Genomic DNA, 57,671 nt, shown 5'->3' with positions numbered 1-57,671 from the left:
ACCCAATTCCTTGGCCACTTCAGCCACAACGGGGCTGGCGCCCGTACCGGTACCACCGCCCATACCGGCCGTGATAAACACCATATTGGCACCGTTCAGTGCGGCGCGAATTTCTTCACGAGCAGTTTCAGCGGCCGCACGGCCTTGATCAGGCTTGGCACCGGCACCCAAGCCACTGCGGCCCAGACGGATCTGGATAGGAGCATCGCTGCTGGCCAGAGCCTGCGAATCAGTATTGGCGCAGATGAAATCAACGCCCTGAACACCAGACTTGATCATATGCATCACAGCGTTGCCGCCTGCGCCGCCCACGCCCACGACCTTAATGACCGTGCCGCTACCGCTGGTATCTAACATTTCAAAGTTCATCATGATTGACTCCCACTCAAACACTTAATTAGTCAAGTTCCTACGTACTTCCCCGATACAACTGAAATTTGGAATCAGCTCAAAACATCTGCCAACCAAGGGGTTCGCACCCGGTTTGAACTGCCTCCTGGACCGCCCTTTCAGGCTGCCCGACCTGAGCGTATTGCAACGCCCTTAATTCATGAACCATTCCTTCATGCGTGCCATCAGGCCTTTGACGCTCCCTTTTTGCTGGGCCACTTTGCGGCCACGAGCGCTTTGCAGGCGAGCTTCGGTCAACAGCCCCATCACCGTCGAAAAACGAGGGTTACGCATCACATCAGCCAAACTGCCTTCATAGCTGGGCACAGCGATACGCACTGGTTTCAGGAATACGTCCTCGGCCAGTTCCACGATGCCCGGCAACATGGCCGTACCACCGGTCAGCACGATGCCCGAGGACAACAAGTCTTCGTAGCCCGATTCGCGCAGACTTTGCTGCACAAAGGTGAACAGCTCTTCCACACGCGGCTCGATCACCGCACCCAAAGCCTGACGTTTGACCTGACGGTTAGGGCGATCACCCAAACCGGGCACTTCAATCATTTCCTCCGGATGCGCCAGCGACTGCTTGGCCACCCCAAAGCGCAGCTTGATCTCTTCCGCATCTGGCGTGGGGGTGCGCAACATGGCGGCAATATCGCTGGTGATCTGGTCGCCCGCAATCGGGATTACATCGGTATGACGGATAGCCCCGCCGGTGTAGATGGCGATGTCGGTCGTACCACCGCCAATATCGACCAGCACCACGCCCAGCTCTTTTTCGTCCGCCGTCAGGCAGGACAGGCTGGAGGCCAAAGGCTGCAAAATCAGGTCCTGCACTTCCAGGCCGCAACGGCGCACACATTTGACGATGTTCTGCGCCGCGCTGACCGCACCAGTCACAATGTGCACCCGCACTTCCAGACGCAGACCGCTCATGCCGATGGGTTCGCGAATGTCCTCTTGCGAGTCCACGATGAATTCCTGCGTCAGCACGTGCAGCACCTGCTGATCGGTGGGGATGTTCACGGCCTTGGCCGTTTCGATCACGCGCGCCACATCGGTGGCTGTCACCTCTTTGTCCTTCACCGCCACCATGCCGCTGGAGTTAAAGCTGGTGATGTGACTGCCTGCAATGCCGGTGTAGACCTCACGGATCTTGCAATCGGCCATCAACTCCGCCTCTTCCAAAGCGCGCTGGATGGAATTGACTGTCGTCTCGATATTGACGACCACCCCTTTGCGCATGCCCTGGGATTCATGCTGGCCCAGACCAAGCACTTCAAACCGGCCTTCCGGCAGCACTTCGGCCACCACCGCAACCACTTTGCTGGTGCCGATGTCCAATGCAACGATCAGGTCTTTGATGTCACGAGTCATATATTCTTTACTTCACAGGGGTAGATGAAACCGGAGCCAGCGTTATCGCAAAGCCATTCGGGTAACGTAAATCGGCACTTTGCAAAGCACGGTCGCCAAGCCGTTGCATCAAGGCAGGCCAGGCCTGCACAAATCGTTCGACACGAACCGCAAAGGGCAAGGCCCCTTTTCGGCCGTGCGGGTCGGCGATATCAGCCGCCGGGTCGCGGCCCAGGCTCAACTGCACACCGTTCGACAAAACCACATCCCAGGCATAGCGCGGGCTCAAGGTCACTTCACTGACCTGCACGTCCAGAGGGCCAAACCAGCGTGCCAGCTCGGCATAGCGCTGCACCACCAGACGCTCCGAGTTCGGAGGGCCACTTAACTGAGGTAAATCCACATCATCGGGCACCACCGCTTTATTAGCCGAAAATGACTCACCCCAGGTGTTGATCATCTCGTCTTCATTCCAATACGCCAGCGGCTGCTGCTCTTCAATCCGTACCGACAGGCTGTTGGGCCAGACGCGGCGAATTTGCGCACGTCGCACCCAAGGAGCCGTTTCAACCAAAGCGCGAGACTGATCCAGGTCTACCGTAAAGAAATTTCCCTGCAAACGACCGGCAATCGTGGCTTTCACCCCTTCTGGAGTAACGTAGGCCAGACGTTCGCCTTGCGAGGACTCGATCTGAATGCGCTCGATATTGAAGTACGGACGACGCACCGCCCAAACCACAACACCGATCACCAATGCCGATACCGCTAGCAAAGCCAGCGTATTGGCGATCAGGTTGGTCAGACGGGCATCGGAAAACATGACTCAGACTCCACGCTCTATAGGCTGCGGGCAATGGCCTGCACTTTGCAGCGTGCCGTTGCCAAAATGTTCACACACAACTGGGCGTAGCTAATACCCTCCGCTTTGGCTGCCATAGGCACCAAAGAGTGGCTGGTCATGCCAGGAGAGGTGTTCATCTCCAGCAACCAGGGACGGTTCTGCTCGTCCAGCATGAAATCGGCACGGCCCCAGCCTTCGCAGCCCAGTGCATTAAATGCACGAACCGAGAGGTCCTGAATATGCGCCGTCAGTTCAGGCGACAGATCAGCAGGACAGAAGTATTGGGTTTCGTCCGAGTAGTACTTGTGTTCAAAGTCGTAATTGCCTTGCGGAGCCACAATGTCGATCACAGGCAAGGCACGCGCCTGGGCACCCACGCCGATGATGGGCACTGTCAGTTCGCGACCACGAATGAATTGCTCTGCCAACACGTTTGTGTCGTAATGCATAGCCGTTTCGAAGGCGGCAACAGCGTCCTCGGCGCGATCCACACGCACCACACCCACAGTCGAACCTTCATGAGGGGGCTTCATGATCAGGGGAACACCCAGACGTTCCACTGCGGCGGCAACCTGGCTGACATGATCCAATTGCGCAAAGCCAGGGGTGGGTAAACCCAGATGCTGCCAAACGTGCTTGGTCATGATTTTGTCCATGGCCAGACCGGAGGCCATCACTCCGCTACCGGTGTAAGGGATACCCATCCATTCCAGTGCCCCCTGCAAGGTGCCGTCTTCGCCGTAACGACCATGCAAAGCAATGAACACGCGATCAAAACCGGCCTGAGCCAGTTCGGTCAGTCCTTTCTCGCCCATATCGAACAAATGCGCATCCACCCCCATGCTGCACAGAGCTTCATGCACGCCTGCACCAGACATCAAGGACACTTCCCGTTCGGCGGACTTGCCGCCGTACAACACGCCGACCCGACCAAAATCCGCTGTCATGCCATTTCTCCCAATTGAGCAGGAATCCGGCTGATGGATCCTGCACCCATTACCAACACCACATCACCATCACGGACAAAGTCCAGAACGGCTTGTGCCATATCGCTGATTTCGGCCACAAAAATAGGTTCGACCTTGCCCAGTACGCGCACGGCGCGACTCAAGGCACGGCCATCGGCGGCCACCAGGGGCGCCTCGCCTGCGGGATAGACCTCACCCAGGAGGACAGCGTCAGCCTGGCTAAGTACCTGCACGAAATCTTCAAAGCAATCACGGGTACGCGTATAGCGGTGTGGCTGGAACGCCAACACAATGCGGCGATCAGGCCAAGCACCCCGTGCGGCCGCCAAGGTAGCAGCCATTTCGACAGGATGGTGACCATAATCGTCAACAACGGTAAACGTCCCGCCGCCTTGCGCCTGGGAAACCGGGAAGTCCCCCACCATGGAGAAGCGACGGCCCACACCGGTGAACTCTTTCAGGCCTTTGGCAATGACCTCGTCGCTGACACCCAATTCAGTGGCTACTGCAATAGCGGCCAAGGCATTGAGTACATTGTGTTTTCCGGGCAGATTCAGACACACGGACAGCAAAGGAAGCTCACCTGTTGCCCCTTTGCGCTGCACATCAAAACACATGGTGGTGCCACGGCTTTCGATGTTGATCGCGCGGACCTGAGCATCGGTATCAATACCGTAAGTGGTGACAGGGCGCGATACAAAAGGAATGATTTCGCGCACATTCGCATCGTCATTGCACACAATGGCACTGCCGTAAAACGGCAGGCGATGCGTAAAATCAATGAACGCACTTTTCAGTCGGGCAACGTCATGACCATAGGTGTCCATATGGTCTACATCGATATTGGTGATGATGGCCATCACCGGCAACAGATTCAAAAAGGAGGCGTCAGACTCGTCGGCTTCCACCACGATGTAATCACCCTGCCCCAAACGAGCATTGGCACCCGCCGAATTCAGGCGACCACCGATCACAAAGGTCGGGTCCAGATCAGCGGCCCCCAACAGACTGGCCACCAAGCTGGTGGTGGTGGTCTTGCCGTGCGTGCCGGCCACGGCGATACCGCGCTTTAAGCGCATCAGCTCGGCCAGCATCAGGGCACGTGGCACCACAGGGATGCGGGCTGCACGCGCAGCCAGAACTTCGGGGTTGTCGCCTGCAATGGCGGTGGAAGTGACAATAGCGCCCATACCAGCGACGTTTTCAGCCTTGTGACCGATAACAATACGGGCACCGAGCTGCTCCAGGCGACGAGTTACCGCCGTTTCCTGGATATCCGAACCACTGATAGCAAAACCCAGGTTCAGCATGACTTCGGCAATGCCGCTCATGCCCGAGCCGCCAATCCCTACAAAATGAATATGTTGAATGCGGTGTTTCATTCCACCCTCCTTGCCGCCTGCTGACATGCTTCGGCAATTTGCTGCGTGGCATTCAACTGTGCATGTTCTTGCGCGTGGCTGGCCACGCGACTTAATTCTTCACGGTCCAGTCCTTGCAACCATTGTGCAAGCCACTGGGCCGTCAACTCCGATTGTTTCTTGAGCCACGCGCCCGAACATTCGCTCAGGTAACGGGCATTGGCGCTCTGGTGATCGTCAATAGCGTGTGGCAGAGGCACAAACAAGGCCGCCACACCAATGGCGGCGACTTCGGCCACCGTCATGGCCCCGGCACGACAAATCAGTAGATCGGCCTCTTTCATGGCCTGAGCCATATCACCAATAAAGGCTTTACAGTCCGCCTGTACCTGATGATCTGCGTAGCGTTGCTGCAAGCTCTCCAGATGCTGCTGACCGGACTGGTGTGTGACATGCGGACGCTGCTCGGCAGGGATCAGTGCCATGGCCTCAGGCACCACCTTGTTCAGTGCCGCCGCCCCCAGGCTGCCGCCCACCACCAGAATACGCAGCGGTCCAGTCCGTTTGGCATAACGTTGCGCAGCGGGGCCCTGACCTACGAAGGCATCACGCACAGGGTTGCCAACCGTCACAGCGCCAGGCAAGGCACCCGGAAAACCGGTCAATACACTGGTCGCCATTTTGGCCAAGTAGCGATTGGCCGTACCGGCCACCGCATTTTGCTCATGCACAACCAAAGGACGGCGCGACACAAAAGCCATCAGGCCACCCGGGAAGGCGACATAGCCACCCATTCCCAAAACCACATCAGGTTTGGCTTGCTGCAAGCAACGGTGTGCCTGCCAGCAGGCACTGATCAAGGTAAAGGGTAAAGAGAGCAATGCCTTCACGCCCTTGCCTCGTAATCCGGAAAATCGCAGAGGCAGCATTTTAATCCCATGCTGGGGGACCAAGCTACCTTCCATGCGCTCGGGATGACCTAACCACAACACGTTCCAGCCGCGCTGTTGCATGGCTTCGGCCACGGCCAGCCCGGGCATGATGTGCCCGCCTGTACCGCCAGCCATGATCAGGATGGTTGGAGTGCTCATGTGCGCTTACCTCGCATCATTTGCCGGTTCTCAAAATCAACCCGCATTAACAAGGCAAAAGCCACCAGATTCATCACAATGCCCGAACCACCATAGCTGACCAAAGGCAGCGTCAGGCCCTTGGTCGGCAAGAGGCCCAACACGACACCAATATTGATAAAAGCCTGTACGCCAAACCAAAGCGCCACACCTTGAGCAACCACACCACTGAACAAACGATCCATGGCGCAGGCCTGACGACCAATATTGAAGCCGCGCCAGATAACAAACCCAAAGGTCAGGACCAAGGCGGCAACGCCCACAAAGCCCAGCTCCTCGCCAATAACGGCAACGATAAAGTCGGTATGGGCTTCAGGCAGGTAATGCAGTTTTTCCACGCTGGAGCCCAAGCCCACGCCAAACCATTCACCTCGGCCCAAAGCAATCAGTGAGTGCGACAACTGATAGGCACTGCCATAGGCATTGTCAGGATTCCAGGGGTCCAGATACACAAACAGACGCTCACGACGCCAAGGCGAGAGCCAGATCAGCAAAAGAAAGCTGCTGACCATAATCCCCAGCAAGGCGGAGAACAATTTTCCGTTGATCCCACCAATGAAAAGAATGCCCACCGCAATAGCCACGATGACCATGAAGGCACCGAGATCGGGCTCCATCAAAAGCAGCACACCGACCAACCCCAAGGCCACCGCCATAGGCAGGAACCCTCGCACGAAAGCATGCAGATGCTGCTGTTTGCGCACCGTGTAGTCAGCGGCATACAGCACCATGGCCACTTTCATCAGCTCCGAAGGCTGAAAGTTAATGATGCCCAATGGAAGCCAGCGGCGTGCACCGTTCACTTCTCGGCCAATTCCGGGGATCAAAACAACTACTAACAGGAAAATAGCCAGTACAAACACGGGCACAGCCAGCTTCTGCCACACCCGCAAGGGAACCGTAGCCGTGAACATGGCCAGCACCACACCCACTACGATGAACAGGGCGTGACGTATTACAAAGTAATAGCGGCCATAACTTTCATAACGCGGTCCGTCAGCCAAAGCGATCGAAGCGGAATACACCATCAGCAAACCGAACAGAGTCAGCATCAGTGTGGCGGTCAGCAAGGGACGATCCAGCACAGGCAATGCCGTACGTCCAGGACGCACCGCATTGACACCTGAGGTCAGCTCAGCAAACAGGCTCATGCCAACTCTCCTTTGTCCAACGCCATCTCGGTCACGGCAGCAACAAAGCACATGCCACGATGGTGATAGCTTTTGAACATATCCATGCTGGCGCACGCCGGGGACAGCAAGACCACATCGCCCGAACGGGCCTGTTCGGCGGCTGCCTGCACCGCAGCTTCCAGACCATCACAAAAACGGTGACGAACATCGTGTGCGGCTAGAACAGCAGCAATCTGCTTGGCGTCCTGCCCAATCAGAAAGGCCTCAGCCACATTTTGGGCAGCAGCCACAGCCAGCGGCTCAAAATCCTGGCCCTTGCCCAGCCCACCGGCAATCAGCCAGACGCGCTGATCGAAGCCACGCAAGGCCGCGACAGTCGCGCCAACGTTGGTGCCTTTGCTGTCATCCAGATACTGAACACCATCGAGCACACGAATCAGTTCTACACGGTGCGGCTCGCCTTGATAGGTGCGCAGGCCATTGAGCAACTCCGCCCAACCCAGCCCCAGGCAGCGAGCCAGCAGCAAAGCTGCTTGAGCATTCAAGGCGTTATGACGGCCCTTGATCTGCAAAGCCTCAACCGGCATCAGACGCTTCAAGCCGCCCTTGCCACGCACGGCGGGCTCAAGCGGCGCATTACGTTTTTTCAGACCGGTGGCAGGCAGCTCAAAATCGGTAGGCTCGTTGGCCACCAGCCACTGCATACCGCCATCCGTCAACAAGCCCATATCGCCCAGCAAAGCGGGCTTGTCCAGACCGAAGCTGCGCACCGACTCCTGACCGGCATCGGGAATCATGGCCATGACGGCAGGGTCATCGCGATTGACCAAGGTCACATCGCACATGCCATACATACGTTGTTTGGACTGGATATAGGCATCCATGCCGCCGTGCCAGTCCAGATGATCCTGCGAAATATTCAGCACAACGCCAGCATCCGCCTGCAAGCTAAAGGTGCTATCCAGTTGGAAGCTGGACAGTTCCAGCACCCAGACTTGAGGCAAGGCGTTATTTTCCAGAGCGTCGCACAAGGCGGTCAGCGCAGCAGGGCTGATATTGCCCACAGCTAGCGCAGCGACACCAGCTTGTTCGAGCAAGTGGCGCGTCATGGCAGTGACCGTCGTTTTGCCATTGGTGCCGGTGATGGCCACTACGCGGCTTTCATGCCCTTGATCGGCCAAATCTTTCAGGGCACGAGCGAACAGCTCGATCTCGCCAATAACTTCAATGCCACGATCACGTGCCTGAGCTAAAAAGTCAGCCAAGACAGGATCCACTGGCGACAGACCGGGGCTGATCACCACCGTGTGTACACCGCTCAGGCTATCGGCCTGCAAAGCGCTCTGCCCCAAACGCACATCCAGAGCCGTGCCAGTCAAGGCCTGGAGCTTGTCCAGACCTTGCACGTTTTCGCGCGTATCCGCCAAACGAATGCTAGCCCCCTGAGCCAAAGACCAACGAGCCGCAGCAAAGCCAGTCTCGCCTAACCCCAGGATAAGCATGAGACCGTCTTTACGGATCGAAGGAAAACTCAAGGCATTCATCGCAGTTTCAATGTAGATAGGCCAATCATGACCAGCATCATGGTGATGATCCAGAAACGGACCACTACCTGTGTTTCTTTCCAGCCGCTGACTTCAAAGTGATGGTGCAGCGGTGCCATACGAAATATTCGTCTGCCTTGTCCGTAACGTTTCTTGGTGTACTTGAACCAGGTCACCTGCAACATCACCGACAAGGTTTCCACCACAAACACGCCACCCATAATGAACAGCACGATTTCCTGACGCACGATCACAGCGATCGTACCCAGCGCCCCCCCCAGAGCCAGAGCGCCTACGTCGCCCATGAACACCTGCGCGGGATACGCGTTAAACCACAGAAAAGCCAAACCCGCACCAGCGATGGCCGCGCAAATCACTAGCAATTCGCCCGCACCGGGAATATAGGGAAACAAAAGATATTTGGAGTAGTCCACACGGCCGACCACATAGGCAAAAATGCCCAGTGCGGAGCCCACCAGCACGGTAGGCATAATCGCCAGCCCATCCAGACCATCTGTCAGATTGACGGCATTGCTGGAGCCCACAATCACTGCCCAGGTCAACACGACAAAACCCAGCACTCCCAGGGGGTAGCTCACAGACTTGAAGAACGGCACGATCAGATCAGCCTGGGTCGGCAATGACATGGTGAAGCCGCTCAAGACCCATTCTTTGAACAGGGGCCACAATTCGGTATTGGCAGGCACCGAAACGGCAAAGCTCAGGTACACGGCCGCCACCATACCGATCAGGGCTTGCCAGAAGAATTTCTGACGTGAGGACATTCCCTCGGGGTCACGGTTGACGACTTTCTTGTAGTCGTCAGCCCAACCAATCCAGCCAAAACCGAACGTCACCAGCAAAACGACCCAGACAAAACGATTGGTCCAATCTGCCCACAGCAAGGTGCTGATACCGATAGCGATCAGGATCAAAACACCGCCCATGGTGGGGGTACCGTTCTTTTGCAAATGCGATTCCGGACCGTAGGCACGTACAGCCTGACCGATCTTCAGTTCGGTCAGCTTGCGGATAACCCAGGGACCTGCCAACAAGCCAATTGCCAACGCGGTGGCGCTGGCCAAAATAGCACGCAGGGTGATGTACTCAAACACCCCAAAGGCGCGAATATGATCGTCCGATAGCCAGCGTGCCAGTTCAAGAAGCATGAGTGGCCCCTTCGTTATGGGAGAAGTGGTTCTCCAGGGCGGCAACCACACGCTCCATACGAGCACTGCGCGAACCCTTGATCAACACATGGGACGGCTCCAAAGCCAATAGGTACGCCACCATGTCCTCCAGCGTCTCGAATTGATGCGCACGTGCACCAAAAGCCTGAGCAGCATGGCTGGCATCACCACCCAAGGTCAGCAATTCATCCATGCCGCGCTCTTTGGCGTAGGCACCAACTTCCGCGTGCAACTCAGAGCTGTTGTCACCGATCTCGGCCATATTGCCTAGCACCAGCACCTTGCGCCCTTTCAGCTGTGCCAGCACATCAATCGCGGCACGCACCGAATCCGGGTTGGCGTTGTAAGTGTCATCAATCAACTGGTAACCGGAAGACAACTGCTTGGGCTGCATCCGTCCCGAGACAGGACGAAAGCTCTCCAGACCTTGCGCAATCGCGCTCAAAGGAGCACCGGCGGCATGGGCGCAAGCGGCAGCCGCCAAGGCATTACGCAGGTTATGAATACCAGGGCTGTTCAAAGTCAAGGCGCAGGACTGCCCTGCCACGTGCAGCACAAAACGAGTTTGGGCCGGCTCGACAAACATATCGGCTGCAAATACCGTCTCCTGACCACTCAGGCCAAAGCGCAACACGGTGCGCTGACCGGCTTGTTCGGCCCACATCGCACTGAAAGCATCGTCATCGGGAATGACCAGCGCGCCGTCTAGAGGCAGCGCATCAATAACGGCCCCGTTTTCACGAGCCACCGCTTCCACGCTGTGCATGAACTCCTGATGTTCGCGCTGTGCGTTATTGATCAGGGCAATCGTGGGGCGAGCCATGGACGCCAGCACGGCGATTTCGCCGGGATGGTTCATGCCCATCTCCAGGACGGCAGCCTTGTGCTCGGAGCTCAAACGCAGGATGGACAGGGGTACGCCCAGATCGTTGTTCAAATTGCCGCGAGTTGCCAGGCTTTCTGCTTCGCCCAACCAGGCGCGCAAGATAGCGGCAATCATTTCCTTGGTCGTGGTCTTGCCATTGCTACCGGTCACGCCGATGACAGGGATATCAAAGCGCGAACGCCATTCGGTGGCCAAGGTCATCAAGGCACGGCGTGTATCACCCAGTACAAGTTGGGGCAGTTCAACTTCGGTATCCCGTTGAGCCACGATGGCGGCAACAGCGCCCTGCTCTTTGGCTTTCTCCAAATAGCGGTGACCATCGAATTGCTCACCACTCAAAGCCAGGAACACATCCCCTTTGGCCAAGCTACGGGAGTCGGTGCTCAAACGCACACCACGCAACCACAGCAAGGCCGCTTTGGCCCAGTCGCAGTCATCAAACACAGAGCGTTCTCCCTGCACTTCCTGGTAGGTTTCATGCCCTTTGCCGGCCAGCAGCACAATATCGTCAGGACTGGCAGCCCAGATTGAGGACAGAATGGCGCGGGCGCGATCCATTTGTACGGCAGGCGCTTCAGGCATACCAGCCACAATCTGACGAATGATCTCGGCAGGATCTTCAAAACGAGGATTGTCAGTCGTCACCAGCACGCCGTCGGCCAGACGGGCGGCTATTTCACCCATGATGGGGCGTTTGCTGGTGTCGCGGTTACCGCCACAACCAAATACGCAGATCAGCTTGCCACCCCGAACACTGGCCACTTCACGCAGTGCTTGCAGGGCACGCTCCAACGCGTCAGCGGTATGAGCGTAATCCACCACGACCAAAGGCAGAGGCTGGCGGCCAGCGGTGCTCTTGGGCGTCACAATTTGCAAGCGACCAGGAACGGACTCCAGCTTGTCCATGATGCGAGCGATCTTGGAGACGGGCCAGCCCACCTCTTGCAGCACACCGGCCACCAACAGGAGGTTGGCCACGTTATGCTCACCCAGCAGGTGGGTCAAAATCTGTGCAGTACCGTGCGCGGTGACCAGGTTGAATACCTGGCCATCAGCCCCGGTATGCACGTCTTGCGCCAGCAGATCCACGCCAGGCTGGCTCATGGAGTACGAAATCACACGAGCAGCCAAGCCGGACTGCATCAACTCACGACCGGTTTCATCGTCCGCATTCACAACGGCGCTACGCAGACCGGGCCAGCTAAACAGGCGCAGCTTGGCCTGTTTGTATTCTTCCATGCTGTGGTGATAGTCCAGATGGTCATGCGTCAGGTTGGTGAACCCGGCAATATCAATGCGGACACCGTCCAGGCGGCCTTGCTCCAGGCCAATCGACGAGGCTTCCAGCGCCACGGCATTACCACCTTGGGCGCGAATGGCGGCCAAGCTGCGATGTACGGTCAGTACGTCCGGCGTCGTCAGTACGCCACCCAGATTGGAGCCGTCAGGCAAGGTCACGCCCAGCGTACCAATGGTGCCGCAAGGCACTTGGGAATGATTCAGAGCCGAAGCCACCCACTGCACCGTGGAGGTCTTGCCATTGGTACCGGTCACCGCGACAACCGTCATTTCCTCGGAAGGGCGGCCCCACCACTGATGAGCCACTTCACCCAACAAGGCACTGAGGTTGGCAACCTGCAAAACAGGTACGCCGGGATCCACCGCCTGATCGCCCTGCTCACGCACAATCGCAACCGCACCTTGTTGCACAGCCTGAACTTCATACTCACGACCATCACCTTGATGACCAAGGCAGGCAAAAAACGCATCACCCGCCTTGATCTGGCGGGAATCCAAACACAGGTTAGCCGTGGGCGCTACATGCTGCGCCAGCCACTCCAGTATTGCTGCGGCGTTCATCGTACATTCTCCGCACCGGGGCCAACGGCCACCAGCGAATCTATGGGCGCATCAGGCTGGACACCTAGGCGTCGCAAGCTCCGGGCCACAATTTCTGAAAAAATCGGCGCGGCAATACGCCCGCCGTAATAATTGGAACTATGTGGCTCGTCAATCGTGACGGCCACCACAATGCGAGGATCAGAGACGGGCGCAAAGCCTACAAAAGAGCCGCGATACAGAGATTTGCTGTAACGGCCATCCACAATCTTGCGGGCCGTACCGCTCTTGCCAGCAACGCGATAACCTTGCACCTGAGCCAGACGGGCACCGGCCGGGCCAGCCGCATCTTCCAGCATGGCGCGCAGTTCCGCCGCCACTTTAGGGGTATAAACCTGAACACTGGCGGGTTTGCCCTCGCGCTTGAGCAAGGTCATGGAAACCATATCGCCATTACGCGCAAACGCCGTATAGGCGTGGGCAATTTGCAGCAGGGAAACCGACAGGCCATAACCGTAGGACATGGTGGCGCGCTCGATAGGACGCCAGCGCTCCCACGGACGTAGTCGTCCGCTGGCAATACCGGGGAAGTCGGCCTGCGGAGAACGGCCAAAACCCAGCTCGGTAAATTTGTTCCACATTTCCTGCGATGTCAGACGCTCGGAAATCATGGTCATGCCGATATTGCTGGAGCGACGCAAGATTCCCGCAGCATCCAAGGTGCCATTGTGACGGCTGACATCGCTGATCACATTGCCTTGGTAGCGATACTGACCATTACCCGTATTGAACAGGGTGGCCGTGGTAATGCGGTTGATATCGAGCGCCAACCCCACCGTAAAGGGCTTCATGATGGAACCGGGCTCGAAGGTGTCGGTCAAGGCACGGTTACGCAGAGCTGGCCCCTTGCGGTCATCCCGGTCATTAGGGTTGTAGGTAGGCAGATTCACCAGGGCCAGGATTTCCCCGGTTTTTACATCCATGACCACAGCGGCAGCCGCATTGGCTTTGACATCTTCCATCCCCTTTTTCAGGGCGGTATAAGCGTCAAATTGCAAACCAGCGTCAACTGACAGGTGCAAATCCTGACCGTGAGTAGGCGGGATAACGGCGCGTACGTCTTCAACCACACGGCCCAAACGGTCACGAATCACACGACGCGAACCAGGAGTGCCGGACAAGGCAGAATTAAAGGCCAACTCAATGCCTTCAATACCTTGGTCCTCAATATTCGTAAAGCCCAGAATATGCGCCATGACTTCCCCTTCGGGATAGAAACGGCGCATTTCCTCTTGCTGGTGAATGCCTGGAATTTTCAGTTCGGCAATCTGGGCAGCCACATCGACGTCCACCTGACGCTTGATGTAAACAAAATTACGGTCCTCGACGGACAAACGGCGCTCAATATCGGATGCACCCATGCCCAACAGCTTGGCCAATTGTCCGATCTGCTCGGGCTTGGCATTACGGGCATCATCAGGAATAGCCCAGATTGCCTTGACCGGCACGCTGGAGGCCAGCACCACCGAGCCACTGCGATCAAACACCTTGCCACGCATGGGCGGCAACACCTGGGTGCGCTCGTAGCGACGCTCGCCTTGTTGCTGCAAGAATTCAGTAGACAGGCCTTGCAAGTACAAAGCCTTGACGATCAGGGCGCCGAAACCCAGGAATAAAAGAACCAGCACCAAACGCGAACGCCAAAATGGCATCTGCACGCTCAGGGCGGGATTCTCGTGATAGCCGTATCGTTTCATGGCTGCGCTCCGGGCTGCGCCAGCGTCGAGCTGAGCTGACCACCTTGCACATAGAGAGTGCGCTCAGGAGAGCTAAGCACCAGGCCCAATTCATTACGGCCAATATCATCCACCCGGGCATTACGAGCCAGTTCGGCCCGCTCCAGTTGCAAACGACGCCAGTCCGTATCCAGTTCACCGGCTTTGGTGACCAGACGATCGGTTTGCACAAACAGTTCGCGCGCCTGATAGCGCGCCGTCACCAAAGAGATGGCCGACAGCATCAACACCAAAGAGAGGGTGATGACCAGGCGCATCATCGGCGGCCTCGCTTGCCAGCAGGCTGGCGGCTATAGGCGGCCTGTTGCAGCAGACGCTCGCTGGCGCTGCGCATCCAGTCCTGGGGGATAGGGGTGTCGGTGCGTTGCACCACACGTAATACCGCCGAGCGGGCTCGGGGGTTGTCGCTGGACTCCTGGTCGGTGGGCAAGATTCTGCCCAAAGACTGCACCAGAGGCTGGGGCAAGTCTTTTTCAAGAATAGGTAGACGTGACTGTTCCTGCGCGGGACGCGCAGCTGCGTTCATGAACTGTTTGACCATGCGGTCCTCCAGTGAATGAAATGCAATCACCGCAAGCCTGCCCCGAGTCGCCAATCGACTCAGAATTGACGGAAGCGCGTACGCGAGCTCTTCGAGCTCACGATTGAGGTAAATCCGTATAGCCTGGAAGGTCCTGGTTGCCGGATGTTGACCCTTTTCGCGCGTGCGGACGACACCGGCGACGAGCTCGGCGAGATCACGCGTTGTATGTAGCGGGCGGGATTGGCGGCGATCAACAATCGCCTTTGCAATCTGGAAAGCAAACCGTTCTTCGCCATATTCTGCAATGACCTCCTTTAAAACTTCCACGCTGACCTCGGCCAGCCACTGTTCAGCGGTCAAACCACCGCTGGTATCCATGCGCATGTCCAAGGGACCTTCGCGCATAAAAGAGAAACCTCGTTGTGCGTCGTCGATTTGTGGCGAGGAAATGCCCAAATCCATCATGACGCCTTGCAATGGCCCCACCTCCAGCTCGTCCAGAGCCTGGGCCAGATCACCAAAACCACTATGTACAACCGTGACACGGCTATCTTGTGCCGCCAGCTCCTGGGCCACGGCAATGGCCTGCGGGTCCTTGTCGATCACGATCAGGCGCCCCTGCGGGCTCAAGTGCGACAACAGCAGCCGGCTATGACCACCACGACCAAAGGTGCAATCGACGTACACCCCATCGACCAGGCCCTGGATTTCAGGGTTTTGCGCCCAGCGCCGGGCCTCAAAGGACGGATCCACGAGGGCCGCCACCGTAGGCTCCAACAGCACGGATCGATGTACCAGCGTCATGACTTACTCAGAAAGAAAAAGTGTCGAATACGTCTGTGGAGTTTTCAGCCAGATCCTGGGCCTGTCGGCGTTCCAGTTCCTGGGCATTCCACAACTCAAAATGGGTGGCCATACCCAGCAGCATGGCGTCGCGCTCCAGCCCCACTGCGGCGCGCAGTTCGGGAGCGATCAATATCCGACCAGCGGAGTCCAGATCAACGTCCTGAGCACTACCCAGCAGCAGGCGTTGCAAGAAACGGGCACTCATGGGAAAGCGGGCAATTTGTTCGCGCTTTTCTTCCCACACACTGCGCGGATACACCAGCAAACAGCCGTCGGGATGGCGAGTGAGGGTCAAGCGGCCTTGTTCCTGTTGCAAAAGCGCGTCACGGTGCCGAGTCGGAATGGACATCCGACCCTTAGCATCCAGTGTGAGTGCGCTGCTGCCTTGGAACACTTTTTTCCCCCACTTTTTTACACTATTTCCTACTTTTCCCCACTCTACGGGGGAAAGGCTTTTCGGTCAAGGCAGCGGTTGCAATTTTTTCAATCACAACAAGCACTTAGCGCACTATCCTAGAAGTGACGGAAAAAAAATACTGTGTTAAATCAAGAAATTGCGTTGCGCATTAAAAGTGAATTGTTATAAAAACGCGCACAAGCGACTCCTGCCAAGGATTCAACATCCTTAACAATTGCTTTCAAATGTACGAAATCAATGCAATTGGTGGCGAATGCCAGGAGAAGTGTGAGACAGGCCTATAGGCCGGATTCTGTATGCCAGCGGGAACCCGCTGACCGGCAATCATTCCTCTGGACCGACCATTGCTGGCCGGTTCTAGCTACCTACCCGCATACTAAGACGAGCCGCCTATCGGCTAAAAAGCCTGCGTATGCCTATTTGGTATTGCTCCGGGTAGAGGTTACCGCGTTTCACCCCACAGCACTTTGCACCGAAATGCAAGAAAACACGGAAGTGGCCGTATCTGTGCCTGCTTGCGCAAGCCCTTGCTGTGGTCTCGTCTCTGTGGCCCTAGTCCTCGGCTTATCTGACGTGATGCCAGCCTTGCCGGACGGCTGTTAGCCGCTACCCTGCTCTATGGAGTCCGGACCTTCCTCGATACTTGCGTACCGCGACTGCCCAGCCTGCCTCACAGATGCATTGTAACCTGCGACAATAGAGAAATTCGCAGGACGCGCTGTTTTATCTGGAGTCTTATGTCCAACAATCTGATTTCCCTGACCGATGTCCAGTTGGCATTCGGCCACCATCCCTTGCTGGACCATGCCGATCTGGTCATACAAAAAAACGAACGCATCGGTCTGATCGGGCGCAATGGTGCTGGCAAATCATCACTTCTGAAAATTCTGGATCAACGCCAGGCGCCTGACGACGGCCAGATCAAACGACTGGGTGGGCTGAAAATTGCCACCGTCGAGCAAGAACCCGAGCTAGATCCCGAAGTCAGCATTTACGACTTTCTGTGTGGCGACTTCACCGAAACCGAGGACTGGCAACGCCCTGCCCGAGTCAATGCTCTGATGGACAAGCTGGGGCTGGACCCCGACGCCCTGACCGGCAGCCTGTCTGGCGGCCAGCGCAAACGCGTGGCCCTGGCCAATGCGCTGGTGGAAGAGCCTGATCTGCTCTTACTGGACGAGCCCACCAACCACCTGGACTTTGACGGCATTCTTTGGCTGGAACAGTTGCTGCTGGATTTTCGCGGCAGTGCCGTCATCATTACCCACGACCGCCGATTCCTGGATGTGGTAACTACCCGCATCATCGAGCTGGATCGTGGAAAACTCTTCAGCTTTCCCGGCAACTTCAGCCAATGGCAGGAACGCAAAGCAGAGTTCCTGGAAGCGGAAAAGCAACAAAATGCCAAATTCGACAAATTCCTGGCCCAGGAAGAAGTCTGGATTCGTAAGGGCGTGCAAGCGCGCCGCACCCGCGACGAGGGCCGGGTGCGCCGTCTGGAACAATTACGCCGTGACCGTGCCGAGCGTCGCGAACGTTCGGGCGACGTCAAATTCGCCATTTCTGAGGGCCAACGCTCCGGCAAACTGGTTGCGGAACTGCAAGGCGTCACACACGGCTACGATGGCCGCATCCTGATCAAAGACTTCTCGACCGTGCTGATGCGTGGCGACCGTATTGGTCTAATCGGCCACAACGGCGCAGGCAAGACCACCTTATTGCGCATCATGCTGGGTTTGCAGGAACCCAATTCCGGTGTAGTACGCCACGGCACCAAACTGAATATTGGTTACTTTGACCAGATGCGTAGCCGCCTGGACGAAAACGCCACGCTGGCTGACACCATCAGCCCTGGCAGCGAGTGGGTGGAAATTGGCAATCAGCGCAAGCACATCATGAGTTACCTGGAGGACTTTCTGTTCCCCGCCGCCCGCGCTCACTCCCCTGTACGTAGTCTGTCCGGCGGTGAGCGTGCCCGTCTGGCGCTGGCCCGTATGTTCGCCCAACCCACGAATGTATTGGTGCTGGACGAGCCGACTAACGATCTGGACATTGAAACGCTGGAACTGCTGGAAGACCTGATTCAGGATTACACCGGCACTGTGCTGCTGGTCAGCCACGACCGTACCTTCCTGGACAACGTAGTTACTCAGGTCATTGCTGCTGAGGGCGACGGCCATTGGGGTGAATATGTAGGTGGCTACGACGAGTGGCTGGCACAACGTCCGCAAACCAGAACCGAGACAGCGGCCAGCAGTGCTCCAGCGCCAGCCGCAGCCGAAAAATCTGCCACCGAGCGCAACACCAAGACTGCCAAGCCTGGCCGTCTGGCGCCATGGGAAGAAAAGGAACTGGAAGCGCTGCCCGAGAAAATTGCAGCCATAGAAAGCCAGCAAGCCGAACTGGCAGAACAACTAAGCGCACCGGATCTCTATAAAGATGGCTCTACCCTGGCCGACGAGATCAACAGCCAACTGGATCAGCTCAATAAAGACTTGGAGCAGCTATTTGAACGCTGGGAAAAACTGGAAGAAAAACGCTTAGCCAGCTAAAGGGGAGACGGAGGAATCAGGGATTCAGCCCTGTAAAGCCGAACTGATCCACAGATTCCTCTTCAGTCCGGGCAACGCGCTGACAATCGACCATGATCGGCTCGAGTACCGTGCAACAACACGGCAGAACCTCGCCTGGGCCGACATACGCTAAGGGCTGCTCTTTATAGGCAACCTTTCCATAAACAAGAGGAATACGGCAGGAGCCGCAATAGCCGCTCCTGCATTGGTACTCGACCTGATGGCCGGTTCGCTCCAAACCTTCCAACAAGGTTTCGCCGTCCCGCAACTGAAAGTAATCATCAGTTGTCCGGACTAGACTCATAGCTCAATACCGTCGAAGTCGCCAGCCGACACGGCCGAATCAATCTGACCGACCAGGTAAGAGCTCAACTCCACCTCTTGAGGTGCCACCTGCACGGTGTCCGAGGACAACCAGGTGTTGATCCATGGAATGGGATTGTGTTTGACAGACTCAAACGCAGGCTTCAGGCCCACTGCACCCATACGGATATTGGTGATGTATTCCACATACTGGCTCAGAATGTCTTTGTTCAGGCCAATCATGGAACCGTCGCGAAACAGGTAATCCGCCCACTGCTTCTCCTGCTCGGCCGCGTCTTTGAACATGTCAAAACACACCGGCTCTAGCTCATGAGCGATCTGAGCGAACTCAGGATCGTCACTACCAGAACGCAAGATATTAATGATGTGCTGCGTACCAGTCAGGTGCAGCGCTTCATCACGAGCGATCAGGCGAATGATCTTGGCATTACCTTCCATCAACTTGCGCTCGGCAAAGGCAAAGGAGCAGGCAAAGCTGACGTAAAAGCGGATGGCCTCAAGAATATTGACGCTCATCATGCACAGATACAGCTTCTTTTTTAGCTCATAGAGGCTCAACGTGCGAGTCTCGCCGTTGATCTCATGTTCACCAGCCCCCAACTGGGCGTACAACATGGTGTCACTGATCAGGTCGTCGTAATACGACGAAATATCGGCGGCACGCAACTGGATGTTCTCGTTACGCACGATGTCGTCAAAGATAACGGACGGATCATTGGCAATATTGCGAATGATGTGCGTGTACGAGCGTGAGTGAATCGTCTCGGAAAACGCCCAGGTTTCGATCCAGGTTTCCAGCTCTGGAATCGACACCAGGGGCAGGAAGGCCACATTGGGGCTACGCCCCTGGATTGAGTCCAGCAAGGTTTGATATTTCAGGTTGCTGATGAAAATGTGCTTTTCATGATCAGGCAGGTTCTGATAGTCGATCCGGTCCTGAGTAATATCGACTTCTTCTGGGCGCCAGAAAAAGGACAGCTGTTTTTCAATCAGCTTTTCAAAAATCGGATATTTCTGTTGGTCGTAACGCGCTACGTTAACCGGCTGCCCAAAGAACATGGGCTCTTTGAGCTGATCGTTATCCGTTTTAGAAAAAGTACTATAGGTAGTCATGATGCTCTTTACCCTTGCTTAGATCTTGCACGCGCCGCCTGCGCAACCGTCGTCCTCTACTTCGCCATGCGAATCATCCGCTCCGTCGCGGGTGTTGTGGTAGTACAAGGTCTTCACACCGTATTTGTAGGCCAGCAGCAAGTCCCTGAGCAGTTGCTTCATCGGGACGCGACCACCCTCAAACCGCTGTGGGTCATAGTTGGTGTTTGCAGAGATCGACTGATCGACAAACTTCTGCATCACGCCAACCAACTTCAGGTAGTCGTCGTTGCCGGGCATTTGCCATAGCAATTCGTACTGATCCTTATATTTTTCAAATTCAGGCACTACCTGACGCAGGATGCCATCCTTGGATTGCTTGACGGACACCAAACCACGCGGGGGCTCAATACCGTTGGTGGCATTGGCGATCTGGCTGGAGGTTTCCGACGGCATCAGGGCGGTCAGGGTCGAGTTACGCAGACCATGCTTGACGATGTCAGCACGCAGGGCTTCCCAATCCAGGTGCAACGGCTCGTTGCAAATACCGTCCACGTCTTTCTTGTACGTGTCGGTAGGCAGCAAACCAGCGGCGTACGTGGTTTCGTCGAAGGCCTCGCAAGGACCGTATTCGCGCGACAACTGCACCGAAGCCTTCAACAGGTAGTACTGGATGGCTTCAAACGTGCGGTGGGTCAAACCCAAGGCAGCAGGATCGGAGTAGCGGGTGCCGTTCTTGGCCAGGTAGTACGCGTAGTTGATAACGCCAACGCCCAGGGAACGACGCTTGTTGGTTGCATTCAGCGCGGCCTTGACCGGGTAATCCTGGTAGTCCAGCAAGGCATCCAGAGCACGAACAATCAGTTCAGCCAGGCCGTCCAGCTCGTCCAGGGACTCCAGAGCCCCCAGGTTGAAAGCCGACAGAGTGCACAGTGCGATTTCACCTTCAGGATCGTTCAGATCGTTCAAGGGCTTGGTGGGCAGAGCGATTTCCATGCACAGATTAGACTGGCGCACAGGAGCGCGGTCAGCCTGGAATGGGCTATGCGTGTTGCAATGGTCCACGTTCTGAATGTAGATACGGCCGGTGCTGGCGCGCTCTTGCATCAGCAAAGAGAAAAGCTCCACGGCAGGCAGGCTGCGCTTGCGGATGGCGGGATCTTGCTCGTACATCTCGTACAGACGCTCGAACTCGTCCTGGTCGGCAAAGAAGGCTTCGTACAAACCGGGCACGTCATGCGGCGAGAACAGCGTGATGTGGCTGCCCTTGATCAGGCGCTGGTACAACAAACGGTTGATCTGAACGCCGTAGTCCAGGTGACGGATACGGTTTTCTTCCACACCACGGTTGTTCTTCAGGACCAGCAGTGTTTCCACTTCCAGGTGCCACATGGGGTAGAACAAGGTTGCCGCACCGCCGCGCACGCCGCCCTGCGAGCAGGACTTCACCGCAGCCTGGAACATCTTGAAGAAAGGCAGGCAGCCTGTGTGTTGTGCTTCACCACCCCGAATTTCGCTGCCTACAGCGCGAATACGTCCACCGTTGATACCGATACCGGCACGCTGTGACACGTAACGAACAATGGCGCTGGTCGTAGCATTGATGCTGTCCAGGCTGTCGTCACATTCGATCAGCACGCAAGAGCTGAATTGACGGGTGGGTGTGCGCACGCCAGCCATGATGGGCGTGGGCAAGGAAATCTTGAATTGCGATACGGCGTCGTAAAAGCGCTTGATAAAGCCCAGGCGAGTATCGGCCGGGTAACGGGCAAACAAGCACATGGCCACCAGCATGTACAGGAACTGGGGACTTTCGTAGATGCGCTTGGTCACGCGGTTTTGAATCAGATACTTGCCTTCCAACTGCTTGACGGCACCGTAAGAGAAGTTCATGTCACGCCAGTGATCCAGATGCGCATCCAGCTCATCGAACTCGGCGCGCGTGTAGTCTTGCAACAGATGCGGATCGTAGCGACCCTCCTTGGTTTGCAAGGTCACATGATCAAACAGGCTGGGAGGCTCAAACTGGCCAAAAGCGATTTTGCGCAGGTGGAAAATCGCCAGGCGGGCGGCCAGATATTGGTAGTCAGGCGTATCTTCAGAGATCAGATCCGCCGCCGACTTGATGATGGTTTCGTGAATATCGCTGGTGCGAATGCCGTTGTAGAACTGAATGTGAGAGCGCAGCTCTACTTGAGAGACGGACACATTACTCAGACCTTCAGCAGCCCAATCAACTACTCGGTGAATCTTGTCGAGGTTAATAGGTTCTGTACGGCCATCTCGCTTAGTGACCATTAACTGTTCGGTTGATTGCATGTCAGTCTCGGAAATCGGTGGTGATTGACGGGGGACGCGGCTTTTGCAGCCGCCAGCGTCAGTTGATGCACACCATATATAGTGTGATATTGCCGCCATTCTACTACATATAGCGGATTGAGCGAATAGCGGATTTGTCTTTGCAACGCAAATTCAGCGCAAAAAAAATGCAACCAATCTTTGCGCCATTAACAATTTTTATTGTGTTTGCAGTTCTTGAACGCAGCGCAGCAAAGCCTCGCCATAGGCTTCTCTTTTGCGTACACCTATGCCTGTAATCGGCTCCAGATCAGCCTCTGAGCTGGGGCAACGGATGGCAACTTCCCGCAAAGTGGCGTCATGGAAAATGACATAGGCCGGTACGCCGTGTTCGCGTGCGGTAGTGGCACGCCAGGCGCGCAAAGCCTCGAACCGTCGCTGTTGGTCGGGCTCCAGAGCAGGTCCGGCAGGCGCCTGACCTTTTACGCGATGGGCGGCTGGTCCACGTGTTACGGTTTCGCGCCGCAACATCAAGGTGCGCTCCCCTTTGAGCACTTCTCGGCTGGCCTCGGTCAGCAACAAGGTGCCGTACCCTTCCGGGTCGACCGCGACCAGACTATGCGCCAGCAACTGGCGCAGCACCCCGCGCCAAGCCTGATCGGTCAGTTCCTTGCCCACACCAAAGACGGTGAGCTTGTCATGCTCATGCTCTTTGACACGCTCGGTCAGCTTGCCCAACAAAATATCAATAAGATGGCCGGCGCCAAAGCGCTGGCCACGCTCGCGCCACAATCTATAAATAGTGGACAGCATTTTCTGCGCGGCCACAGTGCCATCCCAGGCTTCTGGAGCCTCCAGGCAAGTATCGCAGTTCCCACACGGTTCGATCTGCTGATCGAAATAGGCCAGCAAGCGCTGACGGCGGCAGGAAATGGTTTCGCACAGGCCCAGCATGGCATCGAGCGCATGGCCTTGCTGGCGCCGGTGTGCCGCATCGCCTTGCGACTGGTTAATCATGCGATGCAACTGCACCACGTCTTGCAGGCCATAGGCCAGCCAGGCGGTAGCGGCTTCACCATCGCGCCCTGCTCGCCCGGTTTCCTGGTAATACCCTTCTACCGATTTGGGCAGGTCAATGTGAGCCACAAAACGCACATCCGGTTTATTGACGCCCATGCCAAAAGCAATGGTCGCCACCATGACCACCCCTTCTTCTCGAAGAAAGCGAGCCTGGTTGATGGCGCGTTGCTGTGCATCCAGCCCTGCGTGGTAGGGCAAGGCATGAATACCGTTCTTGCACAGAAACTCGGCCGTGTCCTCCACGCGAGAGCGCGACAAACAATACACAATTCCCGCATCGCCCGAGTGCTCTTCCTGAATAAAACTCAAGAGCTGCTTGCGCACCTCGTTCTTTTCGATGATGCGATAGCAAATATTGGGGCGATCAAAACTGGCGACAAAATGCCGGGCCTCTTCCAGCTTCAGGCGCTGGGCAATTTCTACCCGCGTCAACTGAGTGGCAGTGGCCGTCAAGGCAACCCGTGGCACCCCTGGCCAGCGCTGAGCCAGCAAATCCAGGCCCAGATACTCCGGGCGGAAGTCGTGCCCCCATTGCGATACGCAGTGGGCTTCATCAATGGCAAACAAGGAGACCTGGCCGCGTGCCAGCAAATCCAGGCAGCGATCTGTCAGCAAACGCTCAGGGGCGACATAGAGCAAGTCCAGTTGTCCCGTCAGAAACTCGCGCTCGACCTCGCGGGCGGTCTGCCAATCCTGGGTGGAGTTCAGATAGGCGGCATTCACACCCAATTCATTGAGCGCATCCACCTGATCCTGCATCAAGGCAATCAGAGGGGACACGACCACGCCGGTGCCGGGTCGCACCAAAGCAGGAATCTGGTAACAGAGCGATTTTCCGCCGCCGGTGGGCATCAAGACCAGGGCATCACCGCCTTGGATCAGGGTCTCGATAATCTCGTGCTGAGAACCACGAAAACTGTCATAACCAAAAACTTCCTGAAGAACCTCAAGTGCTGACTGGGCCATGCCGCCTGCTTAAAAAATCGGAATAGAAAAACGCAGCGCGATGTTCGACTGGCGACTTTCCAGATGACGGCGAGCTTGCAAACCCACCCTAAGGTGGGGACTGTACCAGAACTGCTGCGTGACCCCAAGGTAGCGATTCTGCCCACCGGCCATTGCCTGCTGCACCTCGTACTGGGTCTTGACCTCGCCCCAGCGACGCAAAGGCACGGACAGCCCCACCACCTGTCGGCTGCTGGCCGCATCGATCTTCATGCCCTGATAGCGGCTTAGATCCAGGAAGTGATCCTGGTAGCGTTCGCCTTGCCATTGCAGGTGCAAATCATCCAACACATCCAGGCCGTAAGCTGCCTGATAGCGCCAGCCCTGCCCCACCGCATGGGAAGCCTTGGCCACACTGGCCTGCCACACCCCAAAATCAGGAGAACGGTAGGTAGCGCCCACCCCGGTCAGGCCAAAATCACGCGCGCTTTCCATCTGGGTATCAATACTGGTCCTGCTGGTGACGTCGGTGCTGACCATCAAGCTGCTTGCCGACGATCCGTACACCAGATCCCCATTGTCTTGCTTGCCGGTTATATCCAGCGCACCGACGGCCAGCGCATAGCGCCAAGGACCAGCCGGGCCTTGTTCAAACTGCTGGGTAATATTGATGCCGCCCAGCTCCACAGGCCGAGCCCAGTCTGGGGCCGTCACCGTGTCATTACCTAGGGTCAACTGCAAGCCATCTTCATTGACGTAGCGCCAATTGCGCTCGCCAAACTGCCAGACCTGATCGGGTGCGCTGCTCAACCAGCGCCCATTCCAGATCGGCGAGGACTGCTGACTATATTGAATGGAGCGAGCCAGACTGGCAGTAGTGGAACCGCTCAGGCTGAAATCAGAAAAAGAAAAATCAAGGGACGCGGCAGGGTTGAGCAAATCCTGGTCGCCCTGGCGATGCCATTGCGAAGCATCAAAAAACGGCTCTACCGGGGGAAGGTCCTGAGAGGGAATCGACTGGGCCTCATCCACACCATACACCTGCGTGGCAGACAGGTTCTCCAGCCCGACACGGTTTTGAGCAGTGGCCAATGGAACAGCGAACAGCATGGCAAGACCGACAATCAGCCCGCCTGCCAAGCCTCGCTGGCAAGCTTTGGTACGCATGGTTTATGTCACAAAAAGAGTTTAGCGCCGGGCATCCAACATCACTTCGCCGCTCGCATCCAAGGAGCGTTTGATGGCGGAGTATTTTTCCAGCACAGCAGACTTATAGACTACACCAATCAGGCGGCCCGAGCCGTCACCATTCAATACAGGCAAGCGCTCTCCAGCAAAGCTGACAAAGTGCTCCTGAGCCTCGTCCAGGCTCATATTCGGGTAGAGCGTCTTGACGAAATCCATACGCAAAATATCGCCCACCACACGCTCCTGGGCAGCGTTGTCGTCCAACAACATCCGGGTCAGGTCAGGCTGGGCAATCACACCTTGATAGATCTGCTCCTCGTCCACCACATAAAGATAGCGCACGGGATAATCCAGAAACATCTGCAAGGCATCACGCATTTGGGTGGTGGTGCTGACCACGGTATCGGCCGGACGCACCAACTCGGCCAAGGTGGTGTGACGCAATTTGTGACGTAGCAAGGCATCGCGTTCGCGCACCAGTGTGACTTCATACATGGCCACCTCGGCCACACCCCGCGAGACAAAATAGGCCATGACACAGGCCACGATCAGCGGCAACACCAACTGATAGCTCAATGTCATTTCAAACAGCATCAAAATGGCCATGAAGGGCGCACTGGTTGCCGCCCCCAAAAACGCCCCCATGCCCACCAGGGTGAACAGATACAAAGGCAAGTCCAGACCCGGCAAGATCAACACGCTCAACTGGCCAAATAAAGTACCAAAGGCGGCGCCCACAAAGATCGCAGGGGTGAACACACCACCGACAGCGCCCGAACCGACTGTCAGGCCCGTCGCCAGAACCTTGAGTGCCAGAATCAGCAGCACGCTGTACCAGGCCCAGTCGCTATGCAGCATGGAAGACACGACACTGAAGCCGTTACCTGCCACGCGCGGCATCACAATCAGCAAAAGCCCCAGCAACAGGCCCCCCAGCGCCAAACGCAATGACAGACCCAGGCCGGTACGCTTGAACAGGGTGCGAAACAGATTGAGCAACTTCAAGAAAGCGGGCGCAGCCAGACCAATCAGCACTCCCAGAACCAGAAAAGGCAGAATGTCCCAACCCGCAACCGCCTGCACATTGGTCATTTCATAAGGGGCGTGATAGCCGCCCAGCACACGCATGGTCAGATGGGCACTAACGGCTGCCATCAACAAGGGGCCAAAGCTGCTCATGGTCATGGTGCCCAGCACAATCTCGGCCACAAACACAGCGCCGGCAATAGGGGTGCCATAGGCGGCAGCCACCCCGGCTGCGGCACCACAAGCCACCAGCAAACGCAGACGAGCTTCACCAAACAGCGTGAAACGGCCAATCGCAGAAGCAGACAAGGAAGCCAGGTGTACCATCGCCCCTTCCCGCCCAATAGAGCCGCCCGAGGCCACCGTCATCAAAGAGGACAAGGATCGCAGCAAGCCCTGGCGAATGGACAAACGGCCATCACCAATAGCCACTGCTTCCATATAGTCTGAATTGCTGCCCGACGGCAGACGCCCCGCCAGCCACAACAAGATACCGGCACACAGACCGCCCAAGGTGGGAAACAAAAGGCGCATGTACCAAGGCAAGCTTTCCGTTACCGCGACGATGCCACCGTGCTGTCCTGTGACCACTTGCTGCACAAAGCGCATGCCCTGATGAAAGGCCAAGGTCGCCAAGGCCCCCAGGATACCGGCCAAGACCGCCCAGGCCAGCATGGCGGGCATGTCAGACAACCACTTGAAACCCTGCAGACGCTTGCGCATCGACAGCACGGAATGGGCAATCATAAAAAAGGTCAGCCTTTAAAGCTGGGCGGCAAAGGTGGGCGGGACAATCCAAACATACGCCAATACACCCACACGTTAAATATCAACACGATGGGCAAGGTAATCACAATCGCCGACAGAATCAGGCTCAAGGCGGGTACCCCGGCGGCGGCGTCCCAGATCGTCATCTCGTCCAGAATCAAATAGGGAAAGAAACTGAAAGCCAAACCCGCCATGACACAGACCATGACGAACAAAGTCAGCAAAAAGGGCAAGGCGGTAGTGCGATAGCTGCTGTTGATCATGCGCTGCAGGCTCATTTCAATCGACACAAAGCAGCTAAGGATCAAGGCCCACAAGAACAGGACCAAGCCCCAGTAAGGCCCATCGCTCCATTTAAGCAGCACACCGGCATTCACAAAGGCCAACACCACCGAAACGCCCACCGCACCGGCCGCAAACCAACGCACCGAGCGACGCCCCCAATTCACTGCACGGGCACGCAGTTCGCCTGCCTCGCGCATGATGAGCCAACTGGCGCCCAACAAGCAGTAAGCGGCAATAGCGCAAAAGCCCATGAAGATAGAGAACCAGATATAGCCCGCATCGCTTTGAAAACCTACCACGACTTGTGCCAACAAAACGCCATGGGAGAACGCCGTCAACCAGGAACCCAGGGCAAAGCCCATTTGCCAGCGAGACTGACGCTCTACCGGTGCACGCAGCCGGAACTCAAAGGAGACGGAGCGGACAAAGACACCCACGCCCAAGGCGCATAAAGGCGCATACAGTCCCCCCATCACTGCACCCCAGGCTTTAGGAAAGGCGCAGACAAACAAGCCCAAACCCAGAAACAACCAGAATTCGTTGGCATCGCGCCAAGGGCTAAGCAAGGACAGCATGCGCGGGCGCAGGGAATCCGGTGCCAGCAAGGACAGGCAGCCCACACCAATATCGAAGCCATCCAGAACCGTACCGGCCACAATAATCAAAAAGAACAGGGCCAAAAAGGCCAGCGGCATCCAGAACGCGGGATCATGGGCCCCCAAACCCAACGCATTTGCAAAAGAATCAATCATGCCCGACCCCGATGACGTGCGATCGGCACCACACCAAAACGAACGGCATGTCGTAATTTCTGGAAAAAACCAATCATGCACAAGACGTAGACCAGGCTATAAAACAGCAAACCCAGTCCCACAGTAAAAACAGGTTCGGTACTTTGCACTTGTACGGCCTGAATATCGTTACCTACCAGATAAGGCAGAAAGCCCAGCAAGACATACGCTGCGCCGCCCAACAACATGATCCAGCCCAGTACAGACGCGACCACCATACCCTGGCGCTCTCTATAAGAAAGCGAATGCGGATCCAGGCCATAACGACGGGTACGCAACCAGACCCACATCAAGAGAAAAAACATCAATGCGCCGGCCAGCACCGCCACACGAAAGGACCAGAAGGTCAAGGTAACGGGGGGCATGGCTTCAGAAAACTGATCCAGACCCATCAGGATGCCACTGTCATTGCGACCCAGCCAGCGACCACCGGCGTGTGACCAGCGCAACACACCCAGGACGCTGTCCTGCATGGCCGAGGGCGCAGCGACCAGAATCAGATCAGGTTGCGAGCCGCTTTCCCAATACGCTGCCGTAGCCGCTGCCTTGGCAGGCTGATGCTCGGCTGTCATGAAACCATTGCCCACCACCGCAAAAACCAGGGCCAGCCAAGCGGCGGCGCCTAAAAACAAGGCACTACGAAAAGCCAGGCGCTCCTGATCGGTAACCGGTTTTTGCATGGTCTGCGCACAAGTCACGCCCAAAATAAAAAAGGCGACCGTCAGTAAACTGCCTGCAAATAACAGACCGGCATACCACGGCAAGGCCGGTGTGCTGAGCACATCCAGCCACTCCAGCACCACGTAATGGCCTTCAATAACATCCACCCCCGTTGGCACCTGCATCCAGGCCACCATCGCCACCAGCCAAAATGCCGTCACGGTGACGCCCAGGGCCACCATCAGCACCACCAGGGTATGAACCAGATTGGAGAGCATACGCTGGGCAAACAGCATGACACCCAGAAAACAGGACTTGAAGATAAACAACGACAACATGGAGGCGGCCAGCATCGGGCCAATCACATCACCTACCTGCGCCATCAGCCCTGGCCAGACGCTGCCAAACTGAATCAGTACCGGCATGGACGCAGCAAAACTTAAAATGAACGCCAATGCGAACAAACGCACCCAAAAACGGTACGCGCCCATCCAGGCCGTTGCGTTGCTGCCGAAGGTTCTGACTTTGAAATACAGCAACACCCAGGCCAACCCCAGCTCCAGAGCCAGAAACAGCAGCATGAATCCCAGACTAAGGAAAAACTGGGCATGAGACAGGGAAAGGGCGGAGTGCGTCATAATGAGCGCTAGTGTAGGGTGAATTGGCCAGCAAACGCCACCATACTACCCCAAGTTTCCTCCTGATTTTTCAGAACACGTTCATGGGGTAAATACCCCTCTAAAACAAGAACGTGGCAAAATGGCCGATTCGTCTGTCGGCTTCTTTATTTCAAACGTGTATGACCTCTGACACCACTCCCGCTCCCGTATCTAATTTTCTGCGCACGATCATCGACCAGGACTTGAGCGCTGGCCGTTACGCACAAAAGACCTGGGCCGGTCAGCCGGGCCCGGCAAGCACCCAGGAAGGGGCGGCTGTTGATGCCGCGCGTATTCGTACGCGCTTTCCCCCCGAGCCCAATGGCTATCTGCACATCGGGCACGCCAAAAGTATCTGTTTGAACTTCGGGCTGGCCAGCGACTACCAAGGCGCCTGCCACCTTCGTTTTGACGACACCAATCCTGAAAAAGAAGAGCAGGAGTACGTGGACGCCATTATCGACATGGTGAAATGGCTGGGCTTTGACTGGACCTTCAAGAAAGAAGAAAACCTGTACTTTGCCAGCGACTACTTCGACTATATGTACCAGTTTGCCGAAGCACTGGTAAATGCGGGTCATGCCTACGTTGACGAACAGAACGCTGAACAAATGCGTATCAACCGTGGCACCCTGACCGAAAAAGGCGTGAACTCGCCCTGGCGCGACCGCCCTGCCGAAGAATCCATCAAGCTCTTGCGCGAAATGCGTGACGGCAAGCACCCCGATGGCAGTATGGCCTTGCGTGCCAAGGTTGACATGGGCTCGCCCAATATCAATATGCGCGACCCGGTCATGTACCGCATCCGCCACGCGGAGCACCATCGCACGGGCGACAAATGGTGCATCTACCCCATGTACAGTTGGGCACACCCCGTGGAAGATGCGTTGGAGCGCATCACCCATAGCCTGTGCACCCTGGAGTTTGAAGACCAGCGCCCCTTTTACAACTGGATTCTGGAGCGTCTGGTCGAGCTGGGTCAGTTATCCGACCCATTGCCCAAACAATACGAGTTTTCGCGTTTGAACCTGTCCTACGTGGTCACCAGCAAGCGCAAACTGCGTCAACTGGTTCAGGAAAACCGCGTATCAGGTTGGGACGATCCGCGCATGCCTACCTTGGCCGGTTTGCGTCGCCGTGGTTACAGCGCCGGCGCCATCCGTCTGTTTACTGACCGTCTGGGTGTGTCCAAAGCCGCCCAGCACGTGGACTACAGTTTGCTGGAACAAGCTTTGCGCGATGACCTGGATCCCGTGGCCGACCGTAGCGTTGCCATTCTGGATCCGATCGAACTAATCATCACCAACTACCCCGAAGGCCACAGCGAGCTGTGCCACGCACCGCGCAATCCGCACAATCCGCAGGCCGGTCAACGCGAGTTCCCTTTCTCCGGTCGCCTGTACATCGAGCGCGAGGACTTCAAGGAAGAGCCACCTAAAAAGTACTTCCGCCTGTTCCCCGGCAATACCGTGCGTCTGAAATATGGCTATGTCGTGCGCTGCACCGGCTGCGTGAAAGACGAGCAAGGCAATGTCACTCAGGTTCTGGCTGAATACCTGCCTGACACCAAGAGCGGCACGCCCGGTGCGGACTCGGTCAAGGTCAAAGGCAATATCACCTGGATCAGCGCCGAGCACGCGATTGCCGCCGAGATCCGTCTGTACGACCGTCTCTTTGCCCATCCCCAGCCCGACGCGGCCGACCAGGACTTCCTGGAGCACATCAACCCGAACTCGCTGCGCGTGATTCAGGGCTGGCTGGAACCCGGCACCAAGGCCACCCCCAATGCTCGCTGGCAGTTTGAGCGCCTGGGCTACTTTGTGGCTGACCGTGTGGATTCGACACCAGAAAAACCCGTTCTTAACCGTACAACGACTCTGAAAGACACCTGGGTCTAAGGCTATTGACGTGAACGATCAGACTCATGCCAAGGGGCCTCAAGCCCTGGATTTCAAAAGCGCCACCCTGTACGCCGTACGAGTGGTGCTGCGTTCGGCTGATACGGCCGAGCAATTAGCCGCACTGGCTCAACGCATGAAAGACGCTGGCTCCTTCTTTGAGGACGAACCCGTCGTCATCGATGCCAGCGCCATTGACGCGCCGGTGGACTGGACCGCACTGGTGGACGCGCTGCGTCAGCACAAACTGCATCCGGTCGGCATCATTGCCCACCCCGGTCATGCCGACAACGCCATCGACAGCGGTTTGCCACACGTTGAACTGTCCAACCCACCTGCCCGCCCTCAAGCCCAAGCAGCTCCGGACAAGTACGTGCCCGTGCTATCGCAAACGGCCCAGCAACAGGTACCCGCAACGCCCACCCCACCGCCGCCTGCTCAAGCCCCGGCTGCCCTTCTCATCAACCGTCAGTTGCGCTCCGGCCAGCGTATCTACGCGCGCCACACCGACCTGATTGTGATCGGGGCAGTCAGTCAGGGCGCAGAAGTAGTGGCCGATGGCAATATCCATGTTTACGGCCCACTGCGAGGCAAAGCCATGGCCGGTGCCCGTGGCGATACCAAGGCACGCATCTTCACGACCGAGCTGGACCCGGAACTGATCGCTATTGCCGGCGTGTATCGCATTATTGAAACGCGACTGGATGCGCAGTTACGCAACAAGCCAGCCGTGGTCACGCTGGAAGACGACACGCTCAGATTTGATCCCCTGAGCCCCTGACAGTACAAGGCGCCGGCATTTGCCGGCGCTTTTTATAGTGGCTTGCACTGAGAGCCCGCCTGAGAGCAAGCAAGTGCAAGTGCAACCGTGTAAGCTGACACGGAACAAAGCAATTGATATGTTTTGTTTCTAAGCAGTAGGTAAAGTGGCAGAACGGATGTCAAAATAAGGCCCGTTATGCTTTACGATTATGTGACTTGAAAAACAAAGGAATCCGATTGTCATGGCGCGTATAGTTGTAGTGACCTCCGGCAAGGGTGGTGTGGGCAAAACCACCACCAGTGCCAGTTTTGCATCTGGTCTTGCGATGCGCGGTCACAAGACCGTGGTCATCGACTTTGACGTCGGTTTGCGCAACCTGGATCTGATCATGGGTTGCGAGCGACGCGTAGTGTATGACTTCGTCAACGTGATCCAGGGCGAAGCCACATTGAACCAGGCCCTGATCCGTGACAAACAGCTGGAAAATCTGTTCATCCTGCCCGCTTCCCAGACGCGTGACAAAGACGCCCTGACCCGCGAAGGCGTGGAGAAAGTACTGGAAGAGCTCAAGGGCATGGGTTTTGAATACATTGTGTGCGATTCGCCCGCAGGTATCGAAACCGGCGCCTTGATGGCCTCCTACTTCGCAGACGATGCACTGGTTGTGACCAACCCCGAGGTGTCCTCGGTTCGTGACTCGGACCGCATCCTGGGCATTTTGGCCGCCAAATCGCGCCGTGGTGAACAAGGCAAAGAGCCCATCAAAGAATATTTGCTGCTGACCCGTTACAGCCCCAAGCGCGTATCGGACGGCGAGATGCTGTCCTTGCAGGACGTGGAAGATATCTTGCGCATCAAACTGATTGGGGTCACTCCCGAGTCGGAAACCGTGCTGCAAGCATCCAACCAAGGAGTACCCGTTATCCATCTCAAAGAAAGTGATGTGTCCCAGGCCTATCAGGACATCGTAGATCGTTACCTGGGTGGTGAAAAACCGTTGCGTTTTGTGGATTACGAAAAACCAGGGCTATTCAAGCGCCTGTTCGGAGGAAAGTAATATGTCTTTCCTGTCCTTCCTGCTCGGTCACAAGAAAACCTCGGCAACGGTCGCCAAAGACCGTCTGCAACTGATCCTCATTAACGAACGTGGTCAAGGTGGGGTTGCCCCGGACTACTTGCCCCGCTTGCAAAAAGAGCTGGTCGAGGTCATCTCGCGCTACGTGAAGATTAATCCCGATGACATCAAGGTAAACCTTGATCGCCAGGACTCGCTGGAAGTGCTGGAAGTCAAAATCGAAATGCCGCAAATTGATGCCAGTGCGCTGGAAAACAAGTAAAGCGCCACTGGCAATCAAACGCTTGCTGCTTGAAATGGCCATCCCATGCGGATGGCCATTTTCTTGGCAGCTCCCTATACCAAAAGCAAGGCGAAAAACACCTGTGACGACTGGCGCAATGCGGCTAGGTGGCTAATAGATAAGGTACAATTTCGCCTTGGTAATCGGCCAGTTCCGATTTTTCTTCGCGCCAGAGATGGCAAGCCATGCCATCCAATGCCCCCAGAGGCCTGGCTTATTGACCCATGCGGAGGGAATCATGACCGAGCTCGGTCAGATGGCACGTCTTGTGCCCGCTCACCCCCAGCTTCCTGTTAGCGCCTATTTTGACCATGCTCTGTTCGAGCGCGAACAAGAGCGTATTTTTCAGCAGTCCGCCTTATACGTCGGTAATGAAAAACTCGTTCCCGAACCCGGCGACTGGCGCACCTTGATTCAGGAAAATGCCGCCCGTACGCTGATACGGAGCCACCACGGCGTAGAACTACTCTCTAACGTCTGCAGACACCGTCAGGCCCTGATGCTAGGTGGCATGCCCGGCCAACCTAATCAGGCCAGCCATGGCTCCCTGAGCAGCACTGGAGGCAACATTGTCTGCCCCTTGCACAACTGGACTTATAGCGCTCAAGGCAACTTGCTGGCGGCACCTCGCTTCAAAGACAAACCCTGTCTGAACCTGGAGCGCTACCCCTTGCAGGACTGCCATGGCTTGCTGTTTGAAGGCCCACGCGATCCAGCCAAGGATATGGCCGCCTTATTCAGCCGCCCCGAGTTCGACTTTCAGGACTATGTGCTCGATCACGTCGAAATCCACCAGTGCAACTACAACTGGAAGACCTTCATCGAGGTCTATCTGGAGGACTATCACGTCGCCCCCTTCCACCCCGGCCTGGGTCAGTTCGTGACCTGCGACGATCTGGAGTGGGAGTTCAGCGACTGGTACAGCCTGCAACGAGTCGGTGTGCATCAGGCTCTGGCTAAGCCGGGCTCACCCACCTATCGCCAATGGCATGACAATCTGCTGGCCTACCGTCAGGGCGAAGCACCGGACTTCGGTGCAGTCTGGGTAACCTATTTCCCCACCCACATGATCGAGATCTACCCGCACGTACTGGTGCTCTCCACGCTGTACCCCAAGGGGCCGCAGGAAACCATAAATGTGGTGGAGTTTTACTACCCGGAAGACATCGTGGCCTTCGAGCGGGATTTTGTAGAAGCACAACGCGCCGCCTATATGGAGACCGCAGTAGAAGATGACGAGATTGCCGAGCGCATGGATGCTGGCCGCCGCGCCTTGATGGAACGCGGGGTATCAGAAGTTGGCCCTTACCAGTCACCACTAGAAGATGGCATGAAGCACTTTCACGAGTGGTATCGCTCCATGATGGATGAGGATGCGTACCGATAGATCCGGACATGCCTGTCAGAAATCGCGCACAGGCACAGCAGCAAACGCCTGTTGGACGCATCATGAAAAAAGCCTCAAGGTCGGGATCCATTCCCAATGCCTTGAGGCTTTTTGCTTCGGCGAGCGTGTCAGCTCAACCAAACAATCTTCAATTTAACGGTTCTTGCCGACCTGGTCGCCAATCACACCACCAATCGCTGCGCCGCCCACAGTGCCCAGTACGCCGCCGCCAGTAATCACCGCCCCGGCCACGCCACCCACACCAGCGCCTGTAACGGCCCCCTTCTGACGCTTGCTCATACTATCCCAGGAAGAGCAGCCCGCCATCACGACGGCTAGAACCGTGGCCATACCTACTTTAGTGATAGTCGTCATTTTCATCCGTAAACCTCCGTGAAGTCTCCGTGCTTAACACGGCGTTAAAGTCTATCTTCACCCTATGGAGCAGATTAGTCCAGACCCGATTGTTAGGTAACGCAACAGATGTAATTCAGCTTTTGTTCAGTTTATTTAATCAAGGCCAGAACCTGCTTGAATGCGGGGTTAGCTGGCGTTTCCAGCCATTCAAACATGGCCATTTCGGCGCTAACGCGCTCCAGTCCGTGCATCGCCCAGCGATCCCAGGCGGCCTGGCGGGACTGGGGATGACGCGAGCCGACGCAATCGCCGACCAGTACCGGCTCATAACCACGCTCCATCAAACCCAGGCCAGTTTGTAACACACACACATGAGACTCTGTACCCAGTAACAAAACGCGCGTGCGTCCTACAGGCAAGGCTGGCAAAAAATCGGTTTCACGCGTGGCATCGAAATGGGTTTTATGCAGCACTTTGTCTATGTGGGGCAACAAGGCTGGATCAGTCGGGCCGATTTTCCCGGCCCAGTGCTCGGTTGCCAGAACCGGCACCCCTAAAAGGCGGGCCGCCTGTGCCAGCTTCCCGGCCCGTTCGACCAAGGCTTGGTGGTCTGCGATAGCGGGCAAGAGCCCGGTTTGCATATCAACAATCAAGACGAAAGACTGGTGGGCATTGAGCACAGGCATGGCACTTTCCTTATTTCAGGGACTTGTAGCGGATACGACGGGGTTTGGCAGCATCTTCGCCCAGACGTTTTTTCTTGTCTGCTTCGTATTCCTGATAGTTGCCATCAAAGAATACGACCTGCGAATCACCCTCGAAAGCCAGAATGTGGGTGGCGATACGGTCCAGGAACCAGCGATCGTGACTGATCACCATGACCGAGCCGGCAAACTCCAACAAGGCGTCTTCCAGGGCACGCAAGGTTTCCACGTCCAGATCGTTGGACGGTTCGTCCAGCAGCAAGACGTTGCCACCAGCAATCAGTGTCTTGGCCAGGTGCAAACGACCACGCTCCCCGCCGGACAGATTGCCCACGATCTTGTTCTGATCCGCGCCCTTGAAGTTGAAGCGGCCCAGATAAGCACGTGATGGCATTTCAAAGCGGCCCACCGTCAGCAGGTCAGCACCATCGGCAATCGCATCAAACACGGTTTTTTCATTGGCCAAGGCATCACGCGACTGATCCACATACGCCAGCTTGACGGTCTGGCCCAGTTTGACCGTACCGGAATCAGGCTGCTCTTTACCGGCCAGCATGCGGAACAAGGTGGACTTACCGGCACCGTTAGGACCAATAATCCCGACGATGGCACCCGCTGGCACCTTGAAGCTCAGATTGTCGATCAGCAAACGATCGCCATAGCCCTTGCTGACATTTTCAAACTCAATCACCTCGTTACCCAGACGCTCGGCCACCGGAATAAAGATTTCCTGGGTTTCGTTGCGCTTCTGGTATTCATGCGAGGACAGTTCCTCAAAGCGGGCCAGACGGGCCTTGGCTTTAGCCTGACGTCCCTTGGGATTCTGGCGTACCCATTCCAACTCTTTCTTGATAGTGCGCTGGCGTGCGCTTTCCGAAGCCTCTTCCTGCTTCAGACGATCATCTTTTTGCTCCAGCCAGGAGCTGTAGTTGCCCTTCCAAGGAATACCGTGGCCACGGTCCAGTTCCAAAATCCACTCGGCAGCATTGTCCAGGAAGTAACGATCATGGGTTACTGCTACAACCGTGCCGGGGAACTGGCGCAGGAACACTTCCAGCCAGTCCACACTTTCAGCATCCAGGTGGTTGGTGGGCTCGTCCAGCAGCAACATATCGGGCTTGGACAGCAGCAACTGGCACAAGGCCACGCGGCGTTTCTCGCCACCGGACAGATTGGCAATGGACGCATCCCAAGGTGGCAGACGCAGCGCATCGGCCGCGATTTCCATCTGGGTTTCGATGTCGTCAGCACCGCTGGTCGCGGCGGCGGCAATAATGGATTCCAGCTCGGCCTGCTCTGCCGCCAAAGCGTCAAAGTCCGCATCGGGCTCGGCGTATTCGGCGTAGACCTGTTCCAGACGCTGGCGCGCCTCGAACACCTGGCCCAAACCGGCCTGCACAGCTTCGCGCACGCTGTGTTCGGGGTTCAGTTGAGGTTCTTGTGGCAGGTAACCGATCTTGATCCCCGCCATGGGGACGGCTTCGCCCTCGATTTCGGTATCTACCCCGGCCATGATCTTGAGCAAGGTGGACTTACCCGAGCCGTTCAGGCCCAGCACACCAATCTTGGCACCTGGAAAAAAGGACAAGGAGATATTGCGCAGAATCTGCCGCTTGGGCGGCACAATTTTGCCCACGCGGTTCATCGAATAAACGTATTGAGCCATATAAACCTAAAAAGGAAAAACAGGTCGTGTTCGGAAAACTGGGATTGTAGGCGTTTGGCGCCCAAAAGGCGCGCTTCTGTCTGGTCCAGAACGAAACACCCGGCCTGAATGCAGGCCTGTCTCAGGTAATATACTCACTTTTGCCGACAATCCAAAAACGCTATGTCCACACCTGACGCCCCTGAACTTGTATTTACCACTGAAGAGATCGAAACCCTGGGCCGCACTGCCGATGCGCTGAGCGCCTACCTGGGTCGCGCCGTACTGGCCGAGATCGTGGGCGCAGAAGAAACCGGCTTTGAATGGGTCATCTTTGCCATGCCCCTGGACAAGAACGAGGACGAAAGCGAATTCACAGTGGTTCAGGTCGGCGGCGCGCAGGCCCGCATCGTGGGCAACCGCGGTGGCCTGGACCCCAAGGACAATGCTGTCTACGCCTGCCGTTACCTGTGGGCCATCCAGTTAAGCGATGCCGAGCCCGTGCGCTTTATCAAAGTGGATGAAGAAGGCGAGGAAGTCGCCTGGACAGAAACCCTGGAAGAATTGCTGCCGTTCGCCTTGAGCGAAGATGCCTTTGCCCCCGAAGACGATACGGACGAAGACGACGACGACGATGATGATGACAGCCCGGAACCGGGTGTTCACGGTCATACCCTGCACTGATCGTGTCCGTCTCCATTGCCCAAATCTGATGTAAAAGCCAGGGGGCCGTGTTTTGACAACGGCCTACCTGTCGCATTGGTACGCCCCGCTCCCTGCAATGACTAGAGCCCCATAAGCTCAGGCCCGCCGCTTGTCGCGCAGATATAAAGCGACACCTGCCGGCCACATCAAAGCGACCAACAAATAAGAGGCCAGGCCTTTCAAGCCATAGCCTGGTGGTGGTTTGCGCCCGCTGGCGCGCAAGTGCAGCCCAAAGCGCGTGTAACGTGCGGCAGCCATCAAGAAAGCCTTGGGTTCGTAACGAAACCAGGGCAGGCACTTCACCACCGTATCCTGCGCCAGCAGCCACAAACCCAGTGCATGTTGCTGACTGGTCTTGCCTTGTACCGACAAAGAATCCGGGCTGTCGTGATAGACACGAAACACAGTATTTACGAAACGGTTTTTATAGCCTGCCCGGGCAATGGCCCGCCATACCAGGCTTTCAGGCACAAAGCCTTCGATTTGATCAGGAAAGGGAAACTTGCGCAGCACAGCGGTGCTCAAACAGCCAAACTTTTCGCCCCGCACGTGGTAGCGAAAGCTCATGTCCAGGGAGCTGGCATCAAAGACATCCTGGGGAAACATATCCCCGACAACCTTGCCATCCGGACGCACACACAGACCGGTAATGCCTGCATAGCCTGTTCGCTCTGAGACGGGGATGTCGGCCCAGATCTGCGCCATGTCGTAGAGCGCATTGACCAGCAAGGTGTCGTCACTGTCCAACGCGACGATCAGTTCTCCTTGGGCCAGGGCCACGCCGTGATTGAAAGCAGCCTTTTTGTGACGATTTTCCTGCCAGACATAGCGAATTGGAAAGGCAGCCTGCTGTTGCCAGCCCTCTACCAGCTCCCGTGTGCCATCCGTGGAGCCGTCATCAACCACAATCCACTCAAAGTCCTGACAGGTTTGCTCGCACAGTGAACGGTAGACGCGCTCCAGAGTGTGAGCGCGGTTATAACTGGGTGTCAGAACAGTGAATAAATGGCGCCATTCCATGAGCTAATGTCCCCAAAATATGCAATCAGCCGTTTTGATTATTATTACGGGCAACGCTTACTTCTGCATGAAGATGACACCATCATAAGGCAAGCTTCTTCTTGGACAAGGTACGATGTGCAACAGATTTTCCGAACTCGCAGAAAAATCAAACGCGCACAAAAAAACCACAGGCAAGCCTGTGGTTTTTTTGCTGCTGGCTGTGATTTCAAGCTGGAAAATCAGATTCCTGCCTGTCCACTGCCCAAGCCAAGCACTTAGACGCGCTTGACTTTTTCCAGCATTTTGAAAACGCCCTTAGGTGCGCGCACAAACAGACGTTTGAATGCTTTACCCAGGCAACGACGCTCCAGCGTGTTGCGGCGAGTGCGTTTGATTTCCGCCATGGTGATCTCCGATCTTAATGTAAGCCCTGCCGGATGATCCCGACAAAAGCGCAATAGCTAACCAGAAATTCTACCGTAATCCGCGTTAAGATACAAAGGCTAGAGTGAGCATCCCTGGCAACACCTTGCTGGCATATACCGCTCTGACTGGCGCATGGGGCCTGTTTGACAGGCCTTTTCGCTGCCGCTTTCCCACCCAGCCCTCTCCAGAAAGCCGACCTTGCCATGAGCTCAGAAATTCGCATTTTTGGCGCCCGCCAGAACACTCTGAAAAACCTGAATGTACGTATCAAAACGGGCGAGTTACTGGTTATTACCGGCGTTTCCGGCTCGGGCAAAAGCTCGCTGGCCTTTGACACCCTGTATGCAGAAGGTCAACGGCGCTATGTGGAAACCTTCTCTCCCTATGCACGCCAGTTCCTGGATCGCATGGACAAGCCCCAGGTTGATCGCATTGAAGGCATCTTGCCCGCCATTGCCATTGACCAGGTGAACCCGGTGCGCAACTCGCGCAGTACCGTGGGCACCATGACGGAGCTGAACGATTACATCAAGCTGCTGTACGCCCGTCTGGGCGAGCTGTATTGCCGCCAGTGCGCCCAACCTGTGCGCCGCGACAATGCCGACAGCATCGCCAAACAGATTCGCCAGTTGGCGGTGGACCACGACGACCCGCGTTTGGTTCTGACCTTTGCCGTCAAGGTCCCGGCCAACTTCACGCAGCAAGAAATTGAAACCTTGCTGCATCAGCAGGGCTACACCCGCCTGCACCACGAAGAAACACAATCCATCACGCCCAGCAGCAGCACGAAAAAGGGCAAAAGCAGCAAAGCCGCTCCTACAGAACAAAAGCTTCTTTATGTGATCCAGGACCGTTTTCGCGTCAGCTCGGTAGAACCGGAACGTTTCATGGAGGCCATTGAAGCCGCCCTGCGTCATGGCCAGGGCAAGCTAACTGTCTATGCCTCGGCCAGTGCCGACGGTTCGGAAACTGCTTGGCGTTTCAGCCAGGGCCTGCACTGTGCCCAGTGCGATATTGAATACAGCACGCCGGTTGCCAGCACCTTCTCCTTCAACTCGCCCCTGGGTGCGTGTGAGTCCTGCCGTGGCTTTGGCCGCGTGATGGGCATTGATTACGGTCTGGTCGTTCCCGACCCCAGCAAAAGCCTGCTTGAAGGTGCGATCCGCCCTTGGCAGACAGCCAGCTACAAAGAATGTCAGGTCGAGATGGAGCGCTACGCTCCGGCGGCCGGTGTACGTCTGAGCGTGCCCTGGAAGGACTTGAGCCAGGAAGAGCGCGACTGGGTGATTAATGGCACCCCGGACTGGAAGGGTGGCAATCAAGCCTGGAAAACCCAGTGGTACGGCGCCCAGCGTTTCTTTGACTGGCTGGAATCACGCGCCTACAAAATGCATGTGCGTGTGTTGCTGTCCAAATACCGCAGCTACAACACCTGCCCGGCCTGCGCCGGCTCTCGCCTGAAACCCGAAGCCAGCTTGTGGCGTGTGGGCGATCAGGCCGCCCCCGCCGATTCCCGCTACCCACGTTTCATGCCCGTGCATTCCAACTGGCTGCGCGAGCAACTGGATGCCATGCCCGGCCTGAGCGTCCCGGACCTGATGCGCCTGCCTATCGAGCACGTGCGCACATTTTTCCGTGGCCTGCACTTTGGCGACGCACGCGATGCAGCTATCGATCTGCTCCTGAAAGAAACACTATCCCGTCTGGATTATCTGTGCGATGTGGGCTTGTCCTATTTGTCCCTGGACCGCCAAAGCCGCACCCTGTCTGGCGGTGAAGTACAGCGTATCAACCTGACCACGGCGCTGGGCACCTCGCTGGTGAACACCTTGTTCGTGCTGGATGAGCCTTCGATTGGTCTGCACCCGCGCGACATGCACCGCATTATTGAAGTGATGCACCGTCTGCGCGGCAATGGCAACACCTTGGTGGTGGTTGAGCACGACCCACAAGTGATGGTGGCTGCCGACCGTATTCTGGACATGGGCCCCGGCCCTGGCGAGCGTGGTGGCCAGATTCTGTTTGATGGTTCGCCCCAAGCCTTGCGCGGCGCGCAAACGCTGACTGGCCGCTACCTGAGTGGCGAGCTGAGCATCGAATCTCCCCGCCCTATGCCGGTGGCCGAGAACACGCCCCGCCTGCTGCTGGAAGACGTCAGCGCGCACAATCTGCGCCATATCTCCGTGTCCATTCCGCTAGGCCGTCTAGTCTGCGTGACGGGCGTATCCGGCTCGGGCAAATCCACGCTGATTCAGGACGTGCTCTACCCGGCCATCCTGAAACAACAAGGCAAACCGACCGAAGCCCCAGGCCCTTACGGCGCCTTGCTGGGTGCCGAGCAAATTGCCGAAGTGGTGATGGTGGACCAGACGCCAATCGGCAAGACGGCCCGCTCCAACCCGGCCAGCTATGTCGGTGCCTTTGACCCTATCCGCAAGCTGTTCGCCCAGGCTCCGCTGTCCAAAGAACGCAGCTACACGCCCGGCACCTTCAGCTTCAATAGTGGTGATGGTCGCTGCCCGACGTGTGGTGGCACGGGCTTTGAACATATCGAAATGCAGTTCCTGTCCGATGTGTACCTGCGCTGCCCGGATTGCGATGGCAAACGCTTCCGCCCCGAAGTGCTGGAAGTGCGTATCGAACACTTTGGTCGCAGCGCCTCGATTGACGAGGTACTGGACATGACCGTGCATCAGGCCATGGAATTCTTTGAAGGCCTGCGCGATGTGCAAACCGGCCTGGCGCCGCTGGCCGATGTAGGTCTGGATTACCTGAAACTGGGCCAGCCTGTGCCCACGCTCTCGGGCGGTGAGGCACAACGTCTGAAGTTGGCGGCTTATCTGGCCCAGGCTTCGCGCACTCGCTTGAGTCAAGTGAAGGTCGCCAAGAAAGGCAATCTGTTCCTGTTCGACGAGCCCACCACCGGCCTGCACTTTGACGATATTGCCCGCCTGATGTGCGCCTTCCGCAAGCTGTTGGCTGCCGGCCACAGCCTGCTGATTATTGAGCACAACCTGGATCTGATCCGCGCGGCCGACTGGATTATTGATCTGGGCCCAGAAGGTGGCGAACATGGTGGTCAATTGTTAGGCGCGGGAACACCGGCGGACATCATGGCCCTGGAGCACTCGCACACCGGCCATGCCCTGAAAGAATACGAGCAAGCCACCATAGGTTCAGGCTCGGCTCTGTTCCAGGAACCTGCGGTGGACTACCAGGCCAGCTCGGGCGGCAGCAACGATGGCCAGATCGCCATCCTGAATGCGCGCGAGCACAACCTGAAAAACATCTCGGTACACATCCCGCACAACACCTTCACGGTGGTGACGGGTGTATCCGGTTCGGGCAAATCCACCCTGGCCTTCGACATTCTGTTTAACGAAGGCCAGCGCCGCTATCTGGAATCCCTGAATGCTTATGCCCGTGCCATTGTGCAGCCTGCCGGTCAGCCCGATGTGGACGCGATCTATGGTATTCCGCCTACCGTTGCCATTGAACAGCGCACCAGCCGTGGGGGTCGCAAGTCCACCGTGGCCACCATGACGGAAATCCACCACTTCCTGCGCTTGCTGTATGTGAAGCTGGCCACCCAATACTGCCCGGACTGCCATGTGCCTGTGGCCCCGCAGACCGCCGAGCAAATCGCCGCACAACTGCTGCGTGATCACAAGGGTGAGCATATTGGTTTGCTGGCTCCGCTGGTCACCGCTCGCAAGGGTTACTACACCGACCTGGCCAAATGGGCGCAGGGCAAGGGCTACACCCATTTGCGTGTGGATGGCGAGTTCATCCCCGTCAACCCTTGGCCCCGTCTGGACCGTTACAGCGAACACACGCTGGAACTGCCAGTGGCCGACCTGATTATTGATCCACGCCACGAACTGCAACTGCGCCAAGCCATACGCGAAGCGCTGGAACTGGGTCACGGCTCCTTCAGTGTGCTGGCTCCCCTGACGCCATCGGGTTCCATGTCGCTGGAACAACGCCGACAAGGTCAACCGCTGTCCAATGCCAGCCAGCAACATTTCTCCGTCAAACGGGCCTGCCCCTGCTGCGGCACCAGCTTCCCCGAGCCGGACCCACGCATGTTCTCCTACAACTCCAAGCACGGCTGGTGCAAGGACTGCTTTGGTACGGGCTTGAAGCTGACCGGCTTCGACCAGGAACAAACGGGCGAGGAAAACAGCTGGAACAACGGCTACGACGGCGAAGCCGTGGAATGCCCAAGCTGCCACGGCCAGCGCTTGAACCCGGTGTCTTTGGCGTTTGAATGGCGCGACCAATCCATTGCCAAGCTGGCCGGTTTGCCCGTGGATGAAGCACAGACCTTTTTTGGCAACCTGAACATGAGTGGTCGCGAAGCCGATATTGCGCGCGACATTCTGAACGAGATACGCAGCCGTCTGGACTTCATGCACGAAGTGGGCCTGGGTTATCTGGCGCTGGATCGTGCTGCCCCCACCTTGTCGGGTGGTGAGGCCCAGCGCATCCGTCTGGCCGCCCAATTAGGCTCGAACCTGCAGGGCGTGTGCTATGTGCTGGACGAACCCACCATTGGCTTACACCCCCGCGATAACCAGATTCTGCTCAACGCCATGGCGCGTCTGGAAGGCAATGGCAACACGCTCGTGGTCGTTGAACACGACGAAGACACCATACGCCGTGCTCAGCACATTATTGATATGGGCCCCGGTGCCGGCAAACGAGGGGGTGAAGTCATCGCCCAGGGCACACTGGCAGAAATCGAGGCCAACCCCAATTCACTGACTGGCCGCTATCTGCGCGAACCACTCAAACACCCCATGCAGGCACGCCGCCCTGTTCAGGCCGATGTGCCCATGCTAACGGTGCACGATGCCAGCCTGCATAACCTGAACAAGGTAAAGGCCGGTATTCCACTAGGCAAGCTCAGTCTGGTAACGGGCGTGTCGGGCTCCGGCAAATCCACCTTTGCCCGTGATGTGCTGCTGGATAATTTGCAGCGCGTTGTCGGCAGCAAAGAAAAGCCTGTGTGGCAGGGTTGCGCCAGCATCAGCGGCTGGGAAAGCCTGGACCGCGTGCTGGAAGTGGACCAGACCCCGATCGGCAAAACCCCCCGCTCCTGCCCGGCCACCTACATCGGCTTCTGGGACGAGGTGCGCAAACTGTTTGCCAACACCAACGATGCCCGCCTGCGGGGCTGGAGCGCCTCACGCTTTTCCTTCAATACCGGCGATGGTCGCTGCCCTTTGTGCGAAGGCCAAGGCATGCGCACCCTGGAAATGAGCTTCCTGCCGGACGTAAAGGTGCCTTGTGACGCCTGCCACGGCCAGCGCTTCAATCCGGAAACACTGGCGGTGACCTGGCGCGATGTCTCCGCCGGCCAGCTTTTGCAAATGGATGTGGACGAAGCTGTTGAATACTTTGCCGCACATCCTAAAATATTGCGCCCGCTGCAATTGATGCAAAGTGTGGGCCTGGGTTATCTGACCCTGGGCCAACCATCCCCCACCCTGTCCGGTGGCGAAGCGCAGCGCGTCAAGCTGGTCAGCGAACTGGTCAAGGCCCGCCTGGACGAGGGCCTGACCCGTACGGGCCGCGCCTACAAGGCGCCGCATACGCTATATGTACTGGACGAACCCAGCGTGGGCCTGTCCATGGCAGATGTGGAAAAGCTGATTGTGGTGCTGCACCGACTGGTCGATGCCGGTCACACCGTGCTGGTCATTGAACATAATCTGGATTTGATTGCCGAAGCAGACTGGATTGTCGATCTGGGCCCCGAAGGCGGCTCGGGCGGCGGCAGGCTGGTGGTGCAAGGCACACCAGATCAAGTGCAAGCCAACCCTGCCTCGCATACCGGCATGGCCTTGGCAGAATTTTTAAAGGAACACGGCGCATGTATGGCCGACTTGAAGACAGACTAAAAGGCTATGCGCTGGAAATGCAGGGCTACCTGGGCCATATCCAGGCCCGTCGCCCTGAAGACTTAAGTACTGCTTTTGAGAACATCGAACAAGCTCGACAGGCGGGCCACTGGGTGGCCCTGGCACTGGACTACGAACTGGCCGAACTGTTCGAACCCCGTCTACCCGCTCGTGATACTGCGCCACATGCGCTTCTGAACGCACTGGTATTTGAACAGGCACAGGAAGTGGCGTTATGGGATAGCCAGGCCACACCCGAGCTGACGGTCAAACTGCCAATCAGCCAGCAAGACTATCGGGATGCGCTGGCCCAGGTTCAGCAGGGTTTGCAGGCCGGAGATTTTTACCAGATCAACTACACCATGCCCTTGAGCATTCAATCAGGCATGGCTCCGCGTGATCTCTATACCGCACTGGCCAGCCGCCACCCGGTGGCCTACGGTGCTTATCTGGATCTGGGTGATCGCCATATCCTGTCGCTGTCACCCGAGCTGTTTCTGGAAAAACGTGGGAACACCGTGCGGACCCGCCCCATGAAAGGCACACGCCCGCGCGATACCGACCCTGTTCAAGATCAGAAAAACGCCCAGGAGCTGCAAAGCAGCCTGAAAGACCGGGCTGAAAACCTGATGATTGTGGATTTGCTACGTAACGATCTGGGCCAAGTGGCCCGCACCGGCACCGTGCAAACCACCAGCCTGTTCGATGTAGAGCAATATGCCTCGGTCTGGACCATGACTTCCAGCATTCAGGCCGAAGTCGAGCCGGATTGCACGCTGGAAGCCTTGCTACGCGCCCTGTTCCCCTGTGGTTCGATTACCGGCGCCCCAAAGCTGGCCGCCATGCAATGCATACGTCAGTTGGAGACGCAGCGACGCGGTATTTACTGTGGCTCGGTAGGCTACCTGAACCCTAACGGCGACCTGTCCCTGAATGTCAGCATCCGCAGTCTGGAGCTGGACAATCACGGTCAAGGAAGGTTTGGCGTGGGTGGTGGCATCGTTCTGGACTCGGACCCAGACCAGGAGTGGTTGGAGTGCTTGTGGAAAGCACGTGTATTGCAGGCCCCTGTAACACTGACTTAAAGGCAGCATCATGAGCCAAAGCAAACCTGAATTGATAGAAACCTTGCGGGTAGACGCAGACGGCCAGATCCCCCTGTTGGAACTGCATCTGGAACGCGTGGCGCGCAGTTGCGCGGAATTGGGCTACGACTGGGACGCACAAACCTGGCTGCAAGCCATGCATACGGCGCTGGGCCAGGCTCCCGTCAATACTCCCTTGCGGCTACGCATTCTGTGGAACGCAAAAGCCAGTGCGCAGGCCGAGGCGCAGGCCTTGCCCGCTCTGGAAGGGCCCTTGCAACTATGCCTATCCAAGACCCCTTTGCCGGCCCAAGACCCACTGCTCTCGCACAAAACCACGCATCGCCCCTGGTATCAGGACGCCGCTGCCCTGCTGGAAAAGCATCCCCAACTTTTTGATGTAATTTTTCTGGATACGCAAAACCGGGTTTGCGAAGGCAGCCGCAGCAATATCTATATCCAGGATGAGCAGGGCCACTGGTGGACGCCACCCGCACAAGGCTGGCTCCTGCCTGGAGTACAACGACAGGCGCTCCTAAATAGCGGTCTGGCGCGTGAAACGGAGCTTTTTCTGGATGACTTGCTGCATGCACGGGCGATTCGTATTTCGAACGCCCTGCGCGGCTGGCAGAACGCCTTACTGGTTCAGAATCCGGTTTAAGGCGTAGTCGGCGGCCTGCATCCCCATGCTGGCCGTAATCGTCACTCCGGAGCCATAGCCTGCGCAGGCCAAACCTTGCAGGGCACCGTCTTCAGCCTGGGTCCAGTTTTGCGGCAAACGGGTTTCCTGCTCGAACCACAAGCAATCCACTCCCATGCGGGGTACACGCTTCAAGGCACGGCCCTGGGCATCGCTGCCACGCGCAAAGCCATGCTGCTTGCGCAGGATCTGCCGCAGTTTGCCTAACAGGGCATCGTGGCGTGCCACCGACAAATCTCCCCGGCGCAAGGTTAAAGGGTCGGTTTTTCCGCCCGCCCCGCCACAACTCAACAAGGGCACCTTGCACCGCTTGGCCTGCAAGATCAAGGCGATCTTGGCGCTGGCCTGATCGGTGCAATCCAGAAATACGTCGGGACGCTGCTCCAGCAGACTGGCTGCATTGTCCTCAGTGACGAAATCTTCAATCAACTGCAATTGACATTGAGGATTTATTTGAGCAATGCGCTGAGCCATCGCTTCAATCTTGGCCATACCCAAGGTACTGTCCAGCGCGGGCAATTGGCGGTTGATGTTGGACTCGGCAATATTATCCAGATCAATCAAGGTGATTCGGCCCACGGCAGAACGGGCCAAAGCCTCCACTGCCCAGGTCCCTACGCCCCCGATACCCGCCACCATCACATGGGCGGCAGCCAGACGCTCACGCGCGCCGGCTCCATACAAACGATCCAAACCACCGAAGCGGCGTTCGGCATCCATGTTGTGCTGCTCTGTCATGCAATCTGTCCATCACCGGCCCATGCGGCCAAACCCGTTCATTCTACGTCTAATTGCGCCTGCCCAGCCCCGGAAACAGGCCTTATGCCCTGGTGGCTTGACGGTGCTCTGCCAAATAGCAACACTCATATAAGCAAATTAGTATTTTTCCTTAGTTATCAGCGGCAAAGCCCGCTACAGTGGACTGTGCTTGCTCTACAATTGCCATAGGTTTCAAGCATCTGTGATTTTGGCTTACCACTTCTTTACGCCGTGAACATCGATTCTATTTCCGCCTCGCCTTCCGCCGTACCCACACCGTGCAGCTTTCGTGTCCTGACTGACGAAGAGCGCAACGCCTCTCTGCGTCAATCCCTGGAAGAGGCGCAATGGTGTGAAAAACAAGACCTGTGGGTCTACGGCTACGGCTCCCTGATCTGGCGTCCCGATTTTGAATTTGCCGAGCAGCGCCAAGCCTTGCTACGCGGCTACCACCGGGCGCTGTGCTTGTGGTCACGAATCAACCGTGGAACGCCCGAGCAGCCCGGTCTGGTCTTTGGGCTGGATGTCGGTGGTTCTTGCCGTGGCATGGCCTTCCGTATTCCTGCCGAAAGCGTACCCAAAGTATTCGATGCCCTGTGGCTGCGCGAGATGCCCAGCGGGGCTTATATCCCCCGCTGGTTGCGCTGCCGCACCAGCCAAGGCGACATTCGCGCCCTGGTCTTTACCATGAACCGCAAGACCGATGCTTACGTACCCCGTATGCCGGACGAACAGTTGCGACAGGTGGTGTATTCGGCCCAGGGAACCAACGGCCCTTGCATCGAATACGTCATGGAAACCGCCTCGGCGCTGCAACGCTCTAAAATTCTGGATAAACGCCTGCAATCAGTGGTTCAATTACTACAAAGCCAGACTGCACTGCTTAATCCTCAACAAGCCTAAGAGCGCCCCATGTCCCTTGCCGATTTGCGTAACGAATACGAACGCTTTTCCCTGAGCGAAAACGAACTGTGTGCCGACCCTCGCCAGCAATTCCAACGCTGGCTGGATCAGGCCATTGAACTGAAGGAAGTCGAACCCACGGCGATGACGCTTGCCACGGTGAACCCAGAAGGTCGCCCATCGGCGCGCGTTGTCCTGCTCAAAGCTTACGATGAACAAGGCTTGGTGTTCTTTACAAACTACCTGTCTCGCAAGGGAACGGACCTGGGCCACAACCCTTGGGCCAGCCTGTCCTTTTTCTGGTCTTCCATGCAGCGCCAGGTGCGCTTTGAAGGCCGCATCAGCCGCATCAGCGCGGCCGAATCCGACGAATACTTTCACAGTCGTCCTCTGGGCTCGCGCATTGGTGCCTGGGCCTCACCACAAAGCCAACCCATCAGCCGCGCAGAGCTGGATGCCCGTGCCAAGCAGTACACTGAAAGCTTAGGTGAACATCCCGCCCGCCCTGAACACTGGGGTGGCTTCCGACTGACTCCAGACCATGTCGAATTCTGGCAAGGCCGTGCTTCGCGCCTGCACGACAGGCTGGTGTTCGACCGCAAGGACCCATCTGATTGGCAGGTGAGCCGACTGGCTCCTTAACACGTTCCCTTGGGGACGCCTGCCCTCAGACTCGATGCAATGACTGTTTTTTCTTCTACTTTCGATAGCGACTTCTTTCGTTCGGCACTGGGCCGTTTCGCCACAGGCGTGACGGTCGTGACCGGCGCCAATAAAGACCATCCGGATCAGGCCATTGGCCTGACCGTCAGCTCCTTTAACTCTGTGTCTCTGGACCCGCCTCTGGTGCTGTGGTCGCTGGCCAAACGCTCCCAGTCCCTGCCGCATTTTGTGGATGGTAAGGGCTATGTGATTCACGTTTTAGGAGCCAGTCAGCTATCGCTGGCCAAACGCTTTGCCTGGGGCAACCAGGCCGAGCGCTTTCACGATCACCCCACTAAACGCTCCCCGCACGGCTTACTCATGCTGGACGACGAGCGTTGCAGCGCCTGGTTTGAGTGCAAGCCTTATGCCGTTCATGAGGCCGGCGACCACCTGATCTTTATCGGTGAAGTCACCCATTGCGAACGCAGCGCTCACCAGCCCCTGATCTACCACGCGGGCGACTTTGACCTGACCCCTTCCCTGGCGTGACAGGGTGTTGCAAGGCGCCCCTGACGAGGGCTGCATGGCAGGAGTACACTACGCCTTTTGCTCTTACACGCCAATAAGGTCCTGATCATGGCAAACGACGTTGATTGCATAGTGCTGGGAGCAGGGGTAGTAGGTTTAGCCTGTGCCCGACAAATGGCCCAACAAGGCATGGAAGTTCTGCTGATCGAGCAAACCGCCAGCATTGGCAATGGCGTCAGCTCGCGCAACTCAGAGGTCATACACGCGGGCATTTACTACACTCCCGGCAGCCTGAAGGCCCGCTTGTGTGTAGAAGGCAAAGCCCAACTGTATGACTACTGCCAGAAACACCATATAGACCACGCCCGTTGCGGCAAACTCATTGTGGCGACCACGCCCGAACAACAAGCCGATCTGCTGAAGCTGCAGGCGCAAGCGCGTACCTGTGGAGTGGACGATTTGCAGTGGCTGGATGCGGCCCAAGCCCAGGCTCTGGAGCCGGCCTTGAATTGCAGCGCTGCCCTGCTTTCCCCTTCTACCGGCATTGTGGACACCCATGCCTTGATGCTGGCTTTGCAAGGCGATGCAGAAAACCACGGTGCCCAACTGGTCTTCAATACACCCTTTGTCAGTGCGCGTGTTCTGCCCGGACAAGGCTTTGAAGTACACGTCGGTGGCGCAGAGCCGTTCAGCCTGACAAGCACCTGCCTGATCAATGCGGCCGGTCTGGGCGCTGTCGCCGCTGCACGCCAGATCGAAGGGCTGGATGCCAGCCATATCCCGAACGCCTATCTGTGCAAAGGCAGCTATTTCTCGTTGGCGGGTCGCTCCCCCTTCAAGCACCTGATTTACCCCATGCCCAATAAAGCCGGACTGGGTGTGCATCTGACGCTGGATCTGGCCGGTCAGGCCCGCTTTGGCCCGGACACCGAATGGGTGCAGGATGAGAACTACGATATGGACCCGCAACGAGGCCACTCTTTTTACGCCGCCGTGCGCGAGTACTGGCCCGCTTTACCCGATAACAGCCTGAACCCCGCCTATAGCGGCATCCGGCCTAAAATTGTGCCCGCCGGCCATGCGGCTGCCGACTTTGTCTTTTCCGGGCCTGCCACCCACGGCGTCCCCGGACTGCTGAATCTGTTCGGCATCGAATCCCCTGGCCTGACCGCGTGTTTAGCGATTGCACGTCACGGCCAGGAAACCCTGGCCCAGGCAGCTTAAAAACTTTTCTGAAATCTTTACAATACTGTTGATGAACGATTACATCTTGACCCTATCCTGCCCGGATCGTACCGGCATTGTCCACAACGTTTCGGGCTGGCTGCTTGAGCAGAACGGCAACATTGTTGAGGCACAGCAGTTTGGCGACGCCGCCACCAACCGCTTTTTCTTGCGCATCCAGTTTTCCCTGCCTGAAAAGCAGGATGTGAACGCATTGCAAACCAGCTTCGCGCCCATTGCCGAAAAATTCAGCATGGATGCCAATATTTATGACGCCCAGCGCAAAGCTCGCCTGCTGATTCTGGTCAGCCGCCAGGGCCACTGCCTGAACGATCTGCTGTTTCGCGCCCATAGCGGCCAATTGCCGGTTGAAATTGCGGCCGTGGCTTCCAACCACACCGACCACGCCGGCCTGGCTTCCTCCTACGGCATTCCTTTCCATCACCTGCCTGTGACACCGGAAACCCGTCCCCAGCAAGAGCAACAGATCATCGACCTGGCTCGTGACCTGAAGATTGATCTGGTTGTGCTGGCCCGCTACATGCAGATTCTGTCCACCAATCTGTGTCAGTCTCTGTCTGGCCGCGCCATCAATATCCACCACAGCTTCCTGCCCAGCTTCAAGGGCGCGCGTCCCTACCACCAGGCTCATGCTCGCGGTGTGAAGATTATTGGCGCTACTGCTCACTACGTGACGGCGGATCTGGACGAAGGCCCGATCATCGAACAGGACGTGGAACACGTCACCCATGCTGTCAGCCCAGCTGAGCTGACCCAGATCGGTAGCGATGTGGAGTCTCTGGTTCTGGCCCGTGCCGTGCGCGCCCACGTTGAGCACCGTATCTTGCTGAACGATCAGCGCACCGTGGTATTTCGCTGAGCGACACGATCAGGTCTGTCTCAAGACTTAAAAAAAGCCCTCAATGCTGTGGATATAGATCCACGCATTGAGGGCTTTTTACTGGTCACCCATTTTTTCAAAAGCCAGACGACTTGAGCCTGCTAGCTACTTGGCAATTAGCTCTACCAGCCTCTGGCAACGATCGACTGCTGTCTCTGCCAACCTCTGACGAGTATCTGCTTCACATCACCAACAGCCTCTCCCGAATACTGACTGCTTCCCCAAGTCCGCCATGCGCTTGCAACATGTCTCGTAGGCAAGACCATGTTTACCTGGGGTACACGGCTACAAGCTCTGCTTACTGCCCTAGCGCCAAGCCTTCCCGCCGAGGATCTACCCCCGCCTCCAGTCCTTCCTGGGTCCAGCGAATCACATGCGTACCGCTGGGAAAAGGCTGCTCTCGTACTTCATGACCCATCGCTCTCAAAGCTTGGGCCTGCGTGGTCACCGCCGTTCCCGCTTCCAGCTCGGTCGCCCAGTTGCGGCTGCCGTAATGCGGCAGGCTGACTGACTGTTGAGCATCCAGATCCCACATCAACATGCCGGTCAGGGCCTGAGCCACGTAAGGAATGATGGCACTGCCACCCGGTGAACCCAGGGCAATGACAGGATGCCCCTGTTGCAACACCATCATCGGGGCCATGGAACTGCGTGGACGCTTACCTGGCTCCACCCGATTCACAGACAGGCGTCCCATCTCGTCCTTGGGACTCAAGGCAAAGTCCGTTAACTGATTGTTCAACAAAAAACCACGCACCATGATTTTGCTGCCAAAAGCAGACTCTATTGACGTGGTCATGGATACCACCTGCCCCTGAGCATCCGCTACGGATAAATGCGTGGTGGACGGCAGCTCGGGCGTGTTGTCACTGGCGGCTTGTGAGTCAGCCAACGGCTTGCCCGGTTGAGCATGCCCCATGGAACGGTCTGGCTGAATCAAGGCAGCGCGTGATTTCAGATACGCTGGAGCCAGCAAAGCCTGCTGGGGCACAGACACAAATGCCGGATCCGCCACCCAGGCATCCCGATCCGCAAAAGCCAAACGCCCTGCTTCAGAAAAATAATGAATCGCTTCCACAGATTGCGGTTCTGCGTCAGCAATGGGGGTGTGCTGCAAGATGCCCAGCATCTGCATCACACTGATAGCCCCCGAGCTGGGTGGTGCCATGCCACAGAGCGCCAACTGCTGCCAGTCCATACAGAGGGGTTCACGTCGCAGCGCACGGTACTGCTTCAAGTCGGACTCTGCCAAGTCACCCGCAATCGGGTCGGCGGCAACGGCAGCCACCATATCCTGGGCAAGCTCACCTTGATAGAAAGCCTGTGCGCCCTGTCTGGCCAAAAGGCGCAGCACCTGGGCGTATTCCTTGTTCTGTAAACGATGGCCGACGGGCCAAGGCCTGCCCTGTTCGTCCAGAAAATAGGCGCGTGTAGCGGCCTTGTCTGCCAGCTCAGGATTATCGGCAATCAAGGTATTCAAACGGGGGCTGACCTCAAAGCCGACCTCGGCCAGCTCAATCGCCGGATCAAACAAATTCGCCCACGGCAGCACGCCACCATCTTTATGCATCAACTCCAGGGCACGCAGCAAACCCGGTACGCCTACCGAACGACCACTATTGACCGCCTGTTTGAAGGACATGGTTTGGCCGTCCAGCTCGAAGCGATCCAGACTGCTGGCTGCAGGCACGGTTTCCCGTCCGTCATAGCTCATCAAGCCGGTCTTGGGCTGAAACATCAGTAAAAAGCCGCCGCCGCCAATACCGGAGGACTGTGGCTCGACCAGCCCCAGCACCAACTGGGCCGCAATGGCCGCATCCACCGCACTGCCGCCCTGGTCCAGAATGCGCAAACCGGCCTGAGTAGCCAACGGATTGGCCGTCACCACCATACTTTTTTGTGTGACGAGCTTGTCACGTTGCACGGCCCTGCTGGCGGTCTCCGGATTCAAATGCTGGCTGGCCGCTTCCCGAGCATGCGCAGGCAGCACCAAGGCTAGGGTCAAGGCCGCCGACAGCAACGCCGGTTTCCAGTGCAATCTCATGTATTCTCCTTTTCGTGCTCAAGCAGCCATTGTTCCAGCAAACGCACCGCCTCGCTGGGTTCATTGGCCGTGGGGTAACTAAAAAAGTAAGCCTCGCTCACTGGCATGGCATGGTCCAGCGGCATAATCAGCTCGCCCTGCTCCAGCGCCTGCTGCACCAAAAAGCGCGGCATCAAAGCCACTCCCATATCGGCATGCAAAGCCGCCATCACCAGGCTGAACAGCTCATAACGCGGGCCGGAGCTGACGCGCAGATCCGGCTCCAGCCCGGCAGACCGATACCAGTCCGACCAGCTATCGGGGCGTGTAGACATATGCAAGTGAATCAGCTTTTGCCAGTGGCCACTGGCAGCCAGCGTGGGCGAGCACACCGGCACCAGCTCGCCTTCGTCAAACAGCTTGATACCCTCGGTTTGGGGCCATAACTGCCGTCCATGATAAATGGCGGCATCAAAGGGATGGTCGCCAAACTGAAACGGAGTGGTACGCACAGACAGACTGACCGTAATGTCAGGATATTGCCGGGAGAAACGGGCCAGACGCGGCATCAACCACACCGTGGACAAGGTAGGCAGCACCGCCAGATGAATGCTGCGGCCCACGCCAGCACGCGCAATCAGGCTGAAGGTGTCTTTGCCGATTTGCTCCAGATGGTGACGGATACGGGCGGCATAATCGCGCCCCGCCGGGGTCAGCACCAGACGCCGCCGCACCCGTGTCAGCAAAGTCACACCCAGACGCTGCTCCAGGCCGCTTACCTGCCGGTACACCGCACTATGCGTCAGGGACAATTCCTCGGCCGCACGGGAAAAGGTCCCCAGGCGGGCCGTCGCCTCAAAGGCCTGTAATGCGCCCAGACTGGGCACGCCTTGTCTCATTAGACACTCTCCTGATTGTGAAACCTCTTCCCTGCCCACCCGTCGCTAGGCGGGATCGTTACGCCAGCACACGACATTGTGCAATTTTATCAATTGATTTGTGCGCTTTATGCACATTATGCTGAGACCTTACATGGATATCGCTTGTGCGCAGCCGCCTGACCATGCGCCACCTCTAACGCTATTGCCCACCGTTGCCAGTGCCAGCGATACTCACATGGCTCTTTTCTATTTCCCAGACCGATGGCGCCCATGTTGGCCCCACTTAACTGACCGTCTTTGATCTTCCCGGAGTACCTCTATGTCTGCCAATCCCTCTTTTCATTGGGACGACCCTCTGCTACTGAATCAGCAGTTGAGCGATGAAGAACGTATGGTGCGCGATGCCGCCCATACCTATGCGCAGGAAAAGCTGTTGCCGCGCGTGCTGCAAGCCTTTCGTCACGAGCAGACCGACCCCGCCATCTTTGCCGAAATGGGCGCGCTGGGCTTGTTGGGAGCCACCATTCCTGAAGCCTACGGGGGTGCCGGTCTGAACTACGTCAGCTACGGTTTGATCGCCCGCGAAGTGGAGCGTGTGGATTCGGGCTACCGCTCCATGATGAGCGTACAGTCCTCTTTGGTGATGGTGCCGATTTTTGAATTTGGCAGCGAAGAGCAGAAACAGAAGTACCTGCCCAAGCTGGCCAGCGGGCAATGGATTGGTTGCTTTGGCCTGACTGAACCCAATCACGGTTCGGACCCCGGCGCCATGGAAAGCCGCGCTGTCAAAGTAGACGGCGGCTATCGCCTGAGCGGCAATAAAACCTGGATTACCAACTCCCCCATTGCCGATGTGCTGGTGGTTTGGGCCAAAGTCGTGGGTGGTGAAGACGACGGCAAGATCCGTGGCTTCATTCTGGAAAAAGGCATGAAAGGCCTGTCCACCCCGGCCATTCACGGCAAAGTAGGCTTGCGCGCTTCCCTGACCGGCGAAATCGTCATGGCCGATGTGGACATTGCAGACAGCCAAATGCTGCCGCATGTCTCAGGTTTGCGTGGCCCCTTTACCTGCCTGAACTCGGCCCGCTTCGGGATTGCCTGGGGTGCCTTGGGTGCTGCCGAATCCTGCTGGCATACCGCCCGCCAGTACACCCTGGACCGCAAACAGTTTGGCCGCCCCTTGGCCGCCAATCAGCTGATTCAGAAAAAGCTGGCCGATATGCAAACCGAGATTACGTTGGCGTTGCAAGGCTGCCTGCGTCTGGGGCGCATGAAAGACGAAGGTACAGCGGCGGTGGAAATTACGTCCATCATGAAACGCAACTCCTGCGGCAAGGCACTGGATATTGCCCGACTGGCACGCGACATGCTGGGTGGCAACGGTATCTCTGACGAATTCGGCATTGCCCGTCACCTGGTCAATCTGGAAGTGGTGAATACCTACGAAGGTACTCACGATGTCCACGCCCTGATTCTGGGACGTGCGCAAACCGGGATTCAGGCCTTTTTCTAAGCGAAGCTCAATAAGGGCAAAGCAAAAAGCTTTGCCCTCTTTCATTCAGAATCTAATCAAACTTGCCGATTACATGCGGTGGGAGTGCATCGCCAGCTTGCATCCTTTTTACGCCAAGCAAGCTCAAGGTAAAAAGTGTCCTCCAGGCAAGCAGTCTGCGAACTGTGTCGCGTGGCGACTTTTCTCTTACCACCGAGCCGTTCCCAAGATACCCCCTTCAGAGCGAGTAAGCCCAAAGCGTAGCGCGGAAGTTTTCTCGTGTCGCCAAGCCGTTCCAAAAATAAAAACCGGCCCCTCGAAGAGCAACAGGCCAAATAGATAAGTAGGTAGTCTTTCTTAGTCTTGTAGAACCTTCAACTCAAACATACTGGTGGCTTCCAGCTCCAGCACCCGTTCATCACGCTGGTTAAACACATCCCAATTCCAACGGATGATGCCTAAATCT

Annotated in this window: 47 protein-coding genes and 1 other RNA gene (2 of these 48 cut by a window edge); 16 read left to right on the top strand and 32 right to left on the bottom strand. The window is 57.0% G+C overall.

The window, feature by feature from the left end:
- The 15 genes from ftsZ to rnpB form a co-directional block, all read right to left on the bottom strand.
- A protein-coding gene (ftsZ, locus tag LNA76_RS10880; RefSeq protein ID WP_094195757.1) for a cell division protein FtsZ crosses the window boundary here: on the bottom strand, positions 1–372 show its 5' end (the start). It extends 795 nt beyond the left edge of the window; only the first 372 of its 1,167 coding nucleotides appear in the window; the start codon lies at positions 370–372; the stop codon falls past the left edge of the window.
- Positions 373–543: 171 nt separating this feature from the next.
- Positions 544–1,770 carry a cell division protein FtsA gene (ftsA, locus tag LNA76_RS10875; protein ID WP_189391907.1) on the bottom strand — a complete coding sequence of 409 codons (1,227 nt, stop codon included), beginning with the start codon at positions 1,768–1,770 and terminating at the stop codon, positions 544–546.
- Positions 1,771–1,777: 7 nt separating this feature from the next.
- Complete coding sequence (locus LNA76_RS10870; RefSeq protein ID WP_094195756.1) at positions 1,778–2,569, bottom strand: cell division protein FtsQ/DivIB; 792 nt, start codon at positions 2,567–2,569, stop codon at positions 1,778–1,780.
- A 17-nt stretch (positions 2,570–2,586) separates the two neighbouring features.
- Entirely contained in the window at positions 2,587–3,537 is a 951-nt protein-coding gene (locus LNA76_RS10865; protein WP_094195755.1) for a D-alanine--D-alanine ligase, read from the bottom strand.
- The gene (gene murC / locus LNA76_RS10860; RefSeq protein ID WP_094195754.1) at positions 3,534–4,940 is read right to left on the bottom strand and encodes a UDP-N-acetylmuramate--L-alanine ligase; all 1,407 of its coding nucleotides are present in this window, start codon (positions 4,938–4,940) and stop codon (positions 3,534–3,536) included. The genes LNA76_RS10865 and murC overlap by 4 nt, the downstream gene beginning before the upstream one ends.
- Positions 4,937–6,010, bottom strand: a complete 1,074-nt coding sequence (murG, locus tag LNA76_RS10855; protein ID WP_094195753.1) for an undecaprenyldiphospho-muramoylpentapeptide beta-N-acetylglucosaminyltransferase — start codon at positions 6,008–6,010, stop codon at positions 4,937–4,939. Before murG ends, murC begins: the two co-directional genes overlap by 4 nt.
- Complete coding sequence (ftsW, locus tag LNA76_RS10850; RefSeq protein WP_123051201.1) at positions 6,007–7,200, bottom strand: putative lipid II flippase FtsW; 1,194 nt, start codon at positions 7,198–7,200, stop codon at positions 6,007–6,009. Before ftsW ends, murG begins: the two co-directional genes overlap by 4 nt.
- Positions 7,197–8,726 (bottom strand): UDP-N-acetylmuramoyl-L-alanine--D-glutamate ligase, encoded by a 1,530-nt coding sequence (gene murD / locus LNA76_RS10845; RefSeq protein ID WP_094195751.1) that lies wholly within the window; start codon positions 8,724–8,726, stop codon positions 7,197–7,199. Before murD ends, ftsW begins: the two co-directional genes overlap by 4 nt.
- Positions 8,723–9,895: a phospho-N-acetylmuramoyl-pentapeptide-transferase gene (mraY, locus tag LNA76_RS10840; protein ID WP_094195750.1), complete on the bottom strand. Its 1,173-nt coding sequence runs from the start codon at positions 9,893–9,895 to the stop codon at positions 8,723–8,725. Before mraY ends, murD begins: the two co-directional genes overlap by 4 nt.
- Complete coding sequence (gene murF, locus LNA76_RS10835) at positions 9,885–12,662, bottom strand: bifunctional UDP-N-acetylmuramoyl-L-alanyl-D-glutamate--2,6-diaminopimelate ligase MurE/UDP-N-acetylmuramoyl-tripeptide--D-alanyl-D-alanine ligase MurF (protein ID WP_230019063.1); 2,778 nt, start codon at positions 12,660–12,662, stop codon at positions 9,885–9,887. The genes mraY and murF overlap by 11 nt, the downstream gene beginning before the upstream one ends.
- Positions 12,659–14,398, bottom strand: a complete 1,740-nt coding sequence (locus tag LNA76_RS10830; RefSeq protein WP_094195748.1) for a peptidoglycan D,D-transpeptidase FtsI family protein — start codon at positions 14,396–14,398, stop codon at positions 12,659–12,661. Before LNA76_RS10830 ends, murF begins: the two co-directional genes overlap by 4 nt.
- Positions 14,395–14,697 carry a cell division protein FtsL gene (ftsL, locus tag LNA76_RS10825; RefSeq protein WP_094195747.1) on the bottom strand — a complete coding sequence of 101 codons (303 nt, stop codon included), beginning with the start codon at positions 14,695–14,697 and terminating at the stop codon, positions 14,395–14,397. The genes LNA76_RS10830 and ftsL overlap by 4 nt, the downstream gene beginning before the upstream one ends.
- Positions 14,694–15,764: a 16S rRNA (cytosine(1402)-N(4))-methyltransferase RsmH gene (rsmH, locus tag LNA76_RS10820; RefSeq protein WP_094195746.1), complete on the bottom strand. Its 1,071-nt coding sequence runs from the start codon at positions 15,762–15,764 to the stop codon at positions 14,694–14,696. The genes ftsL and rsmH overlap by 4 nt, the downstream gene beginning before the upstream one ends.
- Before the next feature lie 7 nt (positions 15,765–15,771).
- Positions 15,772–16,200, bottom strand: coding sequence for a division/cell wall cluster transcriptional repressor MraZ (gene mraZ, locus LNA76_RS10815; protein ID WP_003803565.1), 429 nt, complete (start codon positions 16,198–16,200; stop codon positions 15,772–15,774).
- 289 nt (positions 16,201–16,489) lie between these two features.
- Positions 16,490–16,896, bottom strand: an RNA gene (rnpB, locus tag LNA76_RS10810) — RNase P RNA component class A.
- Between the two features lie 65 nt (positions 16,897–16,961).
- Between rnpB and LNA76_RS10805 the strand changes: the two genes are divergently transcribed.
- Complete coding sequence (locus tag LNA76_RS10805; RefSeq protein WP_108728036.1) at positions 16,962–18,776, top strand: ATP-binding cassette domain-containing protein; 1,815 nt, start codon at positions 16,962–16,964, stop codon at positions 18,774–18,776.
- A gap of 16 nt (positions 18,777–18,792) precedes the next feature.
- On the opposite strand, the gene yfaE is transcribed toward LNA76_RS10805, so the two are convergent.
- The 8 genes from yfaE to LNA76_RS10765 all read right to left on the bottom strand — a co-directional run bounded on the left by yfaE (position 18,793) and on the right by LNA76_RS10765 (position 29,892).
- The gene (yfaE, locus tag LNA76_RS10800; RefSeq protein WP_094195744.1) at positions 18,793–19,101 is read right to left on the bottom strand and encodes a class I ribonucleotide reductase maintenance protein YfaE; all 309 of its coding nucleotides are present in this window, start codon (positions 19,099–19,101) and stop codon (positions 18,793–18,795) included.
- Positions 19,098–20,234: a class Ia ribonucleoside-diphosphate reductase subunit beta gene (gene nrdB, locus LNA76_RS10795; protein ID WP_094195743.1), complete on the bottom strand. Its 1,137-nt coding sequence runs from the start codon at positions 20,232–20,234 to the stop codon at positions 19,098–19,100. The genes yfaE and nrdB overlap by 4 nt, the downstream gene beginning before the upstream one ends.
- Before the next feature lie 18 nt (positions 20,235–20,252).
- Positions 20,253–22,532: a class 1a ribonucleoside-diphosphate reductase subunit alpha gene (nrdA, locus tag LNA76_RS10790; RefSeq protein ID WP_094195742.1), complete on the bottom strand. Its 2,280-nt coding sequence runs from the start codon at positions 22,530–22,532 to the stop codon at positions 20,253–20,255.
- Positions 22,533–22,730: 198 nt separating this feature from the next.
- Positions 22,731–24,557 carry a DNA helicase RecQ gene (gene recQ, locus LNA76_RS10785; protein WP_094195741.1) on the bottom strand — a complete coding sequence of 609 codons (1,827 nt, stop codon included), beginning with the start codon at positions 24,555–24,557 and terminating at the stop codon, positions 22,731–22,733.
- A 9-nt stretch (positions 24,558–24,566) separates the two neighbouring features.
- Positions 24,567–25,703 carry a hypothetical protein gene (locus tag LNA76_RS10780; RefSeq protein ID WP_230019062.1) on the bottom strand — a complete coding sequence of 379 codons (1,137 nt, stop codon included), beginning with the start codon at positions 25,701–25,703 and terminating at the stop codon, positions 24,567–24,569.
- A 21-nt stretch (positions 25,704–25,724) separates the two neighbouring features.
- A complete protein-coding gene (locus LNA76_RS10775) occupies positions 25,725–27,497 on the bottom strand; it encodes a ClcB-like voltage-gated chloride channel protein (RefSeq protein ID WP_230019061.1) in 1,773 nt (590 codons plus the stop codon).
- Between the two features lie 8 nt (positions 27,498–27,505).
- Positions 27,506–28,555: a cytochrome d ubiquinol oxidase subunit II gene (locus LNA76_RS10770; RefSeq protein ID WP_094195738.1), complete on the bottom strand. Its 1,050-nt coding sequence runs from the start codon at positions 28,553–28,555 to the stop codon at positions 27,506–27,508.
- Complete coding sequence (locus tag LNA76_RS10765) at positions 28,552–29,892, bottom strand: cytochrome ubiquinol oxidase subunit I (protein WP_094195737.1); 1,341 nt, start codon at positions 29,890–29,892, stop codon at positions 28,552–28,554. Before LNA76_RS10765 ends, LNA76_RS10770 begins: the two co-directional genes overlap by 4 nt.
- Positions 29,893–30,053: 161 nt before the next feature.
- On the opposite strand from LNA76_RS10765, the gene LNA76_RS10760 reads away from it, so the two are divergent.
- The 5 genes from LNA76_RS10760 to LNA76_RS10740 all read left to right on the top strand — a co-directional run bounded on the left by LNA76_RS10760 (position 30,054) and on the right by LNA76_RS10740 (position 35,319).
- A complete protein-coding gene (locus tag LNA76_RS10760; protein WP_230019060.1) occupies positions 30,054–31,811 on the top strand; it encodes a glutamine--tRNA ligase/YqeY domain fusion protein in 1,758 nt (585 codons plus the stop codon).
- A 10-nt stretch (positions 31,812–31,821) separates the two neighbouring features.
- Positions 31,822–32,592 carry a septum site-determining protein MinC gene (gene minC / locus LNA76_RS10755; protein WP_230019059.1) on the top strand — a complete coding sequence of 257 codons (771 nt, stop codon included), beginning with the start codon at positions 31,822–31,824 and terminating at the stop codon, positions 32,590–32,592.
- A gap of 223 nt (positions 32,593–32,815) precedes the next feature.
- Entirely contained in the window at positions 32,816–33,631 is an 816-nt protein-coding gene (minD, locus tag LNA76_RS10750; RefSeq protein WP_094195734.1) for a septum site-determining protein MinD, read from the top strand.
- Between the two features lies 1 nt (position 33,632).
- Positions 33,633–33,911: a cell division topological specificity factor MinE gene (gene minE / locus LNA76_RS10745; protein WP_042483380.1), complete on the top strand. Its 279-nt coding sequence runs from the start codon at positions 33,633–33,635 to the stop codon at positions 33,909–33,911.
- Positions 33,912–34,170: 259 nt separating this feature from the next.
- Positions 34,171–35,319, top strand: coding sequence for an aromatic ring-hydroxylating oxygenase subunit alpha (locus tag LNA76_RS10740; RefSeq protein ID WP_230019058.1), 1,149 nt, complete (start codon positions 34,171–34,173; stop codon positions 35,317–35,319).
- Between the two features lie 153 nt (positions 35,320–35,472).
- Here LNA76_RS10740 and LNA76_RS10735 read toward each other — a convergent pair whose 3' ends face one another.
- The 3 genes from LNA76_RS10735 to ettA all read right to left on the bottom strand — a co-directional run bounded on the left by LNA76_RS10735 (position 35,473) and on the right by ettA (position 38,046).
- On the bottom strand, positions 35,473–35,700 hold the full coding sequence (locus tag LNA76_RS10735) for a glycine zipper 2TM domain-containing protein (RefSeq protein ID WP_094195732.1): 228 nt from the start codon (positions 35,698–35,700) through the stop codon (positions 35,473–35,475).
- Between the two features lie 125 nt (positions 35,701–35,825).
- Positions 35,826–36,362, bottom strand: coding sequence for an isochorismatase family protein (locus LNA76_RS10730; RefSeq protein ID WP_108728041.1), 537 nt, complete (start codon positions 36,360–36,362; stop codon positions 35,826–35,828).
- Between the two features lie 10 nt (positions 36,363–36,372).
- Positions 36,373–38,046 carry an energy-dependent translational throttle protein EttA gene (gene ettA / locus LNA76_RS10725; protein WP_009455087.1) on the bottom strand — a complete coding sequence of 558 codons (1,674 nt, stop codon included), beginning with the start codon at positions 38,044–38,046 and terminating at the stop codon, positions 36,373–36,375.
- A 162-nt stretch (positions 38,047–38,208) separates the two neighbouring features.
- Between ettA and LNA76_RS10720 the strand changes: the two genes are divergently transcribed.
- Positions 38,209–38,709: a hypothetical protein gene (locus LNA76_RS10720; protein ID WP_108728042.1), complete on the top strand. Its 501-nt coding sequence runs from the start codon at positions 38,209–38,211 to the stop codon at positions 38,707–38,709.
- Between the two features lie 117 nt (positions 38,710–38,826).
- On the opposite strand, the gene LNA76_RS10715 is transcribed toward LNA76_RS10720, so the two are convergent.
- Together LNA76_RS10715 and LNA76_RS17970 are read right to left on the bottom strand one after the other, a co-directional pair.
- The gene (locus LNA76_RS10715; protein ID WP_230019057.1) at positions 38,827–39,750 is read right to left on the bottom strand and encodes a glycosyltransferase family 2 protein; all 924 of its coding nucleotides are present in this window, start codon (positions 39,748–39,750) and stop codon (positions 38,827–38,829) included.
- Between the two features lie 257 nt (positions 39,751–40,007).
- Positions 40,008–40,136 (bottom strand): hypothetical protein, encoded by a 129-nt coding sequence (locus tag LNA76_RS17970; protein WP_003803595.1) that lies wholly within the window; start codon positions 40,134–40,136, stop codon positions 40,008–40,010.
- Between the two features lie 225 nt (positions 40,137–40,361).
- Here LNA76_RS17970 and uvrA point away from each other — a divergent pair, with 225 nt between their 5' ends.
- From uvrA to LNA76_RS10700, 3 genes are read left to right on the top strand one after another with little or no spacing between them, the layout of a single operon-like run.
- Positions 40,362–46,064: an excinuclease ABC subunit UvrA gene (uvrA, locus tag LNA76_RS10710; protein ID WP_230019056.1), complete on the top strand. Its 5,703-nt coding sequence runs from the start codon at positions 40,362–40,364 to the stop codon at positions 46,062–46,064.
- Positions 46,037–47,149 carry an aminodeoxychorismate synthase component I gene (gene pabB / locus LNA76_RS10705; protein ID WP_230019055.1) on the top strand — a complete coding sequence of 371 codons (1,113 nt, stop codon included), beginning with the start codon at positions 46,037–46,039 and terminating at the stop codon, positions 47,147–47,149. The genes uvrA and pabB overlap by 28 nt, the downstream gene beginning before the upstream one ends.
- A gap of 10 nt (positions 47,150–47,159) precedes the next feature.
- Complete coding sequence (locus tag LNA76_RS10700) at positions 47,160–47,810, top strand: aminotransferase class IV (protein ID WP_094195726.1); 651 nt, start codon at positions 47,160–47,162, stop codon at positions 47,808–47,810.
- Here the strand turns inward: LNA76_RS10700 and LNA76_RS10695 are convergent.
- Positions 47,787–48,587: a tRNA threonylcarbamoyladenosine dehydratase gene (locus LNA76_RS10695; protein WP_230019054.1), complete on the bottom strand. Its 801-nt coding sequence runs from the start codon at positions 48,585–48,587 to the stop codon at positions 47,787–47,789. The genes LNA76_RS10700 and LNA76_RS10695 overlap by 24 nt on opposite strands.
- Positions 48,588–48,839: 252 nt before the next feature.
- Here LNA76_RS10695 and LNA76_RS10690 point away from each other — a divergent pair, with 252 nt between their 5' ends.
- From LNA76_RS10690 to purU, 5 genes are all read left to right on the top strand, one after another.
- Positions 48,840–49,511, top strand: coding sequence for a gamma-glutamylcyclotransferase (locus LNA76_RS10690; RefSeq protein ID WP_042483350.1), 672 nt, complete (start codon positions 48,840–48,842; stop codon positions 49,509–49,511).
- A 9-nt stretch (positions 49,512–49,520) separates the two neighbouring features.
- The gene (pdxH, locus tag LNA76_RS10685; RefSeq protein ID WP_230019053.1) at positions 49,521–50,153 is read left to right on the top strand and encodes a pyridoxamine 5'-phosphate oxidase; all 633 of its coding nucleotides are present in this window, start codon (positions 49,521–49,523) and stop codon (positions 50,151–50,153) included.
- A 39-nt stretch (positions 50,154–50,192) separates the two neighbouring features.
- Positions 50,193–50,705 carry a flavin reductase family protein gene (locus LNA76_RS10680; RefSeq protein WP_125277048.1) on the top strand — a complete coding sequence of 171 codons (513 nt, stop codon included), beginning with the start codon at positions 50,193–50,195 and terminating at the stop codon, positions 50,703–50,705.
- Between the two features lie 87 nt (positions 50,706–50,792).
- Positions 50,793–51,908: an NAD(P)/FAD-dependent oxidoreductase gene (locus LNA76_RS10675; protein ID WP_230019052.1), complete on the top strand. Its 1,116-nt coding sequence runs from the start codon at positions 50,793–50,795 to the stop codon at positions 51,906–51,908.
- A 25-nt stretch (positions 51,909–51,933) separates the two neighbouring features.
- Positions 51,934–52,788, top strand: a complete 855-nt coding sequence (gene purU / locus LNA76_RS10670) for a formyltetrahydrofolate deformylase (protein ID WP_166727032.1) — start codon at positions 51,934–51,936, stop codon at positions 52,786–52,788.
- 319 nt (positions 52,789–53,107) lie between these two features.
- Here the strand turns inward: purU and ggt are convergent, their stop codons facing one another.
- Together ggt and LNA76_RS10660 are read right to left on the bottom strand one after the other, a co-directional pair.
- Positions 53,108–54,853, bottom strand: a complete 1,746-nt coding sequence (gene ggt / locus LNA76_RS10665; RefSeq protein WP_230019051.1) for a gamma-glutamyltransferase — start codon at positions 54,851–54,853, stop codon at positions 53,108–53,110.
- Positions 54,850–55,731, bottom strand: coding sequence for a LysR substrate-binding domain-containing protein (locus LNA76_RS10660; protein WP_094195720.1), 882 nt, complete (start codon positions 55,729–55,731; stop codon positions 54,850–54,852). The genes ggt and LNA76_RS10660 overlap by 4 nt, the downstream gene beginning before the upstream one ends.
- 301 nt (positions 55,732–56,032) lie before the next feature.
- Between LNA76_RS10660 and LNA76_RS10655 the strand changes: the two genes are divergently transcribed.
- A complete protein-coding gene (locus LNA76_RS10655; RefSeq protein ID WP_094195719.1) occupies positions 56,033–57,226 on the top strand; it encodes an acyl-CoA dehydrogenase in 1,194 nt (397 codons plus the stop codon).
- Between the two features lie 336 nt (positions 57,227–57,562).
- On the opposite strand, the gene LNA76_RS10650 is transcribed toward LNA76_RS10655, so the two are convergent.
- Positions 57,563–57,671, bottom strand: partial view of a MaoC family dehydratase gene (locus LNA76_RS10650; protein ID WP_094195718.1) — the 3' portion only. The gene runs 338 nt beyond the window's last position; only the last 109 of its 447 coding nucleotides appear in the window; the start codon falls outside the window, past its right edge; the stop codon is at positions 57,563–57,565.

Source organism: Alcaligenes sp. MMA (assembly GCF_020907215.1).
Lineage (GTDB): Bacteria > Pseudomonadota > Gammaproteobacteria > Burkholderiales > Burkholderiaceae_B > Alcaligenes > Alcaligenes aquatilis.
This window is presented reverse-complemented; position numbering and strand designations above follow the sequence as displayed.

Excerpts from the sequence above, each read along its gene's own strand:
- LNA76_RS10740 (WP_230019058.1), top strand. The coding sequence starts at position 34,171 with ATGACCGAGCTCGGTCAGATGGCACGTCTTGTGCCCGCTCACCCCCAG.
- murG (WP_094195753.1), bottom strand. The coding sequence starts at position 6,010 with ATGAGCACTCCAACCATCCTGATCATGGCTGGCGGTACAGGCGGGCAC.
- LNA76_RS10780 (WP_230019062.1), bottom strand. The coding sequence starts at position 25,703 with ATGCGTACCAAAGCTTGCCAGCGAGGCTTGGCAGGCGGGCTGATTGTC.
- ggt (WP_230019051.1), bottom strand. The coding sequence starts at position 54,853 with ATGAGATTGCACTGGAAACCGGCGTTGCTGTCGGCGGCCTTGACCCTA.
- rsmH (WP_094195746.1), bottom strand. The coding sequence starts at position 15,764 with ATGACGCTGGTACATCGATCCGTGCTGTTGGAGCCTACGGTGGCGGCC.
- LNA76_RS10700 (WP_094195726.1), top strand. The coding sequence starts at position 47,160 with ATGAGCCAAAGCAAACCTGAATTGATAGAAACCTTGCGGGTAGACGCA.
- ettA (WP_009455087.1), bottom strand. The coding sequence starts at position 38,046 with ATGGCTCAATACGTTTATTCGATGAACCGCGTGGGCAAAATTGTGCCG.
- recQ (WP_094195741.1), bottom strand. The coding sequence starts at position 24,557 with ATGGCCCAGTCAGCACTTGAGGTTCTTCAGGAAGTTTTTGGTTATGAC.
- pdxH (WP_230019053.1), top strand. The coding sequence starts at position 49,521 with ATGTCCCTTGCCGATTTGCGTAACGAATACGAACGCTTTTCCCTGAGC.
- murC (WP_094195754.1), bottom strand. The coding sequence starts at position 4,940 with ATGAAACACCGCATTCAACATATTCATTTTGTAGGGATTGGCGGCTCG.
- LNA76_RS10680 (WP_125277048.1), top strand. The coding sequence starts at position 50,193 with ATGACTGTTTTTTCTTCTACTTTCGATAGCGACTTCTTTCGTTCGGCA.
- LNA76_RS10770 (WP_094195738.1), bottom strand. The coding sequence starts at position 28,555 with ATGATTGATTCTTTTGCAAATGCGTTGGGTTTGGGGGCCCATGATCCC.
- LNA76_RS10735 (WP_094195732.1), bottom strand. The coding sequence starts at position 35,700 with ATGAAAATGACGACTATCACTAAAGTAGGTATGGCCACGGTTCTAGCC.
- LNA76_RS10865 (WP_094195755.1), bottom strand. The coding sequence starts at position 3,537 with ATGACAGCGGATTTTGGTCGGGTCGGCGTGTTGTACGGCGGCAAGTCC.
- pabB (WP_230019055.1), top strand. The coding sequence starts at position 46,037 with ATGTATGGCCGACTTGAAGACAGACTAAAAGGCTATGCGCTGGAAATG.
- LNA76_RS10760 (WP_230019060.1), top strand. The coding sequence starts at position 30,054 with ATGACCTCTGACACCACTCCCGCTCCCGTATCTAATTTTCTGCGCACG.
- minE (WP_042483380.1), top strand. The coding sequence starts at position 33,633 with ATGTCTTTCCTGTCCTTCCTGCTCGGTCACAAGAAAACCTCGGCAACG.
- murD (WP_094195751.1), bottom strand. The coding sequence starts at position 8,726 with ATGAATGCCTTGAGTTTTCCTTCGATCCGTAAAGACGGTCTCATGCTT.
- LNA76_RS10655 (WP_094195719.1), top strand. The coding sequence starts at position 56,033 with ATGTCTGCCAATCCCTCTTTTCATTGGGACGACCCTCTGCTACTGAAT.
- LNA76_RS10695 (WP_230019054.1), bottom strand. The coding sequence starts at position 48,587 with ATGACAGAGCAGCACAACATGGATGCCGAACGCCGCTTCGGTGGTTTG.
- LNA76_RS10675 (WP_230019052.1), top strand. The coding sequence starts at position 50,793 with ATGGCAAACGACGTTGATTGCATAGTGCTGGGAGCAGGGGTAGTAGGT.
- LNA76_RS10830 (WP_094195748.1), bottom strand. The coding sequence starts at position 14,398 with ATGAAACGATACGGCTATCACGAGAATCCCGCCCTGAGCGTGCAGATG.
- LNA76_RS10775 (WP_230019061.1), bottom strand. The coding sequence starts at position 27,497 with ATGATTGCCCATTCCGTGCTGTCGATGCGCAAGCGTCTGCAGGGTTTC.
- minD (WP_094195734.1), top strand. The coding sequence starts at position 32,816 with ATGGCGCGTATAGTTGTAGTGACCTCCGGCAAGGGTGGTGTGGGCAAA.
- LNA76_RS10805 (WP_108728036.1), top strand. The coding sequence starts at position 16,962 with ATGTCCAACAATCTGATTTCCCTGACCGATGTCCAGTTGGCATTCGGC.
- LNA76_RS17970 (WP_003803595.1), bottom strand. The coding sequence starts at position 40,136 with ATGGCGGAAATCAAACGCACTCGCCGCAACACGCTGGAGCGTCGTTGC.
- yfaE (WP_094195744.1), bottom strand. The coding sequence starts at position 19,101 with ATGAGTCTAGTCCGGACAACTGATGATTACTTTCAGTTGCGGGACGGC.
- ftsL (WP_094195747.1), bottom strand. The coding sequence starts at position 14,697 with ATGATGCGCCTGGTCATCACCCTCTCTTTGGTGTTGATGCTGTCGGCC.
- murF (WP_230019063.1), bottom strand. The coding sequence starts at position 12,662 with ATGAACGCCGCAGCAATACTGGAGTGGCTGGCGCAGCATGTAGCGCCC.
- uvrA (WP_230019056.1), top strand. The coding sequence starts at position 40,362 with ATGAGCTCAGAAATTCGCATTTTTGGCGCCCGCCAGAACACTCTGAAA.
- ftsW (WP_123051201.1), bottom strand. The coding sequence starts at position 7,200 with ATGAGCCTGTTTGCTGAGCTGACCTCAGGTGTCAATGCGGTGCGTCCT.
- nrdA (WP_094195742.1), bottom strand. The coding sequence starts at position 22,532 with ATGCAATCAACCGAACAGTTAATGGTCACTAAGCGAGATGGCCGTACA.
- mraY (WP_094195750.1), bottom strand. The coding sequence starts at position 9,895 with ATGCTTCTTGAACTGGCACGCTGGCTATCGGACGATCATATTCGCGCC.
- LNA76_RS10715 (WP_230019057.1), bottom strand. The coding sequence starts at position 39,750 with ATGGAATGGCGCCATTTATTCACTGTTCTGACACCCAGTTATAACCGC.
- LNA76_RS10870 (WP_094195756.1), bottom strand. The coding sequence starts at position 2,569 with ATGTTTTCCGATGCCCGTCTGACCAACCTGATCGCCAATACGCTGGCT.
- nrdB (WP_094195743.1), bottom strand. The coding sequence starts at position 20,234 with ATGACTACCTATAGTACTTTTTCTAAAACGGATAACGATCAGCTCAAA.
- LNA76_RS10720 (WP_108728042.1), top strand. The coding sequence starts at position 38,209 with ATGTCCACACCTGACGCCCCTGAACTTGTATTTACCACTGAAGAGATC.
- LNA76_RS10765 (WP_094195737.1), bottom strand. The coding sequence starts at position 29,892 with ATGACGCACTCCGCCCTTTCCCTGTCTCATGCCCAGTTTTTCCTTAGT.
- LNA76_RS10730 (WP_108728041.1), bottom strand. The coding sequence starts at position 36,362 with ATGCCTGTGCTCAATGCCCACCAGTCTTTCGTCTTGATTGTTGATATG.
- LNA76_RS10660 (WP_094195720.1), bottom strand. The coding sequence starts at position 55,731 with ATGAGACAAGGCGTGCCCAGTCTGGGCGCATTACAGGCCTTTGAGGCG.
- ftsA (WP_189391907.1), bottom strand. The coding sequence starts at position 1,770 with ATGACTCGTGACATCAAAGACCTGATCGTTGCATTGGACATCGGCACC.